Below are 41,460 nucleotides of genomic sequence, written 5' to 3'. Positions count from 1 at the left end.
CCTTCGGGGCCAGCGGGGCCGCGCGGGGGGGTTCCCGCGGGCGCCGCCGTTTTCCGAAGCCGTTCGGACCCGGTGTCCTGGCGTGGCCTCAGGCCTTCCGGGCCCGCGTCGTCCTCTTCGCGGGTGCGGCCTTCTCCGTCGCCGTGTTGTCGGCGGTCGTCGTGGCGGCCGCGGCCGTCTTCCGCGCCGTGGCCCTGGCCGCGACCGTCTTCTTGACCGCTGCCTTGCGGGGGGCCTTCACCGGTGCGGCGTCGCTGACGCGGTCGGCGCCGAGGATCTCCCGCAGGAACTTCCCGGTGTGGCTGGCCGGCACCCCGGCGATCTCCTCCGGCGTGCCCTCGGCGACGACCAGGCCGCCGCCGGCGCCGCCCTCGGGGCCCATGTCGACGACCCAGTCGGCGGTCTTGATCACGTCGAGGTTGTGCTCGATGACGATGACCGTGTTGCCCTTGTCGACCAGGCCCGAGAGGACGGTCAGGAGCTTGCTGATGTCCTCGAAGTGGAGGCCCGTCGTCGGCTCGTCCAGGACGTAGACCGTACGGCCGGTGGACCGGCGCTGGAGCTCGCTGGCGAGCTTCACCCGCTGGGCCTCACCACCGGAGAGGGTGGTGGCGGACTGGCCGAGCCGGACGTAGCCGAGGCCGACGTCCTTGAGCGTGTTGAGGTGGCGGGCGATCGCCGGGACGGCCTCGAAGAATTCGGTCGCCTCCTCGATCGGCATGTTCAGCACGTCGGCGATGGACTTGCCCTTGTAGTGGACCTCCAGGGTCTCCCGGTTGTAGCGGGCGCCGTGGCAGACCTCGCACGGGACGTAGACGTCCGGGAGGAAGTTCATCTCGATCTTGATCGTGCCGTCGCCCGCGCAGTTCTCGCAGCGGCCGCCCTTGACGTTGAAGGAGAAGCGTCCCGGCATGTAGCCGCGGACCTTCGCCTCGGTGGTCTCGGCGAACAGCTTGCGGACGTGGTCGAAGACGCCGGTGTAGGTGGCGGGGTTGGAACGCGGGGTGCGGCCGATGGGCGACTGGTCGACATGCACCACCTTGTCGACGAGGTCGTCTCCGTCCACCCGCGTGTGCCGTCCCGGCACGTTCCGGGCGCCGTTGAGCTCGCGGGCCAGGTGGGTGTACAGGATGTCGTTGACCAGAGTGGACTTGCCGGAGCCGGAGACACCGGTGACCGCGGTGAACACGCCCAGCGGGAAGGACACGTCGATGTCCTGGAGGTTGTTCTCGCGGGCGCCGTGCACCGTGAGCCGCCGGGAGGGGTCCAGGGGGCGGCGGACGTCCGGCAGCGGGATGGACTTCTTGCCGGACAGGTACTGCCCGGTCTGCGACTCGGCGTTGGCCAGGAGTTCCTTCAGGGAGCCGCTGTGCACGACCTTGCCGCCGTGCTCGCCGGCGCCGGGGCCGATGTCCACGACCCAGTCGGCGACCTTGATGGTGTCCTCGTCGTGCTCGACGACGATGAGCGTGTTGCCCATGTCGCGCAGCCGGACCAGGGTCTCGATCAGCCGGTGATTGTCGCGCTGGTGCAGGCCGATCGACGGCTCGTCGAGGACGTAGAGGACGCCGACGAGTCCGGAGCCGATCTGGGTGGCCAGGCGGATGCGCTGGGCCTCGCCGCCGGAGAGCGTGCCGGCCGCGCGGTTGAGGGAGAGGTAGTCGAGGCCGACGTCGACCAGGAAGCGCAGCCGTTCGTTGACCTCCTTCAGGACGCGCTCGGCGATCTTCTTGTCGCGGGCGGTGAGCTTCAGCTCGCCCAGGAAGTCCGCGCAGTCGCTGATGGACATGCCGGAGACCTCGGCGATGGACTTCCCCATGATCGTGACCGCGAGGACGATCGGCTTGAGGCGGGTGCCCGCGCAGACCGGGCAGGGCACCTCACGCATGTAGCCCTCGAAGCGCTCCCGGCTGGCGTCGCTCTCGGACTCGCTGTGCCGGCGCTTCACGAACGGGACGGCGCCCTCGAAGGGAGTCGTGTAGACACGCTCGCGCCCGTACCTGTTCCGGTACCGGACCTCGATCTGCGTCTTGTGGCCGTGCAGGAGGGCCTTCTTCGCGCGCTGGGGCAGGCCCGCGAAGGGGATGTCCGTCCGGAATCCCAGCGCGTCCGCGAGGGCGCCGATGAGGCGGCCGAAGTAGTCCTTGGTGTGGCCGTGCGACCAGGGGTGGATGGCGCCCTCGTCGAGGGACTTGTCCTCGTCGGGGACGATCAGCTCGGGGTCGACCTCCATGCGCGTGCCGATGCCGGTGCACTCGGGGCAGGCGCCGAAGGGCGAGTTGAAGGAGAAGGAACGGGGCTCCAGCTCCTCGAAGGACAGGTCGTCGTACGGGCAGTACAGGTGCTCCGAGTACATGCGCTCGCGCTCGGGGTCGCCCTCGGGAAGGTCGACGAAGTCGAGCACGACCATGCCGCCGGAGAGGCCGAGGGCGGTCTCCACGGAGTCGGTGAGCCGGCGCTTGGCGCCGTCCTTCACGGTGAGGCGGTCGACGACCACCTCGATGGTGTGCTTCTCCTGCTTCTTCAGCGTGGGCGGGTCGGAGAGCTGGATCGTCTCGCCGTCCACCCGCGCGCGGGAGTAGCCCTTGGTCTGGAGGTCGGCGAAGAGGTCGACGAACTCGCCCTTGCGCTCGCGCACCAGCGGCGACAGCACCTGGAAGCGGCTCCCCTCCGGCAGCTCCAGGACCTTGTCGACGATGGCCTGCGGCGACTGGCGCGAGATGGGGCGGCCGCACTCGGGACAGTGCGGCTTGCCGATACGCGCGAAGAGCAGCCGCAGGTAGTCGTAGACCTCGGTGATGGTGCCGACCGTGGAGCGCGGGTTGCGGGAGGTCGACTTCTGGTCGATGGAGACGGCCGGGGAGAGACCTTCGATGAAGTCCACGTCCGGCTTGTCCATCTGGCCGAGGAACTGGCGGGCGTACGAGGAGAGCGACTCCACGTAGCGGCGCTGGCCCTCGGCGAAGATGGTGTCGAAGGCCAGCGAGGACTTGCCCGACCCCGACAGGCCCGTGAAGACGATGAGCGAGTCGCGCGGCAGGTCGAGCGAGACATTCTTGAGGTTGTGCTCGCGCGCGCCACGGACGATGAGACGGTCGGCCACGCCGGTCCGCACCTTTCTTGAGAGAAGTGACAGGGGCGGGGCCCCCGTCTTTTTCAGACTAGGGGGAGCCACTGACAACGCCGGTCGGATTCACCGGTTGACAACAATCCCCAACCATCCAGCATGCCCGACGCCGCCACCGACCATATAGCACGTGCATTCGATTTTGGGCCGCGGTCCGCCACCTTCACCCGAAGGGGTGGCGGCGCTAGGGTCAGCAGCATGATTGATCACGCTCATGACCTGGTGTCTGTACGTGACGCGACGGAGCGGCTGCTCACCGCAGCCGGCGAGCTGGACGACGCGTCGGTGACCGAGCCGTCCCGCCTGCCCGGCTGGAGCCGCGGCCATGTCCTCGCCCATCTCGCCCGCAACGCGGACGCCCTCGTGAACGTCCTCGAGGGCCGTCCCATGTACGCCGGCCCCGAGGTCCGGGACGCCGACATCGACCGGGACGCGCCGCGCCCGCTCGACGTCCAGCTCACCGACCTCCGGGCCGGCGCGGCCCGCTTCCAGCTGGCCGGGGCCGCACCCGCCGACTGGTCGCGCACCGTGGAACTGCGGAACGGCGTCGTCGACACGGCGGCCCGGGTTCCCTTCCGGCGCTGGGTGGAGGTCGAGCTGCACCACGTCGATCTCGGGATCGGATACGAGCTGGAGGACCTTCCGGCGGAGTTCACCGAGCGGGAGACCGACTTCCTCGCGGAGCGCTTCGCAGGCCACCCCGAGGTGCCTGCGACCCTCCTGACGGACGGCGCACGCGCGTGGCGCACGGGTCGCAAGGCGGACGCTCCGGAGGTGACCGTCACGGGGCCCGGCGCCGACCTCCTGGGCTGGCTCGCCGGGCGCCGCGACGCAGCCGGCCTGACCGTGGCCGGCGGGCCGCTGCCGGCCCTGCCTCCGCTATAGGCTGACGGCCATGACGTACAGCGGAGAGGTGACGGTCGGCGGACCGGCGGACGTGCACGAGCTCAAGGACCTGATGATCACCAAGATCGCGGTCGGCCCGATGAACAACAACGCCTATCTGCTGCGCTGCCGTGCCACGGACGAGCAGCTGCTGATCGACGCGGCGAACGACGCGCAGGCACTGCTCGGGACGATCGGTGACGACGGCATCGCGTCCGTCGTCACCACGCACCGGCACGGCGACCACTGGCAGGCGCTCGCGGACGTCGTGGCGGCCACGGGTGCGCGGACGTACGCCGGCCGGGAGGACGCCGAGGGCATCCCCGTGCCGACCGACGTCCTGGTCGACGACGGGGACGTCGTCCGCGTGGGGCACGTGGAGCTCACCGCGCGGCATCTGGTCGGGCACACGCCGGGCTCGATCGCGCTCGTCTACGACGACCCGCACGGGCATCCGCACGTGTTCACCGGCGACTGCCTCTTCCCGGGCGGCGTGGGCAACACCCGCAAGGACCCGGAGGCGTTCGCCCGTCTGATCCACGACGTCGAGACGAAGGTCTTCGACGTGCTGCCGGACGAGACCTGGGTCTACCCCGGGCACGGCAACGACACCACGCTGGGCGCCGAGCGGCCGCACCTTCCGGAGTGGCACGCGCGCGGGTGGTGAATTAGCAGTGAGGGGGGCGCGCGTTTCCGAACGCGCGCCCCGTGTGAATCGCGCGCACACTCCAATGCCTCGCGCGCGCTCCCCACACACGTTGTTGCGCGGTCAACTGGTCGTAGCACCGCGCGGGATGACGGCTCCGGCGCGGATTGGGCCGCCGGTCTTCGATCCCCGCCCTCGGCCGGCGGCCCAGGCTGACCGCGGCAGCCCTGTTCACGAGAATGCAACACCCGTTCCCACTATGCGGACAAATGCCGGTGTGACGTGGACAAACAGGGATTTCGCTGCCACTCTCCCGCCATGCATCTCGCCCCTCGTGTTCAGCGCCGCGTCGTCGCCGGCGCCACCGTCGCCCTCCTCGCGACCGCGGTCGGCTGCGCTCCGCAGCCCGAGGCCGACGCGTCCGCCAAGTCCTCGGCCTCGACCGGAACATCGTGCGCCAAGGGCAAGCTGACGACCAAGACTTCGGGCAAGCTGACGATCGCCACCGACGAGCCCGCGTACGAGCCGTGGTTCAAGGACGACAAGCCGTCCAACGGCGAAGGCTTCGAGTCGGCCGTGGCGTACGCCGTGGCCGAGCGGCTCGGCTACGGCAAGAGTGCCGTCGTCTGGCAGAGCGTGCCGTTCAACAAGGCGTTCGCACCCGGCGAGAAGACCTTCGACTTCGACATCAACCAGGTGTCCATCAGCGCCGAGCGCAAGAAGGCCGTGGACTTCTCGTCCGGCTACTACGACGTGCGCCAGGCCGTCATCGCGCTGAAGGACTCCAAGGCCGCGAAGGCGACGAGCATCGCGGACCTCAAGGGCCTCAAGCTGGGCGCCCAGGTCGGCACGACGAGCCTCGACTACATCGACGACGTGGTGAAGCCGACCCGGCAGGCGGCGGTGTACGCGAAGAACGACCAGGCCAAGTCCGCGCTGAAGAACGGCCAGGTCGACGCCATCGTGGTCGACCTGCCGACCGCCTTCTACATCACCGCCGCCGAGGTGACCGACGCCGAGATCGTCGGCCAGTTCGAGAACCAGAGTGGCACGCCGGAGCAGTTCGGCCTCGTGCTCGACAAGGGCAGCGCGCTCACCTCGTGCGTGACGGGCGCCGTGGACGCCCTCCGCAAGGACGGCACCCTGGCGAAGATCGAGCAGCAGTGGCTCTCCGACGCCGTCGACGCCCCGGTGCTCAAGTGACGGTCACCAAGGAGGAGTCCGGCCAGGAAGGCTCGGACGACAAGGGTGACATGGCCGGGGGTGGCGCCGGCGACGCGTACGTCCCGTCGCGACGGCGCCTCGAGCGTGAGCGCTACAAGCGCACCCGGGCCCGCCGGGCGACGGCGATCGCCGCACTTTCGACGCTGGTCACGGCCGTCGTCCTCTACCTGGTCGTGGTCAGCGCGCCCGGCTGGCCGCGCACCAAGGAGACGTTCTTCAACGGGCAGTACGCGCGCGAGGCGTTCCCCAAGGTCCTGGAGGGACTCTGGCTGAACGTCCGGCTGCTGCTGATCTGCGGCGCCGCCGTGCTGGTCCTCGGCATGCTCATCGCCGTGGCGCGCACGCTGCGCGGCCCGGTGTTCTTCCCGGTACGGGCACTGGCGGCGGCGTACACGGACTTCTTCCGCGGACTGCCGCTGATCATCAACCTGATGATCGTGGTCCTGGGTGTCCCGGCGCTGCGCCTGCAGGGCGTGACGGTCGACCCGGTGTGGCTGGGCGGCACGGCGCTGACGCTCACGTACTCGGCGTACGTCGCCGAGGTGTTCCGCGCCGGCATCGAGTCCGTGCACCCCTCGCAGCGCGCCGCGGCCCGCTCACTGGGCCTGTCCAACCGGCAGGCACTGCGGTACGTCGTGCTCCCCCAGGCGGTGCGCCGGCAGGTGCCGCCGCTGCTGAACGACCTGGTGTCCCTGCAGAAGGACACCGGCCTGGTGTCGATCGGCGGCGCGATCGACGCCGTACGCGCGGCGGACATCATCGTCGGCCGCAGCCTCAACTACACGCCGTACATCGTGGCGGGGCTGGTCTTCGTCGCCCTGACCATTCCGATGACCCGTTTCACGGACTGGGTGACGGCCCGGATGGACCGTCAGCGGGCACAGGGAGGAACGACATGAGCGACGCGCCGGTGCTGCGGATGGAGTCCGTCCGCAAGACGTTCGGCGGCTCGGTCGTCCTGCGGGACGTCGACCTGGAGGTCGCCCCGCACACGGTGACCGCGCTGATCGGCGCCTCCGGGTCGGGCAAGTCCACCCTGCTGCGCTGCGCCAACCTCCTGGAGGACATCGACGACGGCGCGATCTGGCTGGACGGCGAGGAGATCACCGACCCGCGCGCCGACCAGGACGCGGTTCGGCGCCGGATCGGGGTGGTGTTCCAGGCGTACAACCTGTTCCCCCACATGACCGTGCTGGAGAACATCACGCTCGCCCCGCGCCGGGTGCACGGCGTCTCGCGTGCCGAGGCGGAGGAACGGGCCGGCGAACTCCTGGAACGGCTCGGCCTGGCCGGAAAGGCCGGCGAGTACCCCGACCGGCTCAGCGGCGGCCAGCAGCAGCGCGTGGCGATCGTCCGGGCCCTCGCCGTGCGTCCCCGGCTGCTGCTCCTCGACGAGATCACCGCGGCGCTCGACCCGGAGCTGGTGGGTGAGGTCCTGAACGTCGTACGCGACCTCAAGGGCGACGGTCTGACGATGGTGCTGGCCACGCACGAGATGGGCTTCGCGCGCGAGGTCGCCGACCAGGTCTGTTTTCTGGACGGAGGGGTGGTGCTGGAGCGCGGCACCGCCGAGCAGGTCTTCGGCGAGCCGCAAGCGGAACGTACCCGGCGCTTCCTGCGGCGGATCGTGGAAGCGGGACGTCTGTAACCAGGCGTGTGCCGGGAGGCCGGTGCTGCCTACGCGTCGGCCTTCCCCGTTCCGGCGAGCGCGGCGACACGCTCCACACCGAACACGTACCCCTGCACTCCGCAGCCCGCGATCACCCCGTCGGCCCGCAGGGAGACGTACGAGTGGTGCCGGAAGGACTCGCGCTGGTGGATGTTGGAGATGTGGACCTCCAGCACCGGAAGGCCGTCGCAGGTGTTGAGCGCGTCCAGGATCGCGACCGAGGTGTGCGAGTAGGCGCCGGGGTTGATCACGATGCCGCAGTGGTGCAGGCGCGCCTCGTGGATCCAGTCGACCAGTTCGCCCTCGTGGTTGGACTGCCGGAAGTCCACCGTGCCGCCGTGCGCGGCCGCCGCCTTCACGCACATCGCCTCGACGTCGGCGAGCGTGTCGGATCCGTAGATCTCCGGCTGCCGCTGCCCCAGGAGGTTCAGGTTGGGGCCGTTGAGGATCATGATCGGGGCGCTGGCCAGGGTGCGGGGCACGGTTCCTCCGGATCTGTTCGGGGCGGCCCGTCGGGGACCGCCGCTCAGACCTGGTTTATCACCCGGCGCGTCCCCGGCACTGGCTGACCCGTCCGTCACCCCCGCGCGCCCCCGTAACCGGCTGTCACCGTGGGTAGTTGACGCGACATGCACCACGTACGCACCGTAAGGGCGCCCTCCATGCCGCGGCTCGCGGCCGCCTCGCTCGCCGGGACGGCCATCGAGTTCTACGACTTCTTCGTCTACGGGACAGCGGCCGCGCTGGTCCTGGGGCCGCTGTTCTTCCCGACGTTCTCGCCGCTGGCGGGGACACTGGCCGCGTTCGGGACGTTCGGCGTGGGTTTCGTGGCACGGCCGCTGGGGTCGGTGCTCTTCGGACATGTCGGGGACCGGCACGGGCGGCGGCCGGTCCTCGTCGTCTCCCTGTTGCTGACCGGGGCGTCGACGGTCGCGGTCGGCTGTGTGCCGGCCTACGACACGATCGGGGTGGCCGCACCCCTGCTGCTCCTCGGTCTGCGCTTCCTGCAGGGGCTGGGGCTGGGCGGGGAGTGGGGCGGTGCGGTGCTGCTCACCGCCGAGCACGCGCCCCCCGGCCGGCGCGGACTGTGGTCGAGCTTCCCGCAGATCGGGCCCGCGGTGGGGTTCGTGCTCGCCAACGGGGTGATGCTGGTGCTGTCGGCGACGCTGACGGAGGCACAGTTCACCCAGTGGGGGTGGCGGGTGCCGTTCTGGGCGGCCGGGGCACTGGCCCTGCTCGGGTTGTGGCTCAGGTCGTCGCTCCCGGAGAGCCCCCGGTTCCTGGAGATCGACGAGCCCGCGCGCGTGCCGCTCGCGGAGGTCGTGCGCGACCACTGGCGGCTGGTCCTGCTGACCGCCGGGGCGCTCTCCGTCGGATACGCGATCTTCTACACGGTCACGACCTGGTCCCTGGCGTACGCGACCGAGCGGCTCGGAGTGAGCCGTACCGTCATGCTGACCTGCATCATGGCCGCGGTGGTGGTGAAAGGAGCGCTGACTCCGGTGGCGGCGGTGCTCGGTGACCGTTTCGGACGCCGGCCGCTGTGTCTCGTGGGGTGCGCGGCGGCCACGCTGTGGATGGTCCCGATGGTGGCGCTGCTGGCCACGGGTGCGCCGCTGCCGATGTTCCTGGGCTTCCTGGGGGCACTGGTCGCGTTCGTCACGATGTTCGGTGTGATCGGGGCGTATCTGCCGGAACTGTACGAGCCACGTGTGCGCTGCACGGGCGCTGCGGTCGGCTACAACCTCGGCGGTGTCCTCGGCGGCGCGCTCACCCCGATCGTGGCGACGGCGCTGGCGGAGCAGGCGGGCCGGGTGCCGTGGGGGGTGGGCGTGTATCTGACGGGGATCGCCCTGCTCAGCCTGGGCTGCTTCGCGCTGCTGCCGGAGACCCGGCCGGTACCGGTGTCCGCCGTGCGTGCCGTCATGGACTGATCGCCGGTTCCGGGTGGGCCGCGACCAGCACGAGAGGCACCCCGCCCCGCAGAGGAAGCGCCGGGAGCGGCGGTCGGCGATTCGCCGACCGCCGCTCCCGGGGGCGTTCCCACGTCGGCCGTGGTCAGGCCTCGATGCTGTCCTTCGGAGCGCCTTCGCCCCTGGTCTGCGCCGCCTCGGCCGCCGCCTGCTTCTTCGAGGCCCGCAGGCTGGTGATCGTCGTGACGATCAGGACGGAGCAGATGACGCCGAGCGAGACCGGAATGCTGATCTCGGGGACGTGGACCCCCGATTCGTGCAGCGCGTGCAGCACCAGCTTCACGCCGATGAAGCCCAGGATGACCGACAGGCCGTAGCTGAGGTGGACCAGCTTCTTCAGCAGCCCGCCGATGAGGAAGTACAGCTGCCTGAGACCCATCAGGGCGAAGGCGTTGGCGGTGAACACGATGTACGGGTCCTGCGTGAGACCGAAGATCGCGGGGATGGAGTCGAGGGCGAAGAGCACGTCGGTGGTACCGATGGCGAGCATCACGACGAGCATCGGGGTCATGACCCGCTTGCCGTTCTGCGCGATCCACAGCTTGGTGCCGTGGTAGCGGTCGGCCACCCCGAACCTGCGCTCGACCGCCTTGAGCAGCTTGTTCTCCTCGAATTCCTCGTCCTCCTCGTCGGCCCGGGCCTCCTGGATGAGCTTCCAGGCCGTCCAGATGAGGAAGGCGCCGAAGAGGTAGAACACCCAGGAGAAACTGGCGAGGATCGCGGCACCCGCGGCGATGAAGATCGCCCGCAGGACCAGGGCTATGAGGACGCCGATCAGCAGGACCCGCTGCTGGTACTGCGACGGGACCGCGAACTTCGCCATGATCAGGACGAAGACGAAGAGGTTGTCGACGCTGAGCGACTTCTCGGTGATGAAGCCCGCGAAGAACTCTCCGGCGGGCTCTCCGCCGGAGAAGACGAACAGGCCGAGGCCGAAGAGCCCGGCCAGCGCGATCCAGACGACGGTCCAGATCCCGGCTTCCTTGATCGACACGTCGTGCGGTTTGCGGCCGATGAAGAAATCGACCGCGATCAGAGCGGCCAGGCCGACGATGGTCAGAACCCACAGGTTCACGGAAACATCCACTGCGCCTCCGGCAGTACGTAACGGCAGGTGATCAGCGTCGTCGCGCTGCCGGAGGTCTCTTCCACCCCGGGCCCCGGCGCGCAGAGCGCGTGGAGCCACACGGGCCGACGCCCCGGGATCTGGCCTGATCCGTATTGACGGGTACGCCGCAGCAGACAGGGAGTACTCCCCTCCGTACGGAAAACAGTACCCCAATCACCAAGGGAAGGTAAAGCGATTGGCAAAAGAAGGATCAAATTCCCTGGTCAGGATGGCTTTGCGTGTACTTGGTGCGAGCTGTCGCGACCTGGGCGAGCACCTGCTGGAGCACCTCGCTGCCGGCGGGCACGAGCGCCGGTTCGTACGTCCAGGCATGCCCCACCCACGGGTCCGCGAGGTGGTCCTCCGGCACCGGAGTCAGCCGGAGCAGCCCCCGCCACAGCGGATCCAGCAACGGACCGTAACCGGCCGCGTCCTCCCGGTCGGCCACCAGCATCAGATGGACGCCGACGGACGGGCCTTCGTCCGCGAGGTAACGCAGCTGGTTCACGGCACGGTCGTCGAAGCCGTGCGGGAAGTCGTTCACGACCAGGAGTTGCTGGGAGGTGTCGAAGCCGGGCGGGAGCGAGTCGGCCGCGCCGCCGCGCACCGCCATCTGCACCAGGTCGACACGCTGGGTGAGCCGCCCCAGGACATCCGCCACGCCCGCGGCACCGACGGCCGGCGGGGCCGCGAGCACCCCGCCGCGCACGAGCGGCGAGAGCGCCTGGGCGCCCGAGCCGGCCGGGTCGATGACATGGACACTGAACTCGCCCGCCGGATGGACCGCCAGCAGCCGCGCCGTGTGCGCCACGGCCGACACCAGTGCGAGGTGACGCAGCTCGTGGGAGTCGGCGTACCAGTCGCCGGAGGCCTCCGCGCGGCCGCTGTCGATCCAGAGCCCGCGCTCGAGTGGCAGGCGGACCAGCATCGGAATGCTCAGCGGGTCGCTCTCGGGCAGCCGGAGGACACCCAGGCGCAGGGCCATGGGCATCTCCATGGGTACGCGGTAGGCGTGCCAGACGGGGTTGCCCCAGTCGGCGTACGCCGGGGGCAGCGCCGGTTCGACGACCGCGACCTCGGCGGTGAGCTGGGCGAGATCCCGCTCCAGCGCCTCCCGGGCCTGGTCGACGAGCTGGCCGTGTCTGGTCTGGGCCGCCTCCCGGGCCGCGTCGCCCTGGCCGCCGACCCGGCTGCGCGGGTCGGACAGGACCTGGTCGAGTTCCTTCTCCAGCCGTGTGTCGGCGAAGTCCACGGCGCTGCGGTACGCGGCCGTGGTGCGCGCCAGGTCCTCGAACATGCCCCAGACCTGGTTGTAGAGCCGTTCCTCCATGGACCAGCCGGTCGCGTCGCCCGCGACGGGCGGGGCGGGCTGCCCGGGCTGGGCCGGGGGCGCGGTGGGCGGAGGCGGCGGTGGAGCGGCGTGCTGCCGCCGACGAGGGTGGACGTAGTCGATCGGACCGCCGGCGGAAGGCGGAGGCGACGCTGCGGGCGATGCCGGCCCGGGGGCGGCGGAGGGGTCGGTCGACGCGGGACCCGGGGCTGCGGAACCGGCCGCTGCGCCGCCCGTCGGCACGGGATCCGTGGGTGTTGCGCCGGTCTGCGGGCTCTGGCCCGGCCCGTAGGGGCCGGCGACACCCTGCGTTCCGTACGGGGAGGCGCTCTGGTCCGGGCCGAGGGTGGAGGCCGCCGCCTGTCGGGAGCGGTCGCCGTCGGCCGTGCGCGGTGGCGGGGCCGGTACCGAGCGGGCCAGGCCCTGGGCCACGGCCTCGTTGATTGCTGCGGCGAGCTGGTGGGCCTGCGGCAGGCCCTGGTCGGTGAGGAGTTCACCGAGGCCGCCCGCGTACCCCTGGCCCACGGCCCGTACCTTCCAGGCGCCCTGGCGCCGGTACAGCTCCAGGGCGACGACGGCCGACTCGGCACTGAGGCCGGTGATGGTGTACGTGGCGACCTCGGTGCCGTCGAGGCCGGTGACCGCGAGGCAAGGGGCCGGGACGGAGCCGAAGCTGACCGGCCCTGCGGGCTGCGGCGGCAGGGAGAGCAGAACGCTGACCCGGTGCACCGTGGCCGGCATGGCGTCCAGGTCCACGGCGAGACGGTGGTCGGCGGCCGCCTGCCGGGAGACCTCGATGCCGGGCAGCGTGGGAGAGCCCGGGTGAACCACCCATTCGACGCCCTGCGCCCTGCCGGTCTCGTCGCTGAGCGTGGCCGCGGCCACGACCGGCGTGCCGGCCGAGACCCTGACCTCGAGGCGGACCCGGGAGAGCGGGTGGTTCTGCCCCCGCACCAGCTCGGCCGTCATCGCCTTTCGTCCCCCTGCGTCGCGTGTGATGTTCTCGGGTGCCGCTCGCCCGGGGTGGCCTACAGCGCCGGCAGGATCGCGGGCATCAGGTCCTGGAAGGTTCGGCCGTTGGCCGGAGCGCCGAGGGCCGTCAGTGTCCAGCCCGCACCCGACCGGTGCACCTTGGCCATGATCTGCGCCGTGTAGTTGCCGCCGCCCGCGAGCGTGTAGCGCGCGAGCTCCTGGCCGTTGGTCTCGTCGACCAGCCGGCAGAAGGCGTTCTGCACCTCCTGGAAGGTCTGGCCCGTGAAGGAGTTCACGGTGAAGACGATCTGGTCGATGTGGACCGGGACGCGTGCCAGGTCGACGAGGATCGCCTCGTCGTCGCCGCCCTGGCCGACGCCGCCGACGAGGTTGTCCCCGGTGTGCCGGACGGAGCCGTCGTCGCTCACCAGGTGACGGAAGAAGACGACGTCGACGGGCTGCTTGTCCGCGAACAGCACGGCGGAGGCGTCGAGGTCGATCTCCCGGGTGCGGGAGCCGAACAGGCCGCGGCGGGGGGCCGCCTGCCAGCCGAGACCCATGCGCACCGCGGTCAGGCTGCCCCCGTCGTTCTTCTGCAGACTGATGGCCTGACCCTTGGTCATGTTGACGGTCACGGGTGGTTTCCCCTCTCGAACTGTCCCCTGTTGCCGCGGAGTCCGCGGATGCCGAAAACCCTACGCAAGGGCACTGACGGTGCCGTACCCGGGCACGCACTTTGTGTCGGTCTTGCAACACAGTGCGTGCGCTGTCCGGGCACGGCCGCCGCACGGGTCCGTCAGGCCAGACCCGCCTCCTTCATCTGACGCAGTTCCTTCTTCATCTCGGACACCTCGTCGCGCAGCCGGGCGGCGACCTCGAACTGCAGGTCCGCGGCGGCGGCCCGCATGCGCTCCGTCATCTCCTCGATCTGCTCGGAGAGTTCGGCGGCGGGGCGGTCGGTGGGAACCGTCGCCCCGGCCTTGCCCCTGGTGGCCTTCGCCTTCGCTCCCTTGGCCGCCTTGTCCCCGAGGGACGGCACCGGAGCCTTGGTGCCCCGCCCGTCCTTCTTGGCGCGGTAGCCGCTGCCGAGCAGCTGCTCGGTGTCGACCTCCTCGCGGGCGATCTGCGCGACGATGTCGTTGATCTTCTTGCGGAGCGGCTGGGGGTCGATGCCGTTCGCCTTGTTGTAGGCGACCTGCTTCTCGCGGCGGCGGTTGGTCTCCTCGATGGCCCGCTCCATCGCCGGGGTGATCTTGTCGGCGTACATGTGGACCTGGCCGGAGACGTTGCGCGCCGCGCGGCCGATGGTCTGGATCAGCGAGGTGCCGGAGCGCAGGAAGCCCTCTTTGTCGGCGTCGAGGATCGCCACCAGGGACACCTCGGGCAGGTCGAGACCCTCACGCAGCAGGTTGATGCCGACCAGTACGTCGAACTCGCCGCTGCGCAGCTCGCGCAGCAGCTCGATGCGGCGCAGGGTGTCGACGTCGCTGTGGAGGTAGCGCACCTGGATGCCCAGTTCGAGGAAGTAGTCCGTGAGGTCCTCGGCCATCTTCTTCGTCAGGGTGGTGACGAGGACGCGCTCGTCCTTCTCGGTGCGCAGACGGATCTCGTGCACCAGGTCGTCGATCTGGCCCTCGGTCGGCTTGACGACGACCTCCGGGTCGATGAGGCCGGTGGGGCGGATGATCTGCTCGACGACGCCGTCGCCGCGCGAGAGCTCGTACTTGCCGGGGGTCGCCGACAGGTAGACGGTCTGGCCGACACGCTCCTGGAACTCCTCCCACTTCAGGGGGCGGTTGTCGAGGGCGGAGGGCAGGCGGAAGCCGTGGTCGACGAGGGTGCGCTTGCGGGAGGCGTCTCCCTCGTACATGGCGCCGATCTGCGGGACGGTGTTGTGGGACTCGTCGATGACGAGCAGGAAGTCGTCCGGGAAGTAGTCGAGCAGGGTGTTCGGCGGGGAGCCGGGCAGGCGGCCGTCGAAGTGCATCGAGTAGTTCTCCACGCCGGAGCAGGAGCCGATCTGGCGGAGCATCTCGATGTCGTAGGTGGTGCGCATGCGCAGGCGCTGGGCCTCCAGCAGCTTGCCCTGCTTCTCCAGCTCCGCCAGGCGCTCCCCCAGCTCCTTCTCGATGTCGTTGACGGCCCGCTCCATGCGCTCGGGGCCGGCGACGTAGTGGGAGGCCGGGAAGACGTACAGCTGCTGGTCGTCACTGATGATCTCGCCGGTGAGCGGGTGCAGGGTGGACAGGGCCTCGATCTCGTCACCGAACATCTCGATGCGGACGGCGAGCTCCTCGTAGACCGGGAAGATCTCGACGGTGTCGCCGCGCACCCGGAAGGTGCCGCGGGTGAAGGCCAGGTCGTTGCGCGTGTACTGGATGTCCACGAAGCGGCGCAGCAGCTGGTCGCGGTCGATCTCGTCGCCGACACGGAGGGGGACCATGCGGTCCACGTACTCCTGGGGGGTGCCGAGGCCGTAGATGCAGGAGACCGAGGCGACCACGACGACGTCCCGCCGGGTGAGCAGCGAGTTGGTCGCGGAGTGGCGCAGGCGCTCGACCTCCTCGTTGATCGAGGAGTCCTTCTCGATGTAGGTGTCCGACTGCGGGACGTAGGCCTCTGGCTGGTAGTAGTCGTAGTACGAGACGAAGTACTCGACCGCGTTGTTCGGCAGCAGTTCCCGGAACTCGTTCGCCAGCTGGGCGGCCAGGGTCTTGTTGGGGGCCATCACCAGAGTGGGCCGCTGGAGTTTCTCGATCATCCACGCGGTGGTGGCGGACTTGCCGGTGCCGGTCGCGCCGAGGAGGACGACGTCCTTCTCGCCGCCTTCGATGCGCTTGGCCAGCTCGGCGATGGCCGCCGGCTGGTCACCGCTGGGCTGGTAGGGGCTGACGACCTCGAAGGGCGCCACCGTGCGTTCGATGTGGGAAACGGGCCGCATGCCATCCACCGTACGGCCACCCACTGACAACCGGGTCGGATCAGCGCTCTCGCGGGGGCCGGCCCGGTTCCCCGGGCCGGGCGGGGGCGGAGATCAGCGGTTCTGCGGGGCGCGGGCCTCGCGGTGCGTCACCTTCCGGCGGGGCCTGATCTGGAGCCGGCGCGACACGTGGTGGACGGGCTCATGGGCCGGGACGCCGGGCTTGTGCTCGACGGGGGTCCAGTCCGGCTTGCCCATGACCATCAGCGGGTCGAACATCACGACGACACCCGCGAGACAGAGGAAGGCGAGGGGGCCGATCAGCATCGGCGCGAGGAGCGCGGCGGGCGAGTCACCGGCCGGCGAGTCGCCGGTGGCGTGCAGATGGACGCTCAGGGCCGCCATGCCCGTGTAGTGCATGCCGGTGACCGCCAGTCCCATGACGAGGCTCGCGCCCACGCTCCACAGGAAGCCCCTGACCTGTCCGGCGGCCCAGAGGGCCGCGGTGGCGGCTGCCATGGCTATGGCGACGGAGATGGAGACGGTGAGCGTGTTGTACTGCAGCTGCCCGTTGAACCGCATCCCGGCCATGCCCAGGTAGTGCATCGACGCGATGCCCAGGCCGGTGATGGTTCCCCCGGTGAACAGCGCGGTGCCGGTGGCGCCCTTGTAGCCGACGATGAAGATCCCCACGCCCACCATGACGATGGCGACGCCGAGGCTGGCGTACGTCGTCGGTTTGTCGTAGTGGATGGGGGCGCCGGAGACCGTGAAGCCCATCATCGCGATGAAGTGCATGGTCCAGATGCCGGAGCCGATCGCCGCCGAGCCGAGGGCGAGCCATCCGGGGCGCCAGGAGTGGGCGACGAGCAGGGCTCTGGTGGTGCAGCGCAGGCCGAGGGCACCGCCGAGGCAGGCCATGAAGTAGGCCACCAGCGGTGTGACGAGTCCGTAGCTGAATCCGTCGACCGTGCCTTGCATGCGCGGTTGCCCTTCCGCCCTGTTGTGTCGGTTCTTCCCTGATGAGCCCCTCCCGAGGACCGCGTAAGAGCGGTCAAGGCTGAGAGAGAGTATGACTGCCACCGGAATGGTCGAACGATTTTCCGGCAAAGAAACACGCTCTTGCCCCACATGTGCGGCAGCGGTGAGCGGCATCGATCATCTCCCTTTCATTGTGTGGTCGTCCCGTACCCCTCCGTCGTTGACTCTGTGCTGTCACAGTTGAGCCGTACGTGACCACCGGACGCGAGGAGTTCGTAATGCACGCGCGCGCAGTTGCCGCCACGACCACCGCGCTGCTGGGCACGGTCGCCCTTCTGCTCCCCGTCCACGACGCGCGCGCGGGCATCACCGCACGGCCTGCGGTGATCGCCCACCGGGGCGCCTCCGCCGCAGCACCGGAGAACACCCTGGCCGCGGTCGACAGGGCCGCGGCCCTGGGTGTCGGCTGGGTGGAGAACGACGTCCAGCGCACCCGGGACGGCGAGCTCGTGGTGATCCACGACGACAGTCTCCGTCGCACGACGAACGTCGAGGACATCTTCCCGGACCGGGCTCCGTGGAAGGTGAAGGACTTCACCGCGGCCGAGATCGCCCTGCTGGACGCGGGGAGCTGGTTCGGCGCCGCGTACACGGGCGCACGCGTGCCGACGCTCGAGCAGTACGTCGAGCGGGTGGAGGGCAACCACCAGAAACTGCTTCTGGAGATCAAGAACCCCGAGCTGTACCCGGGGATCGAACAGGAGACCCTCAAGCTCCTGGGCAACGAGGACTGGCTCGACCGGTCGCATCTCACCGGCCGGCTGGTCGTGCAGAGCTTCAGCGCCGGCAGTCTGCGCACCGTCCACGACCTGAAGCCGGGGGTGCGCACCGGCCTCCTCGGCACTCCGGCCCGGTCGGAGCTGGCCCGGTACGCGAGCTACACGGACCTGATCAATCCTTCCCACACCGGACTCTCCCGAAGTTATGTGGACGCCGTGCACGCGCTGACCGGACCGCACGGCACGCGGATGAAGGTCTTCGCCTGGACCGTCGACGACGCTCCCACCGCCAGGGCCGTCGCCGGGTACGGCGTGGACGGCGTGATCACGAACCGGCCCGACGTGGTGCGGCAGGCCCTGGGCTGTCCCTGACCCGCGAAATCCGGGCTCTCCCCGGGCCTTGTCAGTGGCAGGCCGTACGGTGGGTCGCATGAGCACCCACGGGCACAGCGAGCAGCCGGTCGTGTGGACGGTCGTCGGCACGGAGATCGGTCCGCTGTTGCTGGCCGCGACCCGCGAGGGCCTGGTCAACGTCGTGTTCCACGCGACCGACGCGGTGCGTGACCGGGCGCTGGGCAGGCTCGCGGAGAGGCTGGGCGTGGAGCCCGTCGAGGCACCCGATTCCCCGCTGCTCGCGGAGGCGGTACGTCAGGTCGACGCCTACTTCGCCGGTGATCGCCGTGCCTTCGAGCTGCCGCTGGACTGGTCGCTGATCTCGGGCTTCAACCGCCAGGTGCTGCGTGAGCTGGCCTCCGGTGTGCCGTTCGGCGCGGTCGTCGGCTACGGCGACCTGGCCGAGCGGGTCGGGCAGCCGGGGGCCGCGCAGGCGGTGGGGGCGGCCATGGGTGCCAATCCCCTGCCGGTCGTCGTGCCCTGTCACCGGGTGGTCGAGCGCGATGGCGGCATCGGCGGTTTCGGGGGCGGTCTGGAGACCAAGCGGAAGCTGCTCGCGCTGGAGGGGGTCCTGCCCGAACCGCTGTTCTGAGGGCTGCCGCGCGCTCGGCACCGGGGGCCGTGTCGAGGGCGCGGGGTTTGGCGGGGCGCACCGCCCGCCAGAGATGAGGGGGAGACGCGAGAACAGGAGGCTGGCCGTGGTGCTGGTGATGTCGGAAGAGGTGCGGGAGGCGGTCGACGCGCGTCGACCCGTGGTGGCCCTGGAGTCCACGATCATCGCGCACGGGCTGCCGCGGCCGCGCAACCTGCAGGTGGCGCGGGAACTGGAGGAGGTCGTCCGCGCGGAGGGTGCCGTCCCGGCGACGATCGCCGTGCTGGACGGACGGCCGCATGTCGGCCTGGACAAGGACCAGCTGGAGCGGGTCGCCAACGAGGACGGGATCCGCAAGCTGGGCCACCGGGACCTGCCCCTCGCCGTGGCCTCGGGAGTGAGCGGGGCGACCACGGTGTCGGCGACGGCGCTGCTGGCGGCGCTGGCGGGTGTGCGCGTCTTCGCCACGGGCGGGCTCGGCGGGGTGCACCGGGAGTGGACGGTGAGTCAGGACGAGTCCGCCGACCTGGGGCTGCTGGCGCGCACCCGCATCACGGTGGTCTGCGCGGGGGTGAAGTCGATCCTGGACGTGCCGGCGACCCTGCAGCGGCTGGAGACGCTGGGCGTGGCCGTCGCCGGTTACGGCACGGACCGCTTCCCGGGCTTCTACCTGTCCGACTCGGGGCATCCGGTGGACTGGACGCTCGAGACGCCCGGGCAGGTGGCCGCCGTGATGCGGGCGCAGGACGCCGTGGGCGGGCCGGAGTCGGCGCTGATCGTCGCCAATCCTGTGCCCGAGGCGGAACAGCTGGATCCCGGGCTGCACGCGCGCGTGCTCACCGACGCGCTGCAGGCCTGCGAGGAAGCGGGCGTCACCGGGCAGGGGGTCACGCCGTTCCTCCTCGACTACCTGGTCCGGCACACCGACGGCGCTTCCCTGAGCGCCAACCTGGCGGCGGTGCGCGGCAACGTACGGCTGGCGGCACGGATCGCGGCGGCGTGGGCCGGGGTGTGACCGGGCAGCCGGGCGGGGCGAGGGCCGAGGTTCCGGGGGCCGGGGCGGCGCCGGGCGGGGCGCTGCTCGTCGTCGGGGACGTCGTGACGGACGTCGTCGCACGGCATCGGGGGCCGCTCGCGTCGGGGACGGACACGGCTGCCGTGATCCGGACCCTGCCGGGCGGCGCGGGTGCCAACGTGGCGTGCTGGGCGGCCCATTGGGGGTGCGCCGACGTACGGCTGCTCGGCCGGGTGGGCTCGGACGCCGCGGACTGGCACGAGCGGGAGCTGCGCGCGGCCGGAGTGCGGCCCCGGCTCGTCGTGGATCCGCAGGCCGCGACCGGGACGGTGATCTGTCTGGTCGACGCGGGCGCAGCGGCCGAGCGTACGTTCCTCACCGACAGCGGGGCCTCGCTGCGGTTCGAACCGGGCGACTGGTCGGACGCCTTCCTGGAGGGGGTGGGCCGACTGCATCTGTCCGGCTACCTGCTGTTCTCGGGGCCGGGGCGCGCGCTGGTGCGGACGGCGGTGGCGGCGGCACGCGCGTGTGGGGTGCCGGTGAGCCTCGATCCGGCCTCGGCCGGCTTCCTCGCGGAGCTGGGCGCCGACCGTTTCCTGGCTCTCGTCGAGGGGGTGGACGTACTGCTGCCCAGCCGTGACGAGGCGTGTCTGCTCACCGGGGCGCCCGACGGCGCTCGCGCGGCGGCCGAACTGAGCCGGCGTGTTCCGCTGGTGGTGGCCAAACAGGGCGCGGACGGCGCGTTGGTCGCCCGGAGCGGCTCGGTGCTCGCCCGTGTCCCCGCCGAGGCGGCGACGCCCCGGGACACGACAGGCGCCGGTGACGCCTTCACGGGCGCGTTCCTCGCCGCCCTGCTCTCGGGCGCGGAGGCCGCGGCCGCGGCGGCCGAGGGGTGCCGGGCGGGGGCCCGGGCGGTGGAACGCGTGGGAGCCCGGCCGCCCATACCCGACTGCGGACCGGCACCGACGCCGGACAGGGCAGGGGTCGGCTGATGCGGAGGGGACTGCGCGCGGGCCGCCTCAGGCACCGGTCGCGTCCTGGGACCACGGGAGAACAGTGCTGTCCCGTCCCGCCGCCTCTCTCGTCCCGACCCCTCTCACCCCTTCCGTCCCCAGGCCGAGATCATCGGTGCCGTGGCCAGGTCCATGCTGCCGGAGGCGACGTTGGCCAGGTGGCGGTCGATCTCCGCGTCGGTGGCGAGGCCCGCGGTGACGAGATCGCCGCGGATCTGGCGGACCGTCGCCGATTCCAGGGCCGCGCACGCGGGTGACGTGACCGGGAAGTAGGCGTCGGCCTCGACGCGGCGCAGTCCGGCCTCGCGAAGCAGCCGCGGGATTTTCCGGCCGTAGGAGAGGTCTGCTCCCCGGTCGGCGAGGAGTTCGCGGAAGCCGTGTCGCAGACGGTTCGCGAGCTGCTCCTCGGGGCCGTGCTCGTCGGGGCAGAGCAGGGGCTGCAGAGCGGGGTCGGCGTCCTCGATCAGGAGGCGTCCGCCGGGCCGCAGCGCCTTGATCATGGAGCGCAAAGCCCGCTCCCGGTCGGGGACATGGACCAGGACGAGCCGGGCGTGCACCAGGTCGAAGCCCTCCGCGGGCGGTTCCTCGGCACCGACGTCATGGACGCGCACCTCGACGGGCGGCCGGGCGGCCGGGGCCAGCCGCGAGGTGTCGATGTCGGTCGCGACGACCTTGCCGGTGGGACCGACCTTCTTCGCGAGCCAGGCGACCACGGACGTGCCACCGGCCCCGACCTCCCAGCAGCGCCAGCCGGGACCGACGCCGAACCCTTCGAGGTGGCGGAACGTCGTGGGGTCGAAAAGGGTGGCGAAGGCGTCGAAGCTCTCCGCCGCCTCGCTCTGCTGGTTGTCGAGAAGGTACCCGTCGGCTCGTGTCATGTGGTGATCATCCCAGCTGTCCGGCTCGTGAGAGGCGGTCGACACCGCCGGAAATCGGTATCACCGGCTCCCCGAAGTCCCCTTGTCCACAGGCGGGAACAAAACGGAATAGTGCCTTTCCACAGGCTTACCCACCGCATGCACGAGCCTGGCAGACTGGCGCGGAGGGTGCGGGAACGCGCACGAGGAGATGCACGCAAGGAGTCCCAGATGACCATGGCGGGGAATCTGCGGAAGGTCACCGGCCTCGGAGGGGTCGGCGGCCTCCGCAAGGTGGCGCGGCTGGCCCGGCGGCGTGCGCGGGTCGACCTGAGTCACCACGCGCGCTCCCCGCTGGGCTCCTCGGTGGTGAACTGCGTGACGTACCGGGACGGCGTCCGGGCCCCGGTCGCCGGCGACCTGGTCGACGTGGTGGAACAGGTGCGCAAGAGCCGCCACGGCTTCGTCTGGCTCGGCCTCCACGAGCCGACGAACGACGAGTTCGCGGGCATCGCCGAGCTCTTCGACCTCCATCCCCTGGCGGTGGAGGACGCCGTCGAGGCCCATCAGCGCCCGAAGGTCGAGCGCTACGGCGAGACGCTGTTCGCGGTGTTCAAAACGGTCTGCTACGTGGAACACGAGCAGCTGACGGCGACGAGCGAAGTGGTCGACACCGGCGAGATCATGATGTTCGTAGGCCAGGACTTCGTCATCACGGTGCGGCACGGACGGCATGGCTCGCTGGGTCCGCTGCGCGAGGAGCTCGAGTCCCGTCCGGGCCAGCTGGGCAAGGGCCCGTCGGCGGTGCTGCACGCCGTCGCGGACCATGTGGTCGACGACTATCTCCACGTCATCGACGCCGTACAGGCCGACATCGACCAGGTCGAAGCGGACGTGTTCGCGGAGAACGGCGCCCGGACCGACCCGGGGCGCATCTACCAGCTCAAGCGGGAACTCCTGGAACTGAAGCGGGCGGTGGTCCCGCTGAAGCGTCCGCTCCTTGACCTCGCCGACCGGCCGGTGCGGGTGGTGGACCCGGAGATACAGGCGTACTTCCGGGACGTGTCCGACCATCTGCTGCGGGCCACGGAGCAGATCGCCGCGTTCGACGAGCTGCTCAACTCGATCCTGCAGGCGCATCTGGCGCAGGTCACGGTGGCGCAGAACGAGGACATGCGCAAGATCACGGCGTGGGCGGCGGTGATCGCCGTGCCGACGATGGTCTGCGGCGTCTACGGCATGAACTTCGACAACATGCCGGAGCTGCACTGGAGGTTCGGCTATCCGCTGGTCATCGCCGTGATATCCGTGGCCTGCCTGGTGCTGTACCGCGGCTTCCGGCGCAACGGCTGGCTCTGAGGCGCGCCGCCCGAAGCCGGGCGGCCGCGCGACGGCGCCGATGCGGGGCGAAGCCGTTGTCGGTGCCGGGTGCAATCCTGGTCCTCAGTGGTCCTCAGTGGTCCTCAGCGGTCCTCAGCGGTCCTCAGTGCCCGGTGGAACCGGTCCTGGCGTAGACGCTCTCCACCCAGGAGGCGATCTGGTCCTCGGTCAGATGCTGGGCGAGATCGGCCTCGCTGATCATGCCCACCAGGCGCTTGTTGTCGATGACGGGGAGCCGACGGATCTGGTGGTCCTGCATCTCACGGAGCACCTCGCCGACATCGGCGTTCGCGTCGATCCAGCGTGGGGTGCCCTGGGCCATCTCTCCGGCGGTGACCTCGGACGGGTCGTGGCCCCTGGCCACACAGCCGACCACGATGTCGCGGTCGGTGAGGATGCCGCAGAGCCGCTCGTTCTCGTCGCTGATGGGCAGGGCTCCCACATTGAGTTCGCGCATCAGTTGAGCGGCGCGGTCGAGGGTCTCGTGGGCCGGGATCCACTGGGCGCCCCGGTGCATGATGTCTCCGGCTGTAGTCATGGACACCTCCAGGTGCCGGACGGCCGGCGCGGCGCGGGAGCACCGCTGGTTCCGGCGCTGCTCCATTCTTGCCGGGTCTCCGGACCCCCGCATCTCACCGGCTCACCGGCTCACCGACGTCCCTTCGCCCCAAGCCGGATGGCGCGGATCGTCCGCGCGGACGACGACGTCGGCCGTGGCGGCCGGGTCGGTCTCCCGGGCGTAGCTGTCGAAGGCCGGGAGCGTCCAGTGGTCGGCCTCGGGGGTGCGCCGGCGCAGGGCCGCCGGGGAGAGCTGGACGTGGACGGAGAGATCGAAGGGGAACCAGTGCCGCAGCAGGAAGGGGCCGTGCAGCAACAGGAAGCCGCTGGGCGGGAGTTGGACGTAGGGGCTGCGGGTGGCCCGGTCGGTGTCCGGGTCCCGGAGGTCGGGCAGGATCCGTCCGTCGCCGCCGGGTTCGAGGGGACCGAACACCTCGCGCCACAGGGCTCCGGTGTCGAACCAGCCGTTGTAGTAGGCCTCCACGTCCTGGTGCCCGTACTCCAGGCGAAGGGAGGCCGGGCGCAGGAAGCCGTGCACGTCCACGACACGGGAGGCGCGGCCGCGTATGCGCAGTGCTTCGGCGACGCGGTCGGCGAGGTCTCCGGGGCGGGCCGCCGGAGCCCCGTCGAAGGCGACGCGGGGCCAGGGGCTGCCGTCGCCCGGCTTCAGGTCGAGCAGCCGCTCGGCGAGGAGGTCGCCGAGCCGTTCCCAGGTGATCGCTTCGAGTCGCACACCGCCCATCATGCGCCAGGTCCCGGTCCTGACGCGTGGGGGTCGTGGGCGCGACGGGCGGGGAGCAGATGCGGAAGACGGACCTCGTTCCAGGCCCGGGCGGCGTCCAGGAGGAAACAGGAGGAAATGAGAGTGCGACCGCGAGGGGTGCGGGCACGGAGCAGGCCACCACCGTCGCGGGGGCGGGCGGCTGCCTGAAGAAGCCGAGTGGTGTCGCGTCCACCAGCGGGAATGAAGCCTGCATGGCAGTCCTCACCGCTCCCGCAGCCCGCACCGGCCTCCTCGTCGTACAGCCGATTCGGCGGAAGCACTGCAGGGGGTGCCGCCGGGGACCGCAGCCGATGCTCGTCCTGGAGGACGGCGGTCCTCGCTGCCTGGACTGCGCGGACCTGGGGCACCTGGTGTTCCTGCCGCGCGGCGACACGGCGCTGACGCGCAGGTCGCGGGAGGAGAGCACGCTGTCGGTCGTGGTCGTCCGGTTCAACCGGCGCAAGGGGCGGTACGAGAGGCAGGGCGTCCTGGTCGAGGAGGCGGGGCTCGCCCGGGCCGAGGAGCGGTGTCTGGCGGACGCCGAGGCGCGGCGGCGGCGCCGGACACGGGACGCGCGGCGCCGGGCCCTGGAGGACACACGGCTCGCCGAGGCGTTCGCCGCGGAGATCCTGCGCCTGCTCCCGGGCTGCCCGGCGGACCGGGCCGAAGCGATCGCCGCGCACGCCTCGGTGCGGGGCAGCGGGCGGGTGGGGCGCAGCGCCGCCGGGCGGGCGTTGTCCGAGGGGGCGGTCGTCTCTGCGGTCGTGGCGTCGGTACGTCATCTCGACACGCCGTACGACTCTCTGCTGATGAGGGGGGTGCCCCGGGGCGAGGCGAGGCGGCGGATCGCGGCGGAGGTGGAGGGAGTGTTGCGGGGGTGGGGATGGGCCATGGACAGGCAGAAGGCGCTCCCCCGATCATCGACCCGGTGACCGGGGTTTCACTCGAGGTGACGGATCACACCGGCCGGAACTTCCGGACGCCCCGGAATGCCGGAGCGAACGGGCCGCTCGGAACGACAGGGGAGTTGACGTTGTCATGATCGATGGCCCGTATCTGGGGCTCGTGCTGCTGGGCGTGCTGGCGACCGGGCTGATGGCCGGGGTCTTCTGTGCCTTCTCGGTCCTGGTCATGCGGGCCCTCACCGCGCTGCCGCCCGCGCAGGGCGTGGCCGCGATGAACGCGGTCAACCGTACGGCGATGGCACCGGCGTTCATGGTGCTGTTCCTCGGTGCGGCGGCGCTGTGCGCGGTGATCGCCGTGGTGACGTTCGTCCTGTGGCCGCAGGACGGGACTGCTTTGTTGCTGGTGGGCAGCGTGCTGTATCTGGCCGGCGCGTTCGGGGTGACCGTACTGGCGAACGTGCCGCGCAACGACGCGCTGATGAAGCTGGAACCGGGCACGGCGGAGGCGGTGAGGTACTGGCCGACGTACGTGCGCGAGTGGACGCGCTGGAACCATGTGCGGGCGGTCGCGTCGGCGGCAGCGGCGGTCCTGTACACCCTGGCCCTGGTCTGACTATCCGCGTCCGGCTCCCTGCGTCCGATTCTCTGCGTCCGGCTCTCTGCGCAGGTGCCCGACGGGACGTATCGTGGCCGAAAGAGTGCCGCAGGAGTACCGAAGAGTGCCGCCCGATGACGCTCGGCCTGTCCCACGCGTACGCAAGGAAGACGCCCATGGCCGATCCCAAGGGATTCATGAACACGTCCCGCCAGGACTGGCCCCGCCGGCCGGTCGAGGAGCGGGTCCGGGACTGGGACGAGGTGTACGTCCCCGGGGCACTGCTGCCGATCATCAGCAAGCAGGCGGACCGCTGCATGGACTGCGGCATCCCCTTCTGCCACGAGGCGTGTCCGCTCGGCAATCTGATCCCGGAGTGGAACGACCTGGTGTCCCGGGAGGACTGGCGGGCGGCGAGCGACCGGCTGCACGCGACGAACAACTTCCCGGAGTTCACGGGGCGGTTGTGTCCGGCGCCGTGCGAGGCAGGGTGCGTGCTGGCCATCAACCAGCCCGCTGTCACCATCAAGAACGTCGAGGTGGCGATCGCGGACCGGGCCTGGGCGGAGGGGTTCACCCCGCCCAGGCCGCCGGACCGGCTCTCGGGGAAGACGGTGGCGGTGATCGGCTCAGGCCCCACGGGGCTGGCGGCGGCGCAGCAGCTGACCAGGGCCGGGCACACGGTCGCCGTGTACGAGAAGGACGACCGGATCGGCGGCCTCATGCGGTACGGCATCCCCGAGTTCAAGATGGAGAAGGTCCACCTTGAGCGGCGGATCGAGCAGATGCGCGCCGAGGGGACCAGGTTCCGCACGGGGACGGTGGTCGGCCGGGACATCGGCGCCGCGGATCTGCGGGCCCGCTACGACGCCGTGGTGATCGCCACCGGTGCCACGGCGTGGCGGGAGTTGCCGGTGCCGGGCCGGGAGCTGGCCGGAATACATCAGGCGATGGAGTACCTGCCGTTGGCCAACCGGGTGTGCGAGGGCGATCTCGAGGTCTCGCCGATGTCCGCCGCCGGCCGGCATGTCGTGATCGTGGGAGGCGGCGACACCGGCGCGGACTGCCTGGGGACGGCGGTGCGCGAGGGCGCGGCCTCCGTGACCCAGCTGGACATCTACGCCCAGCCCGGTGCGGACCGCGACGAGGACATCGACCCCTGGCCGACGTACCCGAAGATCTACCGGCTGTCGGCCGCGCACGAGGAGGCGCGCGACCTGCGTAGTGCGCCGGCGGCCGACGCGGACGCGCGTCTGTTCGCCGCCTCCACGCTCCGTTTCACGGGCGACGAGGGCGGACATGTGCGGTCGCTGCACCTGGTCGAGGTGGACGCGGCGCGGCGGCCGGTGGCGGGCAGCGGGCGGGTGCTGCCCGCGGATCTGGTGCTGCTGGCACTCGGCTTCTCCGGGCCCGGCCGGGAGGACGGACTCGTGGACCAGTTGGGGCTGACGCTGGACCCGCGCGGCACTCTCGCCCGGGACGGCGACTTCGCGACCAACGTCCCCGGGGTGTTCGCCGCGGGGGACGCGGCGCGCGGGCAGTCGCTGATCGTGTGGGCGATAGCGGAGGGGCGCGCGGTGGCGGCGGCCGTCGACCGCCACCTGTCGGGCAGGTCGCATCTGCCGTCCCCCATCACACCGCACGACCGGCCCATGAGCGCCTAGGTGTTTTGAGCCTTGGCCCGTGACGGGGCGAGGCCGTCCCCGGCCCTGCCCCGTCCCCCGGCCCGGCCACCGTCCCGCTGGACGAGCCGGGCACCGTACTCCTCCGGCCGGCGGTGTCCAGGCACGCGAACCTCGCCCGCGCGCCCCGTGCCGGCGGTTCCGACCGGCATCAGTGGCCTCAGGGCTTGCGCCCCACCGCTCCGTAGCCGGGAATGACGCCGTCCTCCTGGCCCGGAATGGGCTCTCCGAGTTCGGGGTGCCAGTCGGGTACGACCGCCACGCCCGGGTCGACCAGTTCGAGCCCGTCGAAGAAGTGGCCGAACTCGTCCCGGGAGCGGAGGGCAAGCGTGACGCCCGCCGCCTTGAGCTTCTCCGTGGCCGCCGCGGACTCCTCCGGGGTGAAGTCCGCGGTGGCGTGGGTCATCATCAGATAGCTGCCCGAGGGGAGTTCGGCGAGCAGCCGGTCGACGAGTTCGTGCGCGCCGTCCTCGTCGGAGACGAAATGCAGCAGCGCCACCAGCGACAGGGCCACCGGCCGGGTGAGGTCCAGGATCTTCCTGGCCCCCTCGACGATGGTGGCCGGATCGCGGACGTCCGCCTGGAGGTACTCCGTGACGCCGCCGGGCGTGCTGCGCAGCAGGGCTGCCGCGTGGGCCAGCACGATCGGGTCGTTGTCGCAGTAGACCACCCGGGCGTCCGGCGCGATCTCCTGGGCGACCTGGTGCAGGTTGGGCTCGGTCGGGATGCCCGTGCCGACGTCCAGGAACTGGCGTACGCCGTTCCCGGCCAGCCAGCGCGTGGCGCGGTGCATGAAGGCACGGTTGACGCGTGCCATCACCGGCACGCGCGGGTCGAGTGCGAGCATCTGCCGGCCCATCGCCTCGTCGACGGGGTAGTTGTCCTTGCCGCCGAGGTACCAGTCGTACATCCGCGCGGGATGGGGCTTGCTGGTGTCGATCTCGACGTCGGGGGTGGGATCCTGCCCGGTCATGACGCACTCCGTAAGACACAACGAGTAATCAAATCAGCACCAAAATAGGGAAGTTGAGCGAAAAAACGACAATGGAAGGACAATCGGAGATCCGTCAGTTCACGAGAGCAGGAAGTCCGCCTTCCCCGCCTTGGCCCCCTCGATGAAGGCCGTCATCTCGTCGGTGGTGTAGATCAGCGCCGGACCGTCCGGGTCGGTCGACTGCCGGACGGCGATCCGGCCGTCGGAGAGCTTCATCGCCTCCAGGCAGTTTCCTCCGTTGCCCCCGCTCCACGGCTTGTGCCAGCCTTCGCTGCCCAAGTCTCGCGCGGGCATGCCGTTGTAGACCCGTTTGCGCGGCTTGATGCGATCCATTCACAGCTCCTTGCGGAAATCCCGGAGGATCTCCTTCGTGCGATGTGCAGTAGCGGCCTGCGCCGCCATGCGGTCCATGACCTCGAGATGGGTCGCCACCTCGGCGCGCGCGTCGAGATAGACGGCGCCGGTCAAGTACTCGCTGTAGACCATGTCCGGAAGCTCCGGCATGGCGAATCGGAACAGCACGAAGGGCCCGTAGGTGCCGGGGTGCGGCCCGCTCCCGAAGGGGGCCACCTGCAGCGTCACATTGGGCAGCTTCGTCGCCTCGAGCAGTTTGTCGATCTGCGCGCGCATCACCTCCGGGCCGCCGACCGGGCGGCGCAGTACCGTCTCGTCCATCACGACCCACAACCGGGGTGCGTCCTGACGGGTGAGCAGTTCCTGGCGTTGCATGCGCAGGTCGACAAGACGCTCGATGTCCTCCGGCCGGGTCTGGCCGATGGCACCGGACTTCAGGACGCCACGCGCGTAACCCTCGGTCTGCAGCAGACCGGGGACGAAGTGCGGTTCGTACTGACGGATCAGGGCAGCCGCGCCCTCCAGGCTGACGTGCATCGAGAACCAGCCGGGCAGGACGTCGTGGAAACGCTGCCACCAGCCGGGCTTGTTGGCGTCCTCGGCCAACTGGACGAACCCCTCGGCCTCTTCGTCGGTGACGCCGTAGGCCTTCAGCAGCAGTTGGAGGTACGGAATCTTGAGGCTGACCTCGGCCATCTCCATGCGGCGCACGGTGGCGGGCGCGACCCGGAGGATGCGGGCCGCCTCCTCACGCTTGAGCCCTGCGCGTTCCCGCAGGTCCAGCAGGCGTCGACCGAGAACGACCTGTCCGACGGTCGGCGCGGACCGCGGTTCGCTCACGCTCCACCTCCACGAAGAGCCCCGTAGGCCGGTCGTGTGGGGCCCTGGCCCCGACCGGCCGGTGACGAGACGAATCCTGACAGCCTTGCGGCGCCATTCGAAGACCCATTCGAAGATCTGTACGACTGGGTACGGATCTTCGGTGATCCCAACTGGCGCCGCTCAACGTGCTGTTGCGAGCAGTGTGCCACGCCCCTTCACCGCGTCACACAGCACTCTGCATTTTTCAGAGTGACACTTGCCAAGTGTTCACGGCGGGGCGATAGTGGCAAGCGTGATTCCGTCCGCGCCCTTAGGAACAGACGCCGCCGCAGGCCACCCCCAGGGTCTCGGCGCCGCGGGAGCAGGCCCCGACGAGGCCGCTGCCGAGCGCCGGTTCCGATTCGAGCTGGCCGCACATCCGGGTTCTCCTGCCCAGGCGAGACGCCTGGCGAGGACCCGGCTGAGTGGTTGGTCGGTGTGTGAGGACACCTGCGACACCGCGGCTCTCGTCATCTCCGAACTGGTCACCAACGCCATCGTGCACACGGCCAGTGACGTCGTCGTGTGCGAGCTGTCCGACTCCGACGACGTGGTGCGCATCGCCGTGCGCGACCAGGGCTGCGCCCCGGGCGAGCCGCACCCGTCGCCGCAACGCCCCGAGGAGGAGCACGGGAGGGGACTGCTGCTCGTCGAGGCCCTCTGTCACTCCTGGGGCGCCCAGGAGCACGGATCCGGCCTGCTGGTCTGGGCTCACCTGCCGCGCCGGGCCGACGCGCCCGGCGAGCCCGCGGAACCGGGCGACAGCCTGACCTCCGATCTCGCACAGCCGCACGAAGACCTCGCGCCGTCGGACGACGAACCGGCCGAGCCGCACGACGACCTCGGCTGGGGCGCCCGGCCGAAGCCGAACCCGGCCGACGGCTCCGGCAAGGAGGCCGAGCCCGCGGAACAGGCCCACCGAGCGGAGCCGGAGCCTGTCTCGTCGTCGGAACCGGCGTCGGAGTCGGCAGGCCTCACCGACCGGGCGACACGCCCGCCGCAGCACCGAATACCCGACGCCGCGGCGCAGTCTGCCGCCCCTGTACGGCCCCCCGGTCCCGCCCCGGAGACCGGCACCCCGATCCCACGCGTCACACCCCAGTGGCACCACGGCCCGCAGCACCAGGCCCCGGAGCCGTGCGTCACGGATCACCGCACTCCGGCGCACCCCGCTCCGCAGGTCCACTCCCCCGGCCCGTTCGGCGGTGAACTCCCCGCCCAGCAGGTCCACAACCCCGGCCTCCTCGGCGAACTGCCCTCGCCGCGTCCTCGTCCCGCCGCGGGACGCGCCACCGGGCTCCCTCCGCTCGAGAGATCCCGAGAGCGAGGGAGGGCGTGAAGGGGACGCCCCGCCGGCCGGTGCGCACCCTCGACACTCTCGTCCGTCTGCGGCGCGATCTGGGCACCGCCCCGCAGCCCCTCCCCCGCCTCGCCGTGCCGGACGGCATGACCGCGCCGCTCGGCTGCGACGCCGTGGCCGTCCCGGCCGGAATCGGCCCGCTGCTCATGCCCCGGCTGCCCCGCGTGGGATGCGTGTACGCCGACGACACCCACTGGTGGTGGCTCGTCCCGGCCGAATCCGACTACGCCCTGGACTGGCCCGTCCCCGCGCGCTACGCCCCGGGTGCCGTCCTGCCGAACGCCCGGCAGCTCCCCGGTCTCGTCCACCGGCCGGAGGGAACCCTTCCGTACACCCCGCCGATCCCCCTCTACCTGGCCCTGTGCCGCCTCACAGGCACCACACCCACGTGGTCTCGGCCGATCAGCGCGTAGCCCGCCCCGCGTGAACGGACGGGCCTCGGGCCCCTCCGAAAACCGGCGCCGCCCGGCGCACGCCCGCGCGCGACTTCTTCGCCGCCTCGCGCCCTGTCCTCACCCATCCCGTCCCGCAATAGTGGCCGTTCGTCATGGCGGCCGTTCGTCCACGGTCGCGGGAGGGCGGACACGGTGGGGAAGCGGCACGGGAAGCAGGGTCCCGACGAGCGTGAGGTGTCCGAGTCGGAGCGGCTGCTCTTCGGTGGCCCGCTCAGCTACGACATGGGCTGGAACCAGCACCGGGACGCCTTCCTGGAGCTGAGCTTCCGCGCCATGGTGACCCGGCTGCCCTCGTTGCTGTCCGCGAGCCTCCGGCTGGCCCGGCAGGCCGACCCACGGGCCGCGAAGATCGTGCTGTCCGCGGAGCTGGCCCGGGGTGCGGCGCAGGCGGTGAGCCTGCTCGCGGTGAACAGTGTGCTGGGCCGGCTGATCACGGGCGGGCCGATCGAGGACCGGCTGCGCGGCGCCGTCCCCGCGCTGGCCGTCATGGCCGCCGTCCTCCTGGTCGGGGCGCTGCTGCGGGCCGCGTCGACGTACGCGACCGGGCGCCTCGAACCCAAGGTGGAGCGGGTGGCCACCGAGCTGTATCTGGAGCGCGCCGCGGCGGTGGAGCTGGCCGCGATCGAGGACCACGCGTTCCACAAGCTGCTGGACACCGCGCAGTACGGCGCCGCGTCCGCCCGCCGGATGATCATGTACGGCACGCGCGTGGTGAACGCGATGATCTCGCTGGTCGCGGCGGCCGGCGTACTGACGGTGCTGCACCCGCTGCTGCTGCCGCTGCTGGTCACGATGACCCTGCCCAGCGCCTGGAGCGCCCTGACGAACGCGCGGCGGCGGTACGAGTCGTTCCACACGTGGGTGCAGCACGCGCGCGCGGGTCACCTGATCGCCAGTCTGCTCACCGAACCGGCGGCGGCGCCCGAGATCCGGGTGCACGGCGTCGGCCCCTTCCTGCTGCGGCACTTCCGGGCGATGTCGGAGACGGCGGAGGCGGAGCAGGCCCGGCTGGCCCGGCTCGCCGCCCGCACCGGCCTGATCGCCGCGTCCTGGACGGGCATCGCGACGGTGGCGACGTACGCGACGCTCGGCGGACTGCTGCTCACCGGGACGATGGCGCTGGCGGTCGCGGGCACAGCGGTGATCGCCATCCGCAGCGGCTCCGCGAGCCTGAACACGCTGGTCCTGGAGCTCAACCAGCTGCACGAGGAGGGCCTGTTCGTAGGTGACCTGCAGCGGCTGTACAAGGAGGCGGCCGAACGGGCGATCCCGGTGGGCGGCGTGGCCCTGCCTGACGATCCGCGGGAGATCCGCTTCGAGAACGTCACGTTCGGCTATCCGGGCGAGTCGACCCGGCCCGCCCTCGACGACGTCACGCTCTCCCTGCCGCTCGGCCGGATCATCGCGCTGGTCGGGGAGAACGGTTCCGGCAAGACGACCCTGGTGAAGCTGCTGGCCGGGCTGTACCGGCCGGACGGCGGACGGATCCTGTGGGACGGCGTGGACGCGGCGGACGCGGACCGGCACCAGCTGGCCGAGCGCATCGCGATGGTGGCGCAGGACTTCAAGCGCTGGCCGTTCACGGCGCGGGTGAACGTGGCGGTGGGGCGCTCGTCGGCGCCGCTGACGGAGGAGCGGCTGAGCGAGTCGATCGCCGAGGCAGGCGCCGAGGACGTGGTCGCGGACCTGCCGCACGGTCTGGACACCCTGCTGGCCCGGGCCTTCAGCGGCGGGCACGAGTTGTCCGGTGGGCAATGGCAGCGCCTCGGCATCGCGCGCGCCGCCTACCGGCGCGGGCGCATCCTCATCGTGGACGAGCCGACGGCGGCGCTGGACGCGCGGGCCGAGCTGGAGGTCTTCGAGAAGATCCGCGCGCTGGCCGGCAGCGGTCAGACGGTCGTGCTGATCACGCACCGGCTGGCGTCGGTCCGGCACGCGGACCTGGTGCACGTCCTGGACCAGGGCCGGCTGGTGGAGTCAGGGACTCCGGAAGAGCTGCTGGCGTGCGGTGGTGTCTACGCGGAGCTGTACGCGCTCCAGGCGGACCAGTTCACGGCACCGCTGCCGGCGTCGGGGGTCGGCTGAGAGGGCTCGGCCGAAGCCGACAGCCGACAGCCGACGGCTCACGGCTCGGCTGACGGCTGACGGCTCACTCGATCGCGTCACCGGCCCGTACGATCACCAGGAAGGTGTCCGTCGCGAGGTCCATGACGACCTCGGCGGCCAGTCCCTCCATGCGCCGCGCCTGCGCGAACTCCTCAGCGGGCCACGATCCGCGCGGCCCGCCTGCGGGAAAGCGTTCGAGCACGGTTCGCCCGTTCACCATCTCGCACCTCCGATAAGCGTTGTGACTTGTAGGAGTTAACGCTCTTCGGCGGCCGAAAGCCTCGCCTGGTTGCGGTACTGAGACATAGCTGACACGAGTCCGGGGCGGAACGTGAGAGTCCGATTACTTTCCGAACATTTCATGCACCGTTCGTGTCGGAGGCCGTACTCGTCGTGATATCGGGGACGGGGTCCGACCGGGCTGCTCGACCCCGTCGACCGTCCTCCTCTCAGGTGTCGTAGTCCTGGATGCGCCGGCCATGGCTGCGGTCGAGGAGTGCGGGCATCCGCCGGCCCAACTCCTCCACGACCGAGGGCACGTCGAGGGTGAGCAGCTCGCGGTCGCGCATCAGGATCCGTCCGTCGACGACCGTGGTGCGGACGTCTGAGGAGCGGGCGCTGTGCACCAGGGTCGCGGCGAGGTCGTGGACGGGCTGGGTGTGCGGTCCGGTGAGGTCGACGAGGACGAGGTCGGCCTTCCGCCCGGGCGCGAGGGTGCCGAGGCTGTCGCCGAGTCCGACGGCCCGCGCGCTCTGGAGCGTGGCGTGGTGCAGGGCCTGACGGGAGGTGAGCCAGCGGGGGTCGCCGGTGGTGGATTTCTGCAGGAGGGAGGTGAGGGCCATGGACTCCCACACGTCGAGGGAGTTGTTGGAGGCGGCGCCGTCGGTGGCGAGTCCGACGGGGACGCCGATCTCGCGCAGGGCACGGACGGGCGTGGTGGTGGGCCAGGCGAACTTGAGATAGCCGCGGGGCGCGGTCGCCACGGCCGTACGGCCACGCGCGCGTGCGAGGACGGGCAGGTCGCGGTCGAGGATGCCGGTGCCATGGGCGATGAGGACGTCCGCGTCGAGGATGCCGGTGCGTTCCAGTACCTCGACGGGGGTGACGCCGTGGCGGGCGAGGCTGGCGTCGGTCTGGTCGCGGTTCTCGGCGGCGTGCAGGTGCACGGGCAGGCCGTGTTCGAGGGCGAGTGCGGCGGTGGCGGCGAGGTCGTCGTCGGTCACGGTGTAGGGCGCGTGCGGGGCAAGGGCCGTGGTGACACGGCCGTCGGCGCCACCGCGGTGGCGCAGCGCGAACTGCAGGGACTCCTCGCGGCCCCGGGCGCCCTGGGAGGAGAAGTACGCCTGGCCGAGATGGGCGCGGATGCCGCAGTCGGCCACGACCGCGGCGACGGCGTCCATGGCGAAGTAGTGGTCGGCGAAGCAGGTGACCCCGCCGCGGATCATCTCCGCGCAGGCGAGCCGCGCCCCCAGCTCGACATCCGTCGGGGTGAGGTTGGACTCGACGGGCCAGACCACGTCGTTGAACCACTCCTCGGTGGGGAGGTCCTCGGCGAGGCCGCGCAGGGCCACCATCGGGGCGTGTGTGTGACAGTTGACGAGCCCCGGCATCGCGATCTGCCCGCGCGCGTCGATGCGCTCGACGGCAGGGAGACCGGCCGCTTCGGCGGCGCTGACGACGGCGTCGACGAGGCCGCCGCGGACGACGACCGCGGCGTCCTCCTGGAAGCCGACGCGTTCCTCCTCGTCGTGGGTGAGGACGGCGCAGCCGGTGATGACGAGATCGGCGGCGCGGGCGGGCTCCGGTGCGGGCGTCGGAGAAGGCGTCATTGCGTCAACGTACGACGAGGTCGTGCCTCCGGGTGAGCCGTGGCCCGCATTGTGTCCCGAACCTGTCGCCGTCCCGGCGGGGCGGGCACCCTGGCGCCAGGACACCTCCTGGAAGGAGCCCCGCATGCTCCTCGGCACCTGGAACCTCGAGAACCTGTACCGGCCCGGAGGACCGTACGGCCCGAAGGACCAGGCCGCCTACGAGTCGAAGCTCGCCGCGCTCGCCGCCGTCGTCACCGCGCTCGATCCCGGAGTGCTCGGGGTGCAGGAGGTCGGGGAGCCCGAGGCGCTGGCGGACCTGCTGGAGGCGGTGGGCGGCACCTGGCACATGGTGCTGTCCGGGCACCCCGACGGCCGGGGCATCCGGGTCGGCGTGATCAGCCGGACGCCGCTTCAGGTGCTGGCGGACACGCGGGCGTTCCCGGAGGGGCTGCGCCCGGTGCAGACGGACGACTCGGGGGCGGTCGTGGACGGGGCGGGCCGCGGTTTCCTGGCGGTGGAGACGGAATCGGAGGCCGGCCCGCTGCGGGTGGCGGTGGCGCATCTGAAGTCGAAACTGCTGTCGTATCCGGGTGATCGTTTCTTCCCGCACGACGAGGGCGAGCGGGCCCGCTACGGCGCGTACGCGCTCTACCGGCGGGCCGCCGAGGCGACGGCGTTGCGGGCGCTCGCGGGTGATCTGCTGGCAGGTGACGGCCGCGCGCGGGACGTGGCGGTCCTGGGCGACCTGAACGACGAGGTGCAGGCGGCGACCACGCAGATGCTGCTCGGCCCGCCCGGCTCGGAGATCGGCACTCGGGGGTTCGAGACGCCGGATCAGGGCGACGCGGCCCGGCTGTGGGACGTGGCCCCGCTGATCCCCGCCGACCGGCGCTACTCGCGGATCGACTCCGGCCGTCGCGAGCTGATCGACCACATCCTGACCGGTCACCGCCTGGTCCACCGGGTGACGGCGGCGGGCACGGGGACACCTGAGGAGCGGTTGCGGCTGCCGTCGGTCGGCGCGGACCCGTCGGCGCACCGGAGCCCGGCGGGTTCGGACCACGCACCGGTGTGGGTGCGGCTCGGCTGACGCCCCGTCGCTACACCGCGAGCGGCAGGGCGGGCACCGAGTCCGCCAGCCCCGCCCGTTCCCGCCGTGTCGCGAGTTCACCGAGGAGTTCGGCGAGCCGGCGGCGGTGCCCCGGGGCGAGCCGGCCGGTGTCGTCGAGTTGGACGGCGCAGGCGGTGGTGGTGTCGACGAGCCGTTCGAGGACGGCGGCGAACTCGTCGGTGCCTTCGGTGTGCCGGGCGAGGGCGGGCAGTTCGTGGGCGGCGAGGGCGATGGCGGTGCGGGCTTCGGCGAGGGTGCGGTAGGCCTCGCGGCGCAGGGTCCAGCGGGCGGCACGGTCGTCGGAGCCGTCCATGCCGTCTACGCCGTCGAGGCCGTCGAGGCCGTCGAGGCCGTCGAGGACATGGACGAGGTAGGCGTGCGCCGCGTCGGCGGCCGCGGCGAGCCGGGCGCGCACCTGTCCGCCACGCTCCCCCGGCATCGGCAGATGTCCGACGATCAGCACGATCGCGCAGGCCAGCAGGGTTTCGGCGATCCGGCTGACGGAGGCCTGGGGTTCGCCGCCGACCATCACCAGGGACAGCACGAGGACGGTGACGACGGCGGTCTGGGCGGCGAAGTGCCGGGTGGAGACGGGGACGAGCGCGCCGCAGAGGGCGACCAGGGCGATGAGTCCCTCCGGCCGGGGCAGCACGGCGGCGAAGGCGGCGAACAGGACCGCCCCGAGCACGGTCCCGGCGGCCCGGCACAGCACCCGGGACACCAGGGGGCCGAGGTCGGGCTTGACGAGGAAGACGGCGGTGGCGGGCAGCCAGTACCAGTGGGTGTGCTGTCCGTACCAGTGGGAGTGGTGCAGGGCCTGCGCGATGGCGGCGCTGGCACCGAAGCAGAGGGCGACCCGCAGCCCGTACTCGCGCCCGCCGGCCCCGAAAGCGGCGCGCGCCAGATCGCGGGCCCCGCGCCGCCGGGTGTGCAGATCGGCCCCCTGCCCCTCGTCGAAGGCCTCTGCGGCGTGCAGGAGCGCGTCGTCGAGGGCGCGCAGCGCGGGCGCGGACCGGGAGGGCGCGGGCAGCGGCCCGGTGGGCGTGTTCTCGCGTATGGCGGCGGCGAGCCGGCGGGGGCCTTCCGCGGCCCGTTCGGCGACGGGTTCCCCGGCCCAGGCGAGGGCGGTCGCCGCCTCGGCGAGGGGCAGGGCGGCGGCGTACTGGGCGTGCAGGCGCCGTTCTGCGGAGGAGGAGGCGTAGCGGCGCAGGCGGGGACCGGTGAGGGCGTCCTGCGCGTGGTCGAGTGCGGCGGTGAGGGCGGCGCGGCGGGCGGTGGCCCGGTCGGTGCTGGCGGCGTCGAGCAGGGCGGCGACGGCGTCGTACACCTCCGCCACCGCGTCACGCTCGCCGTCGAACCGGAAGTCGCCGGTCATCGACCCGGGCGTGGGCAGGAGGAGTCGCAGCGTGAGCAGCCATCCGGCGCCGGCGACGAAGGCGAGGGCACGGAGCCATCCGGCCTCCGGGACCGGCATCCCGGCCCCGATCGCGGCGGCGACCAGCAACTGTGTCCCCGCTCCCGAGGCGACGGGCCCGATGGCGCTCATCCCGCCGGCGAGCAGTCCGAGCGCCGTGAGGACGACCGTCAGCACGACGGCCCCCACGTGGTCCCCGACGTACGTCCCGACGAGCATTCCGCCCGCTCCGGCGAGCGCGGGCGCGCCGAGCCGCTTGACGGCGGCCCGTCGGCTGCCGGGCCGGTCGTTGATCCCGGCGAGCATCGCGGCGATGGCGGCGACGACGCCGAGGGAGACCCGGTCGGCGAGCATCGCGACGAGGAGCAGCGGCCCGGCGGCCAGCGCACCCCGCGTGACGGCACTCCACGGCACGGGTCCGCGCTGGGCACGCAGGGCGTGGGCGAGCCAGGGCGGCAGAACTGTGCGAACGGCAACGGCGGAACGCGGGGACACGGAGCTCCTGTCGGGACGAGGGCCTGCCTGGGGCGGTGGACCTTCGGGCGACGGTGGCCGGGGCGGTCAGCGGTGAGCTGTGGTGTCCACGGTACGGGGTTGCCTTGGAGGGAGCGGGACGGTTGCGTTTCGGCGGGGTGACGGTCGGACCGGATCCCGCCTTCTTTATGAACGCAACGCCCGGAACGGCACCACTGGTGCCGGAAAGGCGGGAAAACGGGGAGCGGGGCCGGAGGCGTAGCCTGCCCCCGGCCCCTGTCGATGCCGCCCATGTCGCACGCCGGCACGCTTGAGGACCCAGGTCAGTCGTGATGTCGTCGCGTCCTGCCTTTGGACCACCGCGCATCGAGCTGCACGGGCTGGACTTGAACCAGCATTTCGACGTCAGGGGCCCTGGGCCCGGTCGATCCGGCGATCGGCGGCGAATACTGAGTCTGGAGCGAGAGTCTGAGATTCAGTGATCATCATGACAAGCTTCAGCTTCAGTCTGCGCTCCTCGCGCACCCCGGCCGCAAAGGGCCGGGGGGTCTGAAAGGGTTACTCGAAGAGGTAACCGAATACCGCGTCACCGACCTGCTGGTCCACGACGTCGAAGCCGTTCGCCTCTTCCCTCGCGAATTTCACCGCCTGCTGCAACTTCTCCACCCGGGCCAGGATTTCGTTGATCCGGCGGGCGGGAAGGGCTCCGGAGAACTTCACGGTCGTCCAGTATCCGACCGGCACGTCCTCGTAGTACACCTCGACCTGCGCCGGGTGCTTTTCCGTCGCCTCCGCCTTCACATGGTTGCGCGGCACCTTCTTGGTGCGGAGCGTCCGCACCGGCTCGGTCTTCCACGCGTCGGTGGACGGGTCCCGCGCCCACGCCTCGGAGGCGTCGAGGACGGGCAGCTTCCGCACGAACGTGTTGAGGTCGACGAGCTGCTTCTCGAGGAAGAGCAGGTAGGACACGGGCACGCCGGCGACGAGGACCCGCCCGTCCACCTTCACGTCCGCGCGGGCGGTGCAGTTGGCCCAGTCCTTCGTGGCGGTCACGTCGAACAGCCGGGTCAGGGTGGCCGCGGTCTCCCGCAGCACGTCCTCGGCCTGCACCTGCACACGCGTCGACTCGGGCGGCAACTGCTCGCCCTCCTCGTCCTTGGGCTGGTAGGTCCGCGAGATACCGGCCAGCAACGCGGGCTTCTGCAGCCCGTGATGAGCCGCGGCCAGGTCCTGGTGAGCCTTGGACTTGATGCCCTTCTCGACTGCGATGATCTGATTGAGTTTCGCCACGGGAAAGACCGTAGCAACGGCAACTCGCCGCTTTCCAACGATTATTCGAGGGTCGGATTTTCCGCGGCGGCCCGCACGCGTTCCCCGAAGAGCCTCTCGGCCCGTTCGAGTACGGTCACCAGCCCATCGGACGCGGATTCGGATGCCGATGCGGATGCGGATGCGGATCCGGCGCTCCCGAGAAGGGAGACGAGTTCGTCCACGCCCCGCAGTCCCGCCTTTTCCAGCAGCCGTTTCTCGTTCGTCACCCATTCTCCCCGTGCCGCGAATACCGCGTGCCCCGTCTGCGCCGCGGCCACGGCGAGCGCACCGGCGACCTCGGTACGCCGCCCGGCGGGCGCGTGGCCCGCCCTGGCGTAGGCGAGGGTGGCGAGCGCCGTGCCGTACCACCGCTCGCGGGCGGTACGGCGCAGCGGTCGCGGATACACGACGGGCTGCCGCAGCTCACCGCGCAGTACCCGGTTGACGGCCAGTTCGGCGACGACGAGGTAGCTCGGGATGCCCGCGAGATGGAACATGAGGGGCTCCACCCGGAACCGCCCCGCCTCCGCCTCGGCCCACTCGTGCTCGACGACGTCGAGGTCCCGGTAGTGGACATCGACCCGCCGCCCGTCGACGGTGAGCCACGCGCCCCCGTTGAAGACCCCGCCGCCCCAGCCGCCGACCTCCGACACCTCGCCCTCCCAGCCGACGGCACGCAGGTCGTCGGGGTCGAAGCGGCCCCGGTAGTAGACGGCCAGGTCCCAGTCGCTGTCGGGCCGATGCGTGCCCTCGGCCCGGGAACCGCCGAGAGCCACCGCACGGACACCGGGGAGGGCGGCGAGCCGGTCGGCGGTGGTGTCGAGGAAGGTGCGTTCGTCGGTGAAGGACACCCGATGCCCCCAGAGCACGGAGAGACGCAGGAGACGGAAGCGTCTGGAGACTACGTGGCGGCCGGAGCGAGCGGCGACGCATTTCCGCGAAGCCGCGTTCATGGACGCGGCCCGGGCAGGCGGGCGGTGTCTCGCGGGCGATGGTGTGGTGCCGGCCCGTCCGGTCGCCGTCCTGGCAGGATGGCGGGCATGCAACGTGTGCTTGGAATCGGTGGATATTTCCTGCGCGCCGCCGACCCGGCGGCCCTGAGCGCGTGGTACCGCGACTGCCTGGGCCTGGACGCCGATGAGCACGGCCTGTGGCGTCAGGATGCCGGACCGACGGTGTTCGCGACGTTCGAGTCCGGGACCGACTACTTCGGGTCCCGCGCCCAGCGGACCATGCTCAACTTCCGGGTCCGCGACCTGGACGCCATGCTCGCGCAGTTGCGCGCCAAGGGCGCGGACGTGAGCGGAGAAACGCAGGACATGGAGGGTGTCGGTCGATTCGGCTGGGTCACCGATCCCGAGGGCAACCGGATCGAGTTGTGGCAGCCGGCCTGACCGCGTCGTCACCCGGGCGGTTCCGTTCGTCGCTGCCGCCCGGTGCCGGCCGTTCCCCCGCTCCGCCGTCGGCCGGGTGACGGCTCACTCGGGCCGCCACAGCCGTCTCTTCGCCGCCGGCCGCGCGAAACTCCCCGCCCTGCTCGTGGTCAGCCCCAGCGCCACCAGCGCCTCCGCCAGTCTCACCGCCGCTCCCACGCCGTCGACGACCGGAAGGCCCAGTTTGTCGCCCAGTGCCTGTTGCAGGCCCGTCATGCCGGCGCAGCCCAGCACCAGGACCTCGGCGCCGGCGTCCCGGGCGCGTTCGGCGGCGGCGAGGAAGGCCGTCTCCGTGCGGTCGGGGTCGCCGGAGCCGAGGTCCAGGACGCGCAGGCCGGTGCCGACGACGGCGGCGCAGTTGCGGGCGACTCCGGCCAGTTCGAGGCTGTCCTCGATCTGGCCGCAGGAC

37 protein-coding genes and 1 pseudogene (1 of these 38 cut by a window edge) are annotated in these 41,460 nt (G+C 71.3%); 19 read left to right on the top strand and 19 right to left on the bottom strand.

What is annotated here, in order from left to right; translation table 11 throughout:
- Positions 1-88: 88 nt before the first annotated feature.
- Entirely contained in the window at positions 89-3,103 is a 3,015-nt protein-coding gene (gene uvrA / locus ABT057_RS27665) for an excinuclease ABC subunit UvrA (protein WP_352346307.1), read from the bottom strand.
- A gap of 222 nt (positions 3,104-3,325) precedes the next feature.
- Here uvrA and ABT057_RS27660 point away from each other — a divergent pair, with 222 nt between their 5' ends.
- The 5 genes from ABT057_RS27660 (at position 3,326) to ABT057_RS27640 (ending at position 7,530) form a co-directional block, all read left to right on the top strand.
- Complete coding sequence (locus ABT057_RS27660) at positions 3,326-4,012, top strand: maleylpyruvate isomerase family mycothiol-dependent enzyme (RefSeq protein WP_352346306.1); 687 nt, start codon at positions 3,326-3,328, stop codon at positions 4,010-4,012.
- Between the two features lie 10 nt (positions 4,013-4,022).
- On the top strand, positions 4,023-4,679 hold the full coding sequence (locus ABT057_RS27655) for an MBL fold metallo-hydrolase (protein WP_352346305.1): 657 nt from the start codon (positions 4,023-4,025) through the stop codon (positions 4,677-4,679).
- A gap of 297 nt (positions 4,680-4,976) precedes the next feature.
- Entirely contained in the window at positions 4,977-5,861 is an 885-nt protein-coding gene (locus tag ABT057_RS27650; protein ID WP_352346304.1) for an ABC transporter substrate-binding protein, read from the top strand.
- A complete protein-coding gene (locus ABT057_RS27645; protein WP_352346303.1) occupies positions 5,858-6,781 on the top strand; it encodes an amino acid ABC transporter permease in 924 nt (307 codons plus the stop codon). The genes ABT057_RS27650 and ABT057_RS27645 overlap by 4 nt, the downstream gene beginning before the upstream one ends.
- Positions 6,778-7,530, top strand: coding sequence for an amino acid ABC transporter ATP-binding protein (locus ABT057_RS27640; protein WP_352346302.1), 753 nt, complete (start codon positions 6,778-6,780; stop codon positions 7,528-7,530). Before ABT057_RS27645 ends, ABT057_RS27640 begins: the two co-directional genes overlap by 4 nt.
- A gap of 29 nt (positions 7,531-7,559) precedes the next feature.
- Here the strand turns inward: ABT057_RS27640 and aroQ are convergent, their stop codons facing one another.
- Positions 7,560-8,033, bottom strand: a complete 474-nt coding sequence (gene aroQ / locus ABT057_RS27635; RefSeq protein ID WP_352346301.1) for a type II 3-dehydroquinate dehydratase — start codon at positions 8,031-8,033, stop codon at positions 7,560-7,562.
- 180 nt (positions 8,034-8,213) lie between these two features.
- Here aroQ and ABT057_RS27630 point away from each other — a divergent pair, with 180 nt between their 5' ends.
- Positions 8,214-9,485 carry an MFS transporter gene (locus ABT057_RS27630; protein WP_352346300.1) on the top strand — a complete coding sequence of 424 codons (1,272 nt, stop codon included), beginning with the start codon at positions 8,214-8,216 and terminating at the stop codon, positions 9,483-9,485.
- Positions 9,486-9,609: 124 nt separating this feature from the next.
- Here the strand turns inward: ABT057_RS27630 and ABT057_RS27625 are convergent, their stop codons facing one another.
- The 5 genes from ABT057_RS27625 to ABT057_RS27605 all read right to left on the bottom strand — a co-directional run bounded on the left by ABT057_RS27625 (position 9,610) and on the right by ABT057_RS27605 (position 16,835).
- Positions 9,610-10,611 (bottom strand): TerC family protein, encoded by a 1,002-nt coding sequence (locus ABT057_RS27625; protein ID WP_352346299.1) that lies wholly within the window; start codon positions 10,609-10,611, stop codon positions 9,610-9,612.
- A gap of 232 nt (positions 10,612-10,843) precedes the next feature.
- The gene (locus ABT057_RS27620) at positions 10,844-12,931 is read right to left on the bottom strand and encodes a TerD family protein (protein WP_352346298.1); all 2,088 of its coding nucleotides are present in this window, start codon (positions 12,929-12,931) and stop codon (positions 10,844-10,846) included.
- Between the two features lie 59 nt (positions 12,932-12,990).
- Positions 12,991-13,569, bottom strand: coding sequence for a TerD family protein (locus tag ABT057_RS27615; protein ID WP_352346297.1), 579 nt, complete (start codon positions 13,567-13,569; stop codon positions 12,991-12,993).
- A gap of 161 nt (positions 13,570-13,730) precedes the next feature.
- Positions 13,731-15,875 carry an excinuclease ABC subunit UvrB gene (gene uvrB / locus ABT057_RS27610; protein ID WP_352346296.1) on the bottom strand — a complete coding sequence of 715 codons (2,145 nt, stop codon included), beginning with the start codon at positions 15,873-15,875 and terminating at the stop codon, positions 13,731-13,733.
- A gap of 93 nt (positions 15,876-15,968) precedes the next feature.
- Entirely contained in the window at positions 15,969-16,835 is an 867-nt protein-coding gene (locus ABT057_RS27605; RefSeq protein ID WP_352346295.1) for an MHYT domain-containing protein, read from the bottom strand.
- Between the two features lie 278 nt (positions 16,836-17,113).
- Here ABT057_RS27605 and ABT057_RS27600 point away from each other — a divergent pair, with 278 nt between their 5' ends.
- The 4 genes from ABT057_RS27600 (at position 17,114) to ABT057_RS27585 (ending at position 20,606) form a co-directional block, all read left to right on the top strand.
- On the top strand, positions 17,114-17,986 hold the full coding sequence (locus ABT057_RS27600) for a glycerophosphodiester phosphodiesterase (protein WP_352346294.1): 873 nt from the start codon (positions 17,114-17,116) through the stop codon (positions 17,984-17,986).
- Positions 17,987-18,044: 58 nt separating this feature from the next.
- Complete coding sequence (locus tag ABT057_RS27595) at positions 18,045-18,599, top strand: methylated-DNA--[protein]-cysteine S-methyltransferase (protein WP_352346293.1); 555 nt, start codon at positions 18,045-18,047, stop codon at positions 18,597-18,599.
- A 109-nt stretch (positions 18,600-18,708) separates the two neighbouring features.
- Entirely contained in the window at positions 18,709-19,614 is a 906-nt protein-coding gene (locus ABT057_RS27590) for a pseudouridine-5'-phosphate glycosidase (protein ID WP_352346314.1), read from the top strand.
- Positions 19,611-20,606, top strand: a complete 996-nt coding sequence (locus tag ABT057_RS27585) for a carbohydrate kinase family protein (protein WP_352346292.1) — start codon at positions 19,611-19,613, stop codon at positions 20,604-20,606. The genes ABT057_RS27590 and ABT057_RS27585 overlap by 4 nt, the downstream gene beginning before the upstream one ends.
- A 104-nt stretch (positions 20,607-20,710) precedes the next feature.
- Here ABT057_RS27585 and ABT057_RS27580 read toward each other — a convergent pair whose 3' ends face one another.
- Positions 20,711-21,505 carry a methyltransferase gene (locus tag ABT057_RS27580; protein WP_352346291.1) on the bottom strand — a complete coding sequence of 265 codons (795 nt, stop codon included), beginning with the start codon at positions 21,503-21,505 and terminating at the stop codon, positions 20,711-20,713.
- 210 nt (positions 21,506-21,715) lie between these two features.
- Between ABT057_RS27580 and corA the strand changes: the two genes are divergently transcribed.
- Entirely contained in the window at positions 21,716-22,843 is a 1,128-nt protein-coding gene (gene corA / locus ABT057_RS27575; protein WP_352346290.1) for a magnesium/cobalt transporter CorA, read from the top strand.
- A gap of 124 nt (positions 22,844-22,967) precedes the next feature.
- On the opposite strand, the gene ABT057_RS27570 is transcribed toward corA, so the two are convergent.
- Both ABT057_RS27570 and ABT057_RS27565 read right to left on the bottom strand, forming a co-directional pair.
- Positions 22,968-23,402, bottom strand: coding sequence for a CBS domain-containing protein (locus ABT057_RS27570; protein ID WP_352346289.1), 435 nt, complete (start codon positions 23,400-23,402; stop codon positions 22,968-22,970).
- 102 nt (positions 23,403-23,504) lie between these two features.
- Positions 23,505-24,164 carry a nucleoside/nucleotide kinase family protein gene (locus ABT057_RS27565; protein WP_352346313.1) on the bottom strand — a complete coding sequence of 220 codons (660 nt, stop codon included), beginning with the start codon at positions 24,162-24,164 and terminating at the stop codon, positions 23,505-23,507.
- 233 nt (positions 24,165-24,397) lie between these two features.
- Between ABT057_RS27565 and ABT057_RS27560 the strand changes: the two genes are divergently transcribed.
- The 3 genes from ABT057_RS27560 to ABT057_RS27550 all read left to right on the top strand — a co-directional run bounded on the left by ABT057_RS27560 (position 24,398) and on the right by ABT057_RS27550 (position 27,349).
- On the top strand, positions 24,398-25,117 hold the full coding sequence (locus tag ABT057_RS27560; protein ID WP_352346288.1) for a DUF2293 domain-containing protein: 720 nt from the start codon (positions 24,398-24,400) through the stop codon (positions 25,115-25,117).
- 106 nt (positions 25,118-25,223) lie between these two features.
- A complete protein-coding gene (locus tag ABT057_RS27555; RefSeq protein ID WP_352346287.1) occupies positions 25,224-25,703 on the top strand; it encodes an anthrone oxygenase family protein in 480 nt (159 codons plus the stop codon).
- 158 nt (positions 25,704-25,861) lie between these two features.
- Positions 25,862-27,349: a glutamate synthase subunit beta gene (locus ABT057_RS27550; RefSeq protein WP_352346286.1), complete on the top strand. Its 1,488-nt coding sequence runs from the start codon at positions 25,862-25,864 to the stop codon at positions 27,347-27,349.
- A 178-nt stretch (positions 27,350-27,527) separates the two neighbouring features.
- Here the strand turns inward: ABT057_RS27550 and ABT057_RS27545 are convergent, their stop codons facing one another.
- From ABT057_RS27545 to ABT057_RS27535, 3 genes are all read right to left on the bottom strand, one after another.
- Complete coding sequence (locus ABT057_RS27545) at positions 27,528-28,340, bottom strand: SAM-dependent methyltransferase (protein ID WP_352346285.1); 813 nt, start codon at positions 28,338-28,340, stop codon at positions 27,528-27,530.
- Between the two features lie 99 nt (positions 28,341-28,439).
- On the bottom strand, positions 28,440-28,694 hold the full coding sequence (locus ABT057_RS27540; protein ID WP_352346284.1) for a DUF397 domain-containing protein: 255 nt from the start codon (positions 28,692-28,694) through the stop codon (positions 28,440-28,442).
- Entirely contained in the window at positions 28,695-29,555 is an 861-nt protein-coding gene (locus tag ABT057_RS27535; protein WP_352346283.1) for a Sco1979 family transcriptional regulator, read from the bottom strand.
- 238 nt (positions 29,556-29,793) lie between these two features.
- Here ABT057_RS27535 and ABT057_RS27530 point away from each other — a divergent pair.
- The 3 genes and pseudogenes from ABT057_RS27530 to ABT057_RS27520 all read left to right on the top strand — a co-directional run.
- Positions 29,794-30,495, top strand: a pseudogene (locus ABT057_RS27530) (ATP-binding protein); the annotation flags it as partial.
- Between the two features lie 416 nt (positions 30,496-30,911).
- Positions 30,912-31,349, top strand: a complete 438-nt coding sequence (locus tag ABT057_RS27525) for a hypothetical protein (protein ID WP_352346282.1) — start codon at positions 30,912-30,914, stop codon at positions 31,347-31,349.
- Positions 31,350-31,613: 264 nt separating this feature from the next.
- The gene (locus ABT057_RS27520) at positions 31,614-33,476 is read left to right on the top strand and encodes an ABC transporter ATP-binding protein (protein ID WP_352346312.1); all 1,863 of its coding nucleotides are present in this window, start codon (positions 31,614-31,616) and stop codon (positions 33,474-33,476) included.
- 64 nt (positions 33,477-33,540) lie between these two features.
- On the opposite strand, the gene ABT057_RS27515 is transcribed toward ABT057_RS27520, so the two are convergent.
- Both ABT057_RS27515 and ABT057_RS27510 read right to left on the bottom strand, forming a co-directional pair.
- On the bottom strand, positions 33,541-33,717 hold the full coding sequence (locus tag ABT057_RS27515; RefSeq protein ID WP_352346281.1) for a DUF8839 family protein: 177 nt from the start codon (positions 33,715-33,717) through the stop codon (positions 33,541-33,543).
- Positions 33,718-33,946: 229 nt separating this feature from the next.
- Positions 33,947-35,326, bottom strand: coding sequence for an amidohydrolase (locus ABT057_RS27510; RefSeq protein WP_352346280.1), 1,380 nt, complete (start codon positions 35,324-35,326; stop codon positions 33,947-33,949).
- A 124-nt stretch (positions 35,327-35,450) separates the two neighbouring features.
- On the opposite strand from ABT057_RS27510, the gene ABT057_RS27505 reads away from it, so the two are divergent.
- Positions 35,451-36,398, top strand: coding sequence for an endonuclease/exonuclease/phosphatase family protein (locus ABT057_RS27505; RefSeq protein ID WP_352346279.1), 948 nt, complete (start codon positions 35,451-35,453; stop codon positions 36,396-36,398).
- Positions 36,399-36,408: 10 nt separating this feature from the next.
- On the opposite strand, the gene ABT057_RS27500 is transcribed toward ABT057_RS27505, so the two are convergent.
- The 3 genes from ABT057_RS27500 to ABT057_RS27490 all read right to left on the bottom strand — a co-directional run bounded on the left by ABT057_RS27500 (position 36,409) and on the right by ABT057_RS27490 (position 40,469).
- Complete coding sequence (locus ABT057_RS27500) at positions 36,409-38,328, bottom strand: FUSC family protein (RefSeq protein WP_502973969.1); 1,920 nt, start codon at positions 38,326-38,328, stop codon at positions 36,409-36,411.
- Positions 38,329-38,865: 537 nt separating this feature from the next.
- A complete protein-coding gene (locus tag ABT057_RS27495) occupies positions 38,866-39,597 on the bottom strand; it encodes a DUF7873 family protein (protein WP_352346278.1) in 732 nt (243 codons plus the stop codon).
- Positions 39,598-39,638: 41 nt separating this feature from the next.
- Entirely contained in the window at positions 39,639-40,469 is an 831-nt protein-coding gene (locus ABT057_RS27490; RefSeq protein WP_352346277.1) for a nucleotidyltransferase domain-containing protein, read from the bottom strand.
- 189 nt (positions 40,470-40,658) lie between these two features.
- On the opposite strand from ABT057_RS27490, the gene ABT057_RS27485 reads away from it, so the two are divergent.
- On the top strand, positions 40,659-41,012 hold the full coding sequence (locus ABT057_RS27485; protein ID WP_352346276.1) for a VOC family protein: 354 nt from the start codon (positions 40,659-40,661) through the stop codon (positions 41,010-41,012).
- An 84-nt stretch (positions 41,013-41,096) separates the two neighbouring features.
- On the opposite strand, the gene ABT057_RS27480 is transcribed toward ABT057_RS27485, so the two are convergent.
- Positions 41,097-41,460, bottom strand: partial view of an aspartate/glutamate racemase family protein gene (locus ABT057_RS27480; RefSeq protein ID WP_352346275.1) — the 3' end only. It continues 365 nt past the right edge of the window; only the last 364 of its 729 coding nucleotides appear in the window; the start codon falls outside the window, past its right edge; it ends in the stop codon at positions 41,097-41,099.

Source organism: Streptomyces sp. NPDC002588 (assembly GCF_040295925.1).
Lineage (GTDB): Bacteria > Actinomycetota > Actinomycetes > Streptomycetales > Streptomycetaceae > Streptomyces.
The sequence above is the reverse complement of the archived record's forward strand: the minus strand, read 5'-3'. Positions and strand labels throughout refer to the sequence as shown.

What these genes read in the sequence shown, in the direction of transcription:
- ABT057_RS27660 (WP_352346306.1), top strand. Translation starts at nt 3,326, where the DNA reads ATGATTGATCACGCTCATGACCTGGTGTCTGTACGTGACGCGACGGAG.
- ABT057_RS27655 (WP_352346305.1), top strand. Translation starts at nt 4,023, where the DNA reads ATGACGTACAGCGGAGAGGTGACGGTCGGCGGACCGGCGGACGTGCAC.
- ABT057_RS27650 (WP_352346304.1), top strand. Translation starts at nt 4,977, where the DNA reads ATGCATCTCGCCCCTCGTGTTCAGCGCCGCGTCGTCGCCGGCGCCACC.
- ABT057_RS27640 (WP_352346302.1), top strand. Translation starts at nt 6,778, where the DNA reads ATGAGCGACGCGCCGGTGCTGCGGATGGAGTCCGTCCGCAAGACGTTC.
- ABT057_RS27630 (WP_352346300.1), top strand. Translation starts at nt 8,214, where the DNA reads ATGCCGCGGCTCGCGGCCGCCTCGCTCGCCGGGACGGCCATCGAGTTC.
- ABT057_RS27620 (WP_352346298.1), bottom strand. Translation starts at nt 12,931, where the DNA reads ATGACGGCCGAGCTGGTGCGGGGGCAGAACCACCCGCTCTCCCGGGTC.
- uvrB (WP_352346296.1), bottom strand. Translation starts at nt 15,875, where the DNA reads ATGCGGCCCGTTTCCCACATCGAACGCACGGTGGCGCCCTTCGAGGTC.
- ABT057_RS27605 (WP_352346295.1), bottom strand. Translation starts at nt 16,835, where the DNA reads ATGCAAGGCACGGTCGACGGATTCAGCTACGGACTCGTCACACCGCTG.
- ABT057_RS27600 (WP_352346294.1), top strand. Translation starts at nt 17,114, where the DNA reads ATGCACGCGCGCGCAGTTGCCGCCACGACCACCGCGCTGCTGGGCACG.
- ABT057_RS27595 (WP_352346293.1), top strand. Translation starts at nt 18,045, where the DNA reads ATGAGCACCCACGGGCACAGCGAGCAGCCGGTCGTGTGGACGGTCGTC.
- ABT057_RS27580 (WP_352346291.1), bottom strand. Translation starts at nt 21,505, where the DNA reads ATGACACGAGCCGACGGGTACCTTCTCGACAACCAGCAGAGCGAGGCG.
- corA (WP_352346290.1), top strand. Translation starts at nt 21,716, where the DNA reads ATGACCATGGCGGGGAATCTGCGGAAGGTCACCGGCCTCGGAGGGGTC.
- ABT057_RS27570 (WP_352346289.1), bottom strand. Translation starts at nt 23,402, where the DNA reads ATGACTACAGCCGGAGACATCATGCACCGGGGCGCCCAGTGGATCCCG.
- ABT057_RS27565 (WP_352346313.1), bottom strand. Translation starts at nt 24,164, where the DNA reads ATGGGCGGTGTGCGACTCGAAGCGATCACCTGGGAACGGCTCGGCGAC.
- ABT057_RS27560 (WP_352346288.1), top strand. Translation starts at nt 24,398, where the DNA reads ATGGCAGTCCTCACCGCTCCCGCAGCCCGCACCGGCCTCCTCGTCGTA.
- ABT057_RS27555 (WP_352346287.1), top strand. Translation starts at nt 25,224, where the DNA reads ATGATCGATGGCCCGTATCTGGGGCTCGTGCTGCTGGGCGTGCTGGCG.
- ABT057_RS27550 (WP_352346286.1), top strand. Translation starts at nt 25,862, where the DNA reads ATGGCCGATCCCAAGGGATTCATGAACACGTCCCGCCAGGACTGGCCC.
- ABT057_RS27545 (WP_352346285.1), bottom strand. Translation starts at nt 28,340, where the DNA reads ATGACCGGGCAGGATCCCACCCCCGACGTCGAGATCGACACCAGCAAG.
- ABT057_RS27540 (WP_352346284.1), bottom strand. Translation starts at nt 28,694, where the DNA reads ATGGATCGCATCAAGCCGCGCAAACGGGTCTACAACGGCATGCCCGCG.
- ABT057_RS27520 (WP_352346312.1), top strand. Translation starts at nt 31,614, where the DNA reads ATGGGCTGGAACCAGCACCGGGACGCCTTCCTGGAGCTGAGCTTCCGC.
- ABT057_RS27515 (WP_352346281.1), bottom strand. Translation starts at nt 33,717, where the DNA reads ATGGTGAACGGGCGAACCGTGCTCGAACGCTTTCCCGCAGGCGGGCCG.
- ABT057_RS27510 (WP_352346280.1), bottom strand. Translation starts at nt 35,326, where the DNA reads ATGACGCCTTCTCCGACGCCCGCACCGGAGCCCGCCCGCGCCGCCGAT.
- ABT057_RS27505 (WP_352346279.1), top strand. Translation starts at nt 35,451, where the DNA reads ATGCTCCTCGGCACCTGGAACCTCGAGAACCTGTACCGGCCCGGAGGA.
- ABT057_RS27485 (WP_352346276.1), top strand. Translation starts at nt 40,659, where the DNA reads ATGCAACGTGTGCTTGGAATCGGTGGATATTTCCTGCGCGCCGCCGAC.